Source organism: Aeromonas piscicola, assembly GCF_000820005.1.
GTDB lineage: Bacteria > Pseudomonadota > Gammaproteobacteria > Enterobacterales > Aeromonadaceae > Aeromonas > Aeromonas piscicola.
The window spans coordinates 1,076-48,522 of sequence record NZ_CDBL01000082.1 but is presented as its reverse complement, the minus strand read 5'-3'; the positions used below and the strand labels follow the sequence as shown (position 1 = coordinate 48,522).

Sequence of the window (47,447 nt, the reverse complement as noted above, 5' to 3'; positions counted from 1 at the left end):
TGAATATTCAACCGTGTCCCGCAACAACCAGATACCGGACCTGTTCAAACTGGAATCCGCCATCGCCGACAATAGCGGGCTGGGCCCCCTGCTGAATGCCAATCCAGACAAGAACATCTCCCACATCATCAAGGCGGCGGCCGGTCTTATCCGCAACTCGGAAAGCGATGCACTTCTCTATCCCGGTACCAGCACACCGGGTAGCTGGGTCACCCCCTACCCCAACAGCCCCCTATCCCCTGTCTGTCAGCGCGAGGTGTTGTCAGATCAAGTGATCGGCCTGGCCATTCTGGGCCAGGGCCGTGATCAGGATGGCAGCCACTGGGTCACCCTTGGCTGGCAACCTCAGGAGGGGGCGAGTCAGTATCGGATTGGCTGGGGGAAAACCCCGTTTGAGCACATTGAAAACGCCGAACAGCAAGGCATCAGCCAGCAGACTCGCATCACGCTCAAGGGTCTCCCTCGCTATCAGGACTACCAGATAAGAGTGATGAGCGAAGGCGGCACCATCAGCGCCCCCCTCCACTATCGGACGGGTCAGTTGCATGTGGCCGATACCCGCATCACCCACAGCATGGGAGACGATGACGGCAAGCGGGGACGGGATCTGGACAATCGCTGCGATCCTTTGAGCGGCCAGGCCGTCAACAGCAATCAGGATGGGGTGCTTGGCGCTCGCTACATCAAGCTGGACAGCCAGGGACACCCCCTGCCACGGCAAGACCTCTCCTACAAACAGTTGCCCTTCGCCTGCGTGGTCGATGCTTTGAGCGGACTGGTATGGGAGACCAAGGTGCAGCACAAGGATGGGGAATCCTCCCTGCACGATGACAAGAGCCTGTTTGCCTATGACGATATCCAGAGCGACAACGCCTTCAACGGCAGCTGCTATGACCCGCAAAGTGGCACCCTGGCCAGCGATAGAAGCCGTTGCAACCTGAAACGTCAGGTCAATCAGGTCAATCAGAGCAAACTGTGCGGCTTGGATAACTGGCGCGCCCCGAGCCAGCAGGAGTTCTACGGCATCATGACCCTGACCAAAGAGAACCCCATAGCGCTCGATACCCGTTATTTCCCGCTCTATTCCGGCCTGACATACACCTACGGCAAATGGAACGAGCTGGAAGGTATCTTTTACGGCTTCTGGACGGCAGATGTCATGCCAGTGAGTCGCCCGGTCGGTACCTGGAGCCAGGATGATGGCGGGCCGGATGCCTACAAGGTACGGCCAGGCTCTGACCTCAGAGGCAGTATCGCCCGCCAGTATCAACCCCATTACGTCATGCTGGTCAGCGATGGCTTCAAGGTCACAGGAGAATAAGATGCACCGCTATTTCCCCCCCCTATTGCTGATCGCCACCCTGTTGCCGGTCACCAGCCAGGCCCGCGAGTGTCTGCCTGGCTATCAGGACGATCACAACCGTTTCGTCAGCGAGCAGGTCGACACGGCCGAGGGCAAGCTGAACGTGGTCAACGACAGAGCCACAGGTCTGCAGTGGCTCTATTGCCCCTATGGTCAGCACGCCAGTGCCGATGGCACCGGCTGCGAAGGCACACCCGCGTTTATTTCAGCCCGAGCCAACGTTGAAGACAATCCCTTGATGGGCGTCATCAAACAGGCCAACGACCGGCTTGGTACACCCGTACAACCCTGGCGGGCCCCCGACATCAAGGAACTGTTTACCCTCTACAACAACCAGTGCCAGCCGGCCATTTATGCGGCACAAGGTTACCCTTCGACATCCCTCCAATCACAGATAGCGGCAGACAAAGACACCCTGTGTGCTGACGCAGCGTCCAAGTGGGATGAGGTAACCGAACAGTGGATCGAGGCTCCCGATGATGTCAAAACCGCATGTAATGCAGCTGAGCAACAACTTTGGGCACTGACCAACATCGCCTTTGGTTCAGACAGCTCGGGGGGGGAGGGATACGACTTTCTGAACTTTGCCGGCAGCGGGGAAACCTTCAACGTTGGCGGAATAGGAACATCCAGCGTCATGCTGCGGCTGGTCCGCCCCATCCCCACCATTGAGGAGTGATCCCATCGGCCAGAGGGCCAGGCGCCCTCTGGCTATTTTTTCCATGGCTTTTACTTCCGCCAAGGGAGTAGGTATGATTCGGCCAGCGTAAAAGACTTGAATGGATGATCTGAACTCGATATGCGGATGAAACACCTGATTGCCGCGGCCCTGACCGCCCTCACCCTGTCCGGTTGCAGCCTGGTCTATCGCATCGATATTCCCCAGGGCAACTATGTGGAACAAAAACAGGTCGACAAACTGCGCCAGGGCATGACCCGCGAACAGGTCGAGTTCGTGCTGGGCTCCGCCATGCTGCGCGATGGCTTTGACCCGAACACTTGGTATTACCTCTATGAATTCCAGCCGGGTCGCGGCGAAAAAGAGCGCAAAGAGCTCACCGTGACCTTCGCCAACGACAAGCTGGCCACGGTCACCGGCGACTTCCCGTTACCAGCGGCCTTCCACACCCCGCTCTGATCGCATTCACAAAACCGGCCCAGCGCCGGTTTTGTTTTATCTCGTTCGCAAGGAGTGCTTGATGAGCCAGATCCTGATTGCCGGTGCCAGCGGTCTGATCGGCCGGGAGCTGCTCCGTCAGCTCGATCCCGCTCACTCACTGACCCTACTCTGTCGCAAGGCGGGGGCTCCCCTGCCCCGGCATCACTGGCTGCCAGCCGACTTCGAACAACTGGCGGATCTGGACCTGCCCAACCCTGTCGATATCGCCTTCTGCTGCCTGGGCACCACCCGCAAGCAGGCAGGCTCTGACGACGCATTTCGTCGGGTCGACCACGACTATGTGCTGGCTTTTGCCAAGCTCGCTCGCCGCCACGGCTGTCAACGCCTCATCGTCATCTCGAGTCTGGGAGCCAACCCACGCTCACCAGCCCTCTATCCCCGCACCAAGGGGCAGATGGAGCAGGCATTGCTGGCGCAATCCTGGCCACGGCTTGCCATAGTGCGCCCCGCCATGCTGCTCGGCAACCGCCAGCCACCGCGCCTGTCGGAGCAGTGTTTCCAGGCTGTCTATCCGCTGCTGCGCCCCCTGCTGGTTGGCAAGTTGCGCCGCTGGCGCGCCATCGGCGCCAGCCAGGTAGCCCATGCCATGATAGTGCTCAGCCAGCAGGAACATGGTATCGAGCTGGTGGAAAACGAGCGCCTGCTCGCCATGTAACCTCTTCGCCCTCAGGCGGGGACGACTTAAAGAACTCGCCAACCCGACACCTGTGCGGCTGGCAAAAATCAAAAAGGCGCCTAAGCGCCTTTTGTGATCACAGTGCTCGGCATCAGGCCGAGTCTGCATCCCCTCGCTTGCGGTTGGCATTGGGCCGGCCGCCGGTCACCACATCGGCACGCCCCTCCTCCTTGGCCTTCTCGGCCCGCTTCTTGCGCATCTCTTTCGGATCGGCGATGAGCGGGCGGTAGATCTCGATGCGATCCCCATCCTGCAACAACTCGGAACCCTTGACCGGCCGGCTGTAGATGCCGAACTTGTTGACCGACAGATCGATCTCGGGGTGCTTGGTCACGATGCCGGACTGTTCGATGGCGGCCAGCACGCTGGTGGCGGGAGCAACCCGGATGCGCAGCACAGTCTGGCGCTCGGGCAGGGCATACACTACTTCGATATTGAGCAGATCAGACACCGTACACCACCTTGGCGCGGTTGGAGAAGGCGAGCACCATGGAGCCCACCAGGTCGCGGAAAATCTGGCCAAACGCCAGCTCGATCAGCTTGGAGGTGAACTCAAAATCGAGGTCGAATTCGACCTTGCAGGCATCCACATCCAGCGGCGTAAAGGTCCACCAGCCGGCCAGCTTGCTGAAGGGGCCCTCCACTAGCTCCATCTTGATCTGCCGGTTGGCATCGAGCAGGTTGCGGGTGGTAAACGTCTTGGCAATCCCCGCCTTGGCCACATCGACCGAAGCAGTCATATAGTCATCGCCTGTCTCGTGGACACGGCTGCCGACACAACCGGGCAGAAACTCCGGATAAGCGTGAACATCATTGACCAGCCTGAACATTTGTTCTGCGCTGAACATCACCAGGGCACTGCGAGTAATACGGGGCATGGGCTTTCCTCATCCAATCGGGCCGATTTTATCACCTTGTCAGCCAAGATCATCCCCAAAACCGCTCACAAAGCCGCCACTCGAGCAGTTGCGCGTTTTACAGCCGCCGCCACCCACGTATAATGCGCCTTCCTAATCATTGCCAAAGGCGCCCGTCATGAGCAAAAAGAACAGTAAAAACAAAGCCGGGTCCAGCACCATTGCACTCAACAGAACCGCCCGTCACGAGTACTTCATCGAAGAGCGCGTGGAAGCCGGTCTGTCCCTGCAAGGGTGGGAAGTCAAATCCCTGCGGGCGGGCAAGGCCAACATCAGCGAAGCCTATGTCATCTTCCTGCAGGGCGAGGCCTTCCTGTTTGGCTCCACTTTCCTGCCACTGAACGCCGCCTCCAGCCACGTGGTGTGTGATCCGACCCGCACCCGCAAGCTCCTGCTGAGCCGCCGTGAACTCGACAAGCTGGAGAGCCTGACCGCCCGTCAGGGTTACACCATAGTGCCGCTGGCGCTCTACTGGAAAGAGTGCTGGGTCAAGGTCGAGATCGGTCTGGTCAAAGGCAAGAAGGAGCACGACAAACGGGAAGACACCAAGGCCCGCGAATGGGATCGGGAGAAAGCCCGCATCATGAAGAACAAGCATCGCGGCTGATTGTGCGCCGCATGCAGCCGTGCGGCGTCCAATAAACCAGCAATCGACCGGCCAAGGCCGGTCGATTGCTATCAACGCCTTGCCATGACAGGATTTTTGCGTACAATCGGCTTTGACAACTTGGGGCTGATTCTGGATTCGACAAGATTCACGAAACCCAAGGTGCATGCCGAGGTGCGGTAGGCCTCGTTAACAAACCGCAAAAAAATAGTCGCAAACGACGAAAACTACGCACTCGCAGCTTAATAACCTGCGCTGAGCCCTTCTACCCTAGCTTGCCTGTGTCCTAGGGAATCGGAAGGTCATCCTTCACAGGATCGTGTGGAAGTCCTGCTCGGGGCGGAAGCATTAAAACCAATCGAGCTAGTCAATTCGTGGCGTGTCTCTCCGCAGCGGGTTGGCGAATGTAAAGAGTGACTAAGCATGTAGTACCGAGGATGTAGTAATTTTGGACGGGGGTTCAAATCCCCCCAGCTCCACCAATTTAACTAGGACAGCGGTAGGACAAAACGAGGTAAAACAGACACTTAGCGAAACCATCGCGACAGTGACTGGCCTGAAACAGGAACCGAAATGATCCACCGGTGATCCAAGACTTAGAAAGCCTGCAGAAATGCAGGCTTTTTTCTTTTCTCCCCTTCAGGGCATAGAAAAGCCCGCTCAGTGGCGGGCTAATCCGAATCCCTTCATGTCATGACACGGTAACTTCATCGCGAAGTCTTTCCAAAATACGCGCGATTGCATCCCAATCCTGCAGTGTCAAATCTACTCCCCCAAGATACTCTTCAAGTTCCGCCAGTACTAATTCCATCCCGTGGTCCTCGTTGGTTTTTCGCAATCTCTCGATTGTGAAAGCACTGTATGCATATACAGCACGAGGAGGACGCTATCACTTTTCACTCCATTAGTGTATTAAAACTGGCCAATCGAGCTCGTAAGCCCCCCTCTCTTTACTTAAACCGTGAGCTAAATATCACCAGAAACTAATAACGATAAGCACAACAAAGCCAATTAGAATCAGGAAGAAACCAAAAGCCATGAAGCTATCTAGGCTCTCCCGATCGGATTTGCTGAAACACAAACACCCCAAGGCGAATGGGATCAATGCCAGCGTGAAGCTGAAACTGAATGTCTTGAGCGCCAGCACCATACATACGAGCGCAAGCAGTATCCACATGGTCGAGTCCTCACAGGTTAAAGTCTCCACCCTATCCCCGTGAGTACCGCTCAACCAGGGCCGCACAACTAGATTGGACATCCCGCAGGCTATAGATTCACCTTTTATGGTAAAGTCTCACCATGCGACATCAAGAGGCAGCAAAAGCATGAAAGACAACACTGTCAGCAACAAGTATGGGTTGCCACAAGTGCAGAATCGGCCGCAAATCAAGGCTGAAAAGAATCTGTGCCTGAACGGTGAAGAGGGTCGCCAAATCATCAAATCTGAGACCAAGCTGACACTGAAAACCCACGAAAAGACCTTCACCCGTTTGGCTGATATGTAATGGACATCATCCAGTTTCCTCCCGCTCGGGTGCTGGAGATTAACCACTACATTCTGGGTGCGACCCCTGGTCATCAGGGGCCTGCCAGCATCGCGTTATTAGAGGGTGCGCTTGGCCGTATCGACAATGCCATCGCCTACAACGGGCTAAACGATGTGTTTCTCATCGCCGCAAAGTACGCCATGGCAATCGGTACCGCTCACGCCTTTTCCGATGCCAACAAGCGCACAGGGCTCGCGGTATGCCTTGAGTACCTCTCCCTCAACGACTTCGAGATTGAGAGAGATAACGAGAAGCTGGCGGATGCAATGGTTGACCTTGTGCTGGGCGTTCTGCCAGAAGAGTGGTTTTCCGATATCCTCTACGCGCTCTGGCTGGAAGAGCAACAAACCGCTTAATCAGACGGCCGTGTTAAAAGCCGTCATTCCCCCTTATCCCCAGTTCGCCTTGTTCTTGTTTACCGCCTGATACACCAGGTCATTCCTGCGCGCTAGTAACTCATTGATGCGCCTCCGTTTCTCCTCTGCGCCTAAGATCTTGTCACGCTGGATTAACTCTATCTTGTTACGGACGACCCTCACTTGCTGTTGGGTTCGGCTCAGGTTACGGCGTGATTTTAAGATCCCGCCCTGCTCCTCTAACAACTCGCTGGCCTTATCGGTCAGCCCTTCGCTGCGATACTGATCTACGGTGCGCTTGAGTTGATTCACCTCATTCAGCATCCGGTAAAACTCTTCCATGTGTTGGGTAGATTTGGCAGGGCCAGTACCGCGGTATACAGCCTTGACCAGAGGGACCTCATCCGCTCGCCAGCTTGCAGCCTCCCCTGGACGGTTTGCACGGATCAACCCATCAGCCGCAGCCATCACGTAGCTGCCCATCGTGCCGGTGTAACCGATTAACATATGCTCCAGCTGCTTAGGAGATAAGCCTGATATCTCGCCAAGTTCGCGCATCAACAGACTGGTCTGCTCGTTGTAACGGGCCTCAGCGCGTACAGCCAGATCCTGGGGGCCATCAATGGGCCCACCGCGAAAGCTGTCATAGTTGAATGCAGCCTCCACCATCGGCTTGACGATCTGCGGGGTCGGGTTGAGAGCGAAGGTATCGCCGATCGCCCGGGCCACCGCCTTGCCGAACTGGGCGCCGGTGTCTTTGTCACCCAGGGCACGCATCATTCGCTCCGGGATTGTGCCAAATATCACCCCGATCTCGAACGGCTTGGGGATCCGCCAGTGCTGATCGCCCACAAAGAAGTGCCAGTTTGTATCCTTATCCCAGTCAGGTAACGCCTCATACCGCTCATCGTCCCAGTTCGCAGCCAACAACCCCAATGACATCGCGGTGATCATGCCGGCGCGTTTCGCAATTTCGCGCGGGTTGTCGCGAAGCTCCCGGGTCAGCTTACCCAAACCTTGGAGCCTAGCATTGAAGAACGGCAACACCATGGCGGCCCCCTGGATAGAGTGGGCCGCCCCCAGCATGGAAAAGTCCATCAAGTCCTTCGACTCAAAGGCCGCCTGAGCATGGCTCTTGCCTGCCTTGATAGCCGCGTCATAGACAGCCTCACGGTTGCCGTTCTCAAAGGCTTCACCGTATCGGTTGTACTTCTCCCACACGTTAGCCACGATGCCCTTGGCATGAGCTGCATTGCGGATGATGGACTTCTCATACCTGGCGATTTGCTCTGGCGTCATCCCTTTGCGACGCAGTGACTTGCGCACGGTGTCGGCCATCGCTCCCGGGTCATTGCCGTTGACGTAGCCACCCAAGAAGCTGGCCCCGCTGAACATCACGTCGATGGTGCTGCCATCCATGGCCAGGGTTTTCCTCACCCCCTTGATAGAGTCAATCACTGGCTTGAAGCCGTCTTTGCTGATCGCCCAGCTCGAAAGTGAGTCGCGCAAGAAGTTGCGCAGCATAAACTCGGGAGAGGCAGTCACACCGGCTGTCAGCAGTCGCTTGGCCTTAGCGGCGACATTAATCATTGAGCCAAATGGCTTACGGTCGAAGAAGGTCATGGCGCGATAGAGATCCGGATCCTCAACCTTGATCATGTACTCCTCCCCTTCAAGTTTGAGCATGATCCGGTCTTTACCATTGGCGAGTGCCTGATAGTCCATTTTGTTGGGCTTGGGAATAACCTCAATAATGCCTGTATCAGCCAGGTTCCAGACGGTCTTCTGAGCTGCCATGTTCTTCATGGAAGCGTCGATCAGCTTGGAGGTAGAGGTGAAGATGTTCTCAAGCAGGTCATTGGTATTGGCCTCACCCCCCTTGAGCTTCTTGATACCGGCGTTCTGGTTGGCGATCCCCTTTGGCTTAAAGGGGGCGATCACGTCACCATCCTCAGATTCACGGAAGAAGGGGATATACCACTCGCTCTCAAACTCGGCCCGCGCCTCAGCGGTAAAGAGCCCAGCCTCTTGCGCCAGATCCAGTGTGGCGGCATTGAGCCGGTTCCAACGGGACTTTGCTTCGATAAACTTGGCCTCTTTGCCCTTGCCAACGCCTTTCAGCGCAGCAATGTCATTGGCATCGAGCAGGTTCTCACGCCCCTGCCCCAGTAGGATTTCAGCCCGGTGACCGGCCATCCAGCCCAACCAGTTATGCAGGTCGGCCCCCAGGTCAGAGAAGATCCCCAGCAACGCATCCTTCTCCCCGGTTCCGGTTTTGCGCTGGATCACCCCATCTTTCCATTCCGGCAGGCCATAGAGCATGGTCGCCTGCATGGTGGAGGCAGCGCCGGTGGCCATCCGCGCAGCGATATAGCCAGAGTCGGCAGCGTCCGTAATGCCCGCGGCTTGCTCTGCATACTTGATGGGAGCCAAGGCATCGAGCACTTCGGTATTGGCTTTCTTGATGAAGCGGTCAACCCATGACTGAACCACTCCGCGATCTACTGATCGCAGCTTGGCAAGGTTGGCTTTGGTGTTATCGATGATGTCAGGTTTGGGGCCCAAATTGAGCTTTTCCATCGCCTTGTCGGCGACGGTATTGGACTGGCTCATCTTGATGCCACCAGGATTGGTAGCTGCCTTGCGAATATCATCTCGGGTGAGTATATTGGGATCTAGAACCCGTTCTGGTGAACCACGCTTGGGCAATTGGAGCCCTTGGGTCGTACCGAGCGGGTTTTGTTTTTCCCTGGCATACCTCAGCAACCCGTCATCGACCCACCTCATCATTGCACTGCTACCACTGTCCTTCCCGTAAACGCTGGCTATACGATTGATCTCAACACGACCGGCCTTGGCATTGAGATGAATTGCGGTAATGACTGGCCTGCCTGATACATCAACGGCATCAACCAATATGGTCTTTGCTCCAAGTTCTGTTTTCGAGTCGAACACAGCTATCGGGTCATGTAGCAGCTCAGACATACTCTCGATTACCGACATTGGCACATCATGTTTGACCCCGTTTGTGGCCTTACGAACGATGTCCCTAGTAATGCGGAGAGGAAGGTCTGGCGCGCCGACACGTTGAAGGACAGGCGGAGTACGCCCTATCTCTATAACAATCTCGCCGCTTTTCGGTGATGACATCGCTTTTTTAAGTTGCTGGCGGTATCTATCTGACTCTCCTCGACTTGGCGTGAATGGATCGTTGTGTTGATCAGCCTCTTGGCTGAACTTTTTTCCACCGTCAGGGCCGTCACCATCCTGCTCCCTGCGCTTCAGTTTCTTGCCCAACCCCTCGATCAGGGTCCGGGTCTCAGCAGCAGTTATACCGTCAGGCACGAAACCAACTGAGCGCAGGGCTTTGGTGACCCAGGCAACGACCCGATCCCAGCCACTGCGCCAAGCGCTTGGTTCTAACTCAGCCAAATGAGCAACGACTTCTTCGGCCTGCACGCCGATATCCTCGTCGGCATAGTGAGTATCAACCCAGTCCCAAACAGCCTTCATGCTAGGGTTTTTCTTGGACTGGATCAGGCGGCTCATCAGCTTGGTGTATTCACCACCGCCAAGCACATTGGCTAATCCATAGTGCGCTAGCACCTCATGGCGTAAGATCTCACGCATCCGGGTAGGATTGGCAATCGTGTCGGCGGCCACATGTAGAGTACTGGAACCGTCATCGAATGCGGCTCGCCGGATCAAGCCCTCTTTAGCATCAAGCCCCAACGCACGCTCCAGGTCAGCCTGTGTGGCGTGGATCTGCACATCAATGCCATTCGCCCCCTGGTACTGCTTGAACCATATCTTGGTAACCAGCTCAGCTTCTTTTCTGGTCAGATGTTTGGCTGGCTTGTCGCCCTGGGCCATGGCTTGCTTAGAGAAGCTGACCGCTTTGACTGGTTTGCTCATAGGCTGATCGGCAATAGGCGATATTGTGTCCCCCATCTTCACCCAGCGTTTGAACTCCTCAACCGACATAGTCTTGATCGCGCCTAGTCCTTTCCACCCCGTTTCATAGTTGGCCAGGTACCCGGCTCGGGCAGCAGGCTCATCGGCAAAGCCCATCATCACCTTGTGCTCGTCAAATTTGCCTGTCTTAGGGTCCACCTGATCCACCACAAAGACTGCCTCGCTATCCGGCCGGTCACCGATGAACACATCTACGTGATCGCCGTCGGCGCCAAGGGTGCGCTTGATATATCCGTAGTCGTGGGCCATGGTCGATTGCCACCGCTTGCCATCCTTGTCGGTGCCGGAGCGAATAGATCCCTTAATGTTCTCGAGAGCAATATCCAGACCTTGCAACTTGAGGTGGCCCTTCTTGTAGTTCCCTGCCTCCTTCTGTGCCTCCGTCGGCTCCGACGCCACCTCAACCCGGGCAGCTTCAATCTGCTGCACTGGCTTACTGGCAGCAGGGTCGGAGAGCTCTCGCATCTTGGCAGTCGATGACTTGGCGACAACCAATCCACCTTTGCCAAGGAGCACCTTCACGCCCCGCTCCTTAGCCCAGCTCTGGATCATGGGTAGATCACCTTTCAGGGTGATGGTGCCGTCAGAGTTGTTGATGGCCTCAGCCCACGGCGCAGGTGTCGATGTGGTAGCCCCAGAAACAACAACCCCGGCATCAGTGGCCGGGGCTGTTGTCAGTGTTGGGTCATCTCGTGATGGTCCATCTGGTGTAGGTAGAGCAGGAGAGAGGTCTGCCGGATCTCCAGTTCCAGTTCGTCCGGCAAGTTCGGCAGTGGTTGGTTCAATACCCGCTGCAGCTGGTTGGCCTGCTCCTGGCTGATCACCTTGTCGCTCACTGCTGATTGCAGGTACTGGGGTAACGGGCTCATTGCTCACCTCTGCTTGTTGTTGACTGGTAACTGTGTCGTCGAGTTTCGTGGCACTTGCTTGCTCCACCTCAGCAATCTCGGCGACCCCAAACCCGCCACCATTAAGCGGTACCGGGGTCTCCTTACCCTTACGACTGGCAAGCTGGGCTTCTTTCTCGCTGGCAAATGGCTTGCCTTTGCGAGTAATACGTAAGGATTCGAGAGGGCCAAAGACAGAATCGGTTTCAGTTCCAGCTCGCGCGATCGCTTGATCACGAACCTGTGTAGCAACCTCTGCTGCATACTGCGACTCAATACCCGGCTCAAACGTGGCACCCTGTAACGCCTCACGTTGAGCGATCGTCTCTTTTTGCTTCTGCTCGGCCGCCTGCCGATACCCATCAATCTCGCGCTCTTGCTCGGTTGGTGCCCTAAGCGCTTTCGGTTTATGTCCGTCTGCGGCGACCTCGAGGGCACTTTTGTTACCCGCAAAGGGATCTACACCAAGATCGCCTGACTGAGCTCGCTCGTAGAGGCTTTGCCCCTGCTCTCCACCCTTAATCTGGGCTGCGACCAACTCTTGTACCGAATCGCCTGATTCACCAGACAGGGCGCGCTGTACCTCCGTATCTTCAGCCATACCTTGGTATCGCTCGGCAGTATCGTCTTGGCGCAGGTATGCAGGCACATCCCTCACTTCATCAAACTGGCTTTGGCTGGGGCCGAGTGGGTTTTGCCCACCAACCTCATGCAGAGGTTCAGCCAGCTCATCAACCGCAGCAGCCAAATCAGAGGCCCCGCCCATTTCTGGCTCGAGATCTGGCGCTTGCTCGGAGACCTGAGTATCCATTTCATCGGTAACCGGCTGAGCGGCTTCAGCAAGCGGATCGGCTGTCGCTTGCGCCGTTTCTGCCTCTACGGAATGCTGGCCACCGCGTAGGCCACCGACCGCACCCACAGCGCCACCAGTACCCATGCCGATCAGACCACCTTCCAATGCGCTAGATACCACCCCCTTCATGGGGTCGATATCGGCACCAGCTACCTCGTTGAGTGATTCGTTCACAACATACTGCTGGACACCCTCCTCAAGGGTTTCACCAACCCCTTCCCCAGCAGCCCCCTTGGCTGCACCTTTCAGCATGCCACCCGCAGCAGCCTTGCCTGCCAGCATCTTGAACAGCATGGCATCGCCCATCATGGACCCCATAGCGGCAGCACCCCAGGTCTTGGCATCACTCATGGTCGCGCGACTGGCCAGATTAGCAGTCTCTTCCCGGGCCCGTGCCAACTTCTCATCGTCCGTGAGGTGCTGGGTCTGCTGATCCTGGTCGATTCGGGTGAAGGCCTGGCGGAAGGTGTCACTCATGGCAAGTTCGTCATAGCTCATGCCGAGTACTGATTCTTTTGTATTCACACCAGCACTACCTACTGAACCGGTCGCCCCAGTTGTGATGGCGGCGCCGGTGGCAAGCTTGGAGACTGCCTTGACGGCCACCGCCTCTGCAACCGCCTGTGTTGCACCACGCTTGATCATGGATGCTGTCACTGCACGGCCCAGGGTTACCTTGGCTGCAACCCCAGTCACCCCGCCGGCAAGCAGTGTGGGTACCAGAGAGCCAACCCCTTGCGCCATCTTCATGGCCCAAACATCGATGTCACCCGCCCCATCCCCCATAGTTAGGCGACCCTCTGGCGTTTCATCAACAAGGCGACGGTTCATAGCTTCTTTGGCATCAGGGCTCATGCCTTCGGTCAGCGACTCAGCACCAGATTTGGCCAGATCACCGGCCCCGGCGACAACGTCCAGTACAGGGCTCAGTTTGCTGGCCATGTTGGCGCGCGACTGTTCCAGATAATCACCGCCTGACTTGCCAGCATTCTCTTTACCAAACTGGCTGGCTTGACCGGCCAGCTCACCGATCCCGCCTACCAGATCCAGCGCGCCCGCACCGACGCCACGGGCAAGATCACCAAGCCCCACATCAAGATTACGAACAGTGGCTGCAGTGGAGAGGCTCGAGGTGACAGGAGCTGCAGACAGGCTGCTATCCAGATTGCTCCAGAATGGGTCATTGCGGGTGTCGGATTGTTGCGGCTGTGGCAGGGCGTCACGCAATCTAGGCTTATCCATGGTGTCCTCGGCTTTCAGGCAAAAGAAAAGCCCCGAACGGCGAACCATTCAGGGCTTGAATTTGGAGGTGCAGGCCAATAAACAGACTGGCCGACTATGGGGAGATGCTAACGCTGGGAGGGGGGGAAGGCAACTACTGGCGGGCTTGTGCCAAACTCATCGCCTTATAGGCGTCCGTCTTCGTATCACGCAGCCGGGTGGCGGTCACCGTTGCTTGTTCTGCCTTCTTCTGTGAAATGGCCTGCTGGCGCCACATCTCAAAAGCTGTGCTCATTCTCGTGGGGTTCTCGAGCAAACTGTTGAGCTTACCGTGTTGGTTTGCCTCTTTGATGAACTGCAGTCGCTCGGGATCCCCACCAGTCCACTCCTTGATGGGTGCGCTGGTAGCCGACTCATCACGCTTGCTGGTCATGCCATAAGTACCCGCTGCAGCGGCCTTACTTGAATCAAGTTGGGCATCTAGTGCCTCCAACTGAATGTCTTTGTCCTCTGCATTACTGGAAGAGATCCGCGCCCGGTTCTGGCCATGCTGCTTCTCAAGGTCAGTCACTGCCTTCTTGTAACCAGCCCGGTCTGGGCCAGCAGTCAGTCCAAGCGAAGTCCGCAGCTGATCAGCATTACCCACCATATGCTTGGCGAGGGCTGCTCGCTGGTAGGCAGGCTTTAAGAAGTCATTGATGGGGATGACCTTGGGGGGATCATCTGGGGAGGAGGTGCGATTATTGGTGACCGGTCGCACATCCTTGCTGCCATCGTCATAGGTAACCTCCACCCCCAGTACGACTCCACGTCCATCTGGGCTCACCATGATATTGTTGAGCTGCTTGGCGGTGATGGTCTTGCCGCTATCCGGGTCTATGTCACCCACTCCTTTATTGACCTCATCCTGATAGATAGTCCCAGCCGCCTTGATGAACTTCGGATCATTGATGAGCGCATGCCCCTCAGGGGTTGATGGATCCAACTTGCCACCCTCCGCCTGGCGCATCAGGTTGCCTGCATAGGTGACGAAAGTCTTGCCTGCCTCGGCATAACCTTGCTGCAGATAGCGCTCAGGGTTGTAGGATCCCGCCCGCTTATCTCGCACAACCCCCCAGAACTGCTCACCGGGATCTTTCCCCTCTGCAACCGCCTCCCAGCCAGACTGGATGATTGGCATGTTTTCCTGCTGGAAGAGCTGCTTCTCACGCTGTTCACCCTGCCATTGATACTCCTGCTGCTGACGGGCTTCGCTGGAGGCTGCACGACGCTCATAAGCATCTGCCCGTGCTTCAGCCGATTTTACTTGCCGCTCATTTTGAGCAAATTCTTTCTCATAGTGAGAATCACCAAGGTTATCGCGTTGCTTGGCATAATCGACACTCTCTTGATACCGCTGATCTGCGACCTCCTGCCGGCCCTGCTCGTTCTGCCACTGTGCGTCGCGCAGGCTCATTGATTTATCCATGCGCTCGTCGTCTTTCTGACCACGCTGATACCGGTCCATCGTACTAAAGCCAGCCAGAAAGCCTTCTGCTAATCCTGATACAGCCATCATCTATCCCCTTAAAACAGACTGTCTGCCAGAAAACCCACGCCCGCACCAACCGCGGTACCGATGCCAGGCATGACCATGGTGCCGACTGCGGCACCCGTTCCGACTGCGCTCATGGTCTGGGCTTTACGAGCAGACTTGAGACTCTTATTGGCGGCTTCCATCTCCCCCTCGCGATTGGCCGCATCCCGCAGTCCAGCCATCCCCTGCTGACGCGTCTGAGCGCCAATATCCAGAATTCCGTACCCCATCAGGCCTTGCCCCCTGTCTTGATTGCTTCACGCAGACCAGCATCTGCCCCCGTCAAGATCCCCATCTGGCGGGACTGCTCTTGCTCTCGTAACCCATTTTCAGTCCCCGCAGTCATCAGCGCCGAGCGCAGCCCCTGGCTATTGTCATGGACGTTCTCATTTGCGCTGACGCCCATACGAGCGTTGCGATTACCCGTTGCCTGCTGAGCTGAGCGAAGGGCATTAACACTATTCCCGTCAACCCTCCCCAACTGGTCTCGGAGCAGCTGTCCGTTGGTGGCCAATGCCATCAACTCTTTCTGTTTGGGGTAAAAGCGGGTCTTCCAGTCCTGATACTGCTCCCGGGTAATTTTTGCGTAAGTGTCAGCGGCATATCCCATTGCTTACTCCTTAATAGCCTTTGTTTTGCAGCACAGATGCTGTCGGGCTGATCTTCTTGCTACCTGCGGCCGCGGGGACTTTCACTTGCCCGAGTCCATAAGCGGTTGCCCCCCCAGCTAACGTACCCACCAGACCTGCCGTTGCCTGCTTATCCTGGAATGAGGTTTGGGCATCGCTCACCGCCTTGCGCAGGCTGGTGCTGGCAACATCCCCCATGCCGGCCAGCGACTCTGCTTTTTGGCCGGCACCAATGCTCACCACATCCTTAAGCCCCGCCACATAGCGATCCTGCTGGCTGGATTGGGCGCGGTTGGCAGTATCGGTCTGGCTCAGAGCCTGGTCAGTTTCCAGTGCTCCCATAGCCCCCTGGTACTTGCCGCTCGTCGGGTCCACCCCGCCAGCAGCCAAGTTGTCAGCCAACCCTGAGCGCACCTCGCCGAAAGCTTGCGAGGTACCCAACGCTGCAGTTCCGGCCAACTTGTCGTATTCCTGCTCGCTGTTGAGGTTATCCACCTTGTCCATGAAGAGGTCTTCGTACTGCTGCAAGTCGCTCTTGTAGAGGTCCCACTGCTCCGATGCCACGCCGGCTGCGGCCTTTTGTGCCTCAGTCTCTTTGATTTCGTTCGAGCCGCCCTTACCCATAGCCCCACCTCACAGGTTGATTTGAAATACATACAGGCCGTCAGCATCGTCGAGCCGACGCTCCCACCCCATCTTGGGTGCTGCCTTGAGCCACCCCTTGCGTACCGAGTGAAAGCGCAACCAGCGGGCCCCTATCATCCTGGCCAAACGCTTTACCTCCGGCAGATGGTGTTTCGGTGCGCCGCTATCACCCCAGCCGACCCATACCAGCACACCGGTGATCCCCAGCTCGACTATCGGCTTCAGCACAAAACCGTCAGCACCTCGCACAAACAAAAACGCCACCCGGTTACGGATGGCGTCTTGTAGTTCGGCAGGTAGACCGGGGTTGCCGGTATCGGTAACAATCCGGTTAATGGAACTTAGCACCATGCCCGTCATGCCAAACACACTATCGATAAACAGGAACTCGAGGCGTAGAAATAGTCCTTATTGTCTCTGTCATAGCTGATCGTGTGGGTCCGGTTGGCAACCAGCAGGTATTCGAAATTCTGATTCATGGTCGAACCCTGGCCAAGTCCATAATCTCGGGCGGTTAATGACCCTATGGCAACCCCATTCACGTAGACCGTTGCCGTCACCGTCGATGTGCCGCTCGACACCGTAACCATGAAGGTACATTTTCTGGCAAATGGCATTGCTGGTAGCTGAACTGCCGATGCAGGATTCAGGGCATATGTTCTGACAATGTCGCCCACAATCTTCTCTGCATAGATTGTCCCCTTCACCACACAGTCCTGCTCAATCGTGCAGTTACCCAGGCTCATATTTTTGACATACCCGCCCTCTGCCCTTAGACGGTTGGTGAACAGACTGCCATCGGAGTAGATCATGGTGTACCAACCCCAGCCCCACGCCGCATAGGGCCCCCCCTTGCCAAACCCTGCAGAGCCGCCAGCCATGAACGCATTGCCCATATCGAACTGGCCACCGGTGATCAAGGGCGCACTGATACTGACCCCTGCCTTGATATAGTCTGCAGTGATCTTCTCTGAGTGCAGGATCTGGATGGTGGCAGCCTTGATAACCGCCTCTTTGATGGCTACCCGGCCATCATCCGTGACACCAAAGATGATCTCTTTTTGGTCAGGTCTTGCTGGGTTATAGATAGCAAAGTGTGTGGCTGATGCGATGATTTCATCGACGTTAGGACTGGTCTTGGCCTTCAACCCTGCCGTGCTATGAAGTGGTCCTGCCAGCCCATTCTTGTTGATGAAACGCACCCAGTAATAGGCGGTGAATCCCTTACCCACTGAGTCTGAGTAGACATTTGCCAGGGTGGTGCCGATCGCTACCGAGATAGCCGGGTTATCGACCTCTGCACGCAGCACTTCGGCATAAGAGTGCCCTTTGTAACCAGGGATATCCCAAGTCAGGGTAATGGTCTGAAAGGCGCCATCAGCGGTGACATTCGTCGGCGCAACGGGGGGTTGCACGCCTGACCACTCAGGGTCTGTTGGCTTATCCGGTGGCAGCTCCGGCACGACCGCCCCGCTACTGTTACGGCGTAAGTTCACCATCCCGAGACTCGCGGCTTCCCGCAAAGTGAGCGCTTTGTCCAGCCGATCCCCTTTCTGGCCGGTCAGGATCTGCATGTTCTCGGTCAGTCCTTGCTGAGTACCGCTGGCACGAAAGGAGCTCTTACTCATTGCGCCGCGACCTCTGCAATACTGCTGCCCAAGGTAATGCGTTCTATCACCGAGATCCCGGCTACCTCAATCTGCCACCGCCGGCCACGCAAAGGAGGCAGGCGGAATACGCCAGCAGGTACCTGGCCTTCGGTGAGGGAAAACACCCGCACCCCATCTATGATCAGCGAGAAGCGACATTGACTAATCACATCACTTATCACCCTGGCACAACCAAGCCTGGTGCCGGGTGGCAGTGCAAACACTTTAGAGCGCCAGATCATCGGCAAGGTAGTCGCCCCACCCCGCCACTGATAAAGCTCAAGGCCCTTGGCCAACATCAGAGCATCGAGTTGCATGTCAGGCACCGCGGTATCCCAGCGACCCGATAGCCAACGTAAGTCTCCCGATTTCGGGTCAAACACAAACGCATGGCTATCTGTCAGGGCGACATACTTGCCTTCGCTGTACCAGGCTCGTAGCGTTTCAGGCTTCATCACCTGCCACTGCTCACGGGTGATGATGCCCTCGGTAACCAAGACACCACCATCGGAACCTACACCAATCAGGCCATCTGGCGACGCGTAGAGAACCATGCCATCCAGCGCCACCATAGATCTCGCACTGACACAGGCCTGTTGGACCGATGAGAGCTTTTGCCCAGTAATGGCTGAGGGGGACGCGCCCTGAAACAGATAGGGATAGCCTTTGGTCCCAACCACCAGAGCGGTATCAATAGCGGCGATCGCCACGATGTCGTGCTCTGTGGTCAATTTGTACTTATCGGGCCAGGCATAGGGTAGGAAGGGCTCGGAGAACAGCACGGCATTGCCGGTGAATCCAGCGCAGATACCGTTGGCCATCTGACAAATACCCCGCATAGAGTCTGGCGGCATGGTGTAGCCATAGGTCTCAAGCACCGGCCCCAGCTCACCATCCTTCTTGCTGTCGCTATGGGTCACGGTCGCAATGGGAAGATCGGCAACCAGCAGGTAATCCGCCATCCCGCCACCAGAAACAGACCGATAGAGGCGACGACGGGTGATATTGCTGTTGCTGGTTGGGGCTGGAGACAACCCCACCAGCACGGTGGAGTTCGGGATGGTAATAGTGACTTTCACACTGGCAGCCCCTGGTGCCCCCTCCTCCCCCAAACCGCTTACATAGGTTTCAACATAGAACCGAGTTTCATCATCGGTAGGGTCATCGTCTTTCCCACCCACCGGCGGGGTGATGGACTGCATATTCGGCGGTGTCGCCGGTGCAGGAACACCAAGGCGGAACCAAGCCGTGGGCTTTTGAGTACCCGCAGTGGCAATCGCATCGTAGGTCAGCTTGGGGTATTCACCGTCGGTGTAATAGATCCGATTGTACTGATCCTGTGCGATCGGCGAACGCATCACCTCAACCAACTTGTTCCAGGCAAACCAGTGATCCCCGTAATAGTGAAACAAGGTCTTGGGTACCAGAGGCAGTGCCATGCCAACAAGCTTGTCCCCCATCAATGGGACCACGACACCGCGATCAAAATGGCAGTCCTGCGCCAGGGTAGCGGCCTCATCAGGCAATAGATGGTCCGCCACCCGCGGTACCATCCCGCGCATGGTTACGATATCGAGTAATGTCATAGGAAGCTCTTATGCGATCACAACAAGATCTATTGGTACTGTTTGGCCAACTCGGGCAGCAAACCAACCATGAATCCCAGCAATTTGGGCCAACTGGAGCGAACAATAATTGTTGCCATAATTGAGGGTGCCTACCTCTACGCTGCCTAACCCAAGCACAGCAATACGTACTCGACGTCCAGCGACAAACTTCCCCTGACACTCAACAAAGATGTTATCTGGTAGCCTGTTGGCGGTTGAAATTCTGACAAGTGCTTTTCCATCAAATGAGGAAGGGTCTACGCTTCCTATCGGGTTAGTTGGCCCCATGCTGCCTTGTGAACCATAAAAACCACAAAGCAGCACATCACCATTACCGCATGACCCAATAGTGAGCCTATGCGTTGAAGCGCTTCGCCCCGCCAGCTCACCCAACCAGCAAGGAGCAGGTAGACCACCGCGATTGGCTGTATCACTCATCCAACGATTGCCGCCAAACTCGCTATAAGCAGCAGAAAGCCAGAAGGGTTTGGCTGGGATGGTCACTGCAGCGCCTCCACCTTCTCATCAAGGGCTTTGACCGCTTCAACCAGCAGCGCCAGCACCCCGGCATGCGCGATCGACAAGGTGGTATCGGCGTTCAAGAAGACTGATTCGGGTTGTACCTCAGCCAATTCCTGTGCAATCAGACCCGCTTCACGCTGACCGGCCTTGTCATACAAATTGCCAGAGAGGACCTTAACCTTGGCCAAGGCATTCTGAATTGGTTCTATGTTCGATTTGAGGCGGCGGTCAGAGCGGATATACACATCGTTGAAATTGCCATTGCCTGCGGCATAAACACCGCCCGCAGTGTTCAATGCGTCACCCTCGGTATTGGCGACATAAAATTTCTTGCCACCATAGGTACGCACCCAAGTAACATCCTCCATAAAGATCCCACCACCATAGGTCTCGCTGTACCAACCTGTCGCGCCCTTCGAGCGAAACCAACTGTTCAGGTAAAGCGTGCCATAAGTTCCTCCATCCCCCATGTAGGAGTGGCTATGGTTGGCTGCAGCAAAATCTGGTTTGCCTGTCACCTCGGCATAGCTAGGCCAGCGCGCTGCATAGGCGGGGATCCCCGTCAGCTGCGTCCAAGGGTGAGTATGACTAGCTGCAGCCGCACCGACTTCAGGCAACGTCGGCCACCGCGTGGCGTAAACAGGGATGTTGGAGAGCTGGGACCATGGGTGGCCGTGCTCAGATGGCGGCATGGTCACCGGCTTACTGGTGATATCGGCCCACCCGGGCACCCAGCTGGCCGGCCGAGCACCGACATCCGCCGCACTTAGCACAACGGCCCCAGTCATGCCATTCACCGAGATCACCGCATCCGAGCCATCAATCTTGAACCAGGTGCGGGTATTCGGATCCCAGTGCAGGTAGTCACCCGCCACATAGGAAACACCGGCAATCTCCCCGGGGTGGGAAATCCGATAGAAGGGGACACCCTGATTCGCCGCTGGCACAATCGGTGCCCCAGCGGCAGCATTCCACGGCCCTATCCACACCAGCTGTGATGTGATGGCCTGTGCCCACTTCTGGGCCTGCAATGCCCAGTGCAGAGCAGAAAACTCCCCGGGGCGCCCGTTGATATCGCTCCCCTCCGGGTTTTGGGCCCAGGATTCGGCTATGAGTTCTGCCTGGCTAGCCCGTTGAGCACTGCTATTCGCCAATGCTTGATCCTGCGCCGCTTGGCTTGCTTTATCACTGGCTGTGTCTGCGGCAGCAAGCGCCTGAGCCGTTTTCGCTACCACTACATCCCGCATCCCCTGGACAGCGGTCTTCGCCAACGCCACAGATGTGGTATTTGTGCTGACCTCCTTAGTCTGTCCCGCCACAGTCGCGGCATAGGCGGCAACCTGCCCCGTCTGCGCTTGAACCAAAGCGCCATCGGCTGATACCTGCTGGGCCAATGTGGCAACCCTTCCAGCATGCTCAATCGTGATCACCTTGGCACGCTCAGACGCTTGAGCAGCCAGATCTGCATTGCTGGCATGGGTCTGCGCATGGGTTGCAGACGTAGCAGCAGCGGCCTTGGCGAGACTGGCAGCATTCGCTTGAGAGGTGGCTGTGCTTGCGCTGGTCGTGGCCTCACTCGCCTTGATGGCAGCTGTCGCCGCACTCGTGCTGGCATTCGTAGCCTGGGCAACGGCTGTTGCGGCACTGGCCACAGAGGTCGAGGCACTCGCTACTGCCGTAGCGGCAGAGCTGTCCGCCTTGGTTGCGTGGTGCAGTGCAGAGTGCTTACCCGTCACCACTGCCACATCCACTGGATTTTCTGCCCATTTCTGGGCTCGAGTGTCAGAGCCTGCGGCCGCAGTCGCACTGGTCGCCGCATCACTCGCTTTACTACCAGCCACCACGGCGGATACAGATGCGGCTGCAGCCTGCCCAGATGCCAACTGATTTGCCAGTTCGGCCGCGATCACATCGCTACCGGTTTTCAGTCGATCACGCTCGGTTGCATCAGCAGCAGACTCCGCTCGGTGCATGGCATCCAACGCCTTATCCAGCAGCGGAGGTGTCAAACTGATGCCACTATCGACCAGGATACTGTTCAACGTGCCATCAACGCTCTGCGCCGTCACTAGCCCGGTCCCCATGTAATCCATGTCGCCACACAGATCGTTCTGGGCATATGTATCGTAGGCACCGGCAGCCAGTTGAAATTGGTAACCACCAGCCAGGTCGCATTTGAATGTCAGTACCGACCCCATTAACACTTCGTCGGTAGTGCTTAAGGCTCGCAGCTCAATGATGGCACCCGGTACAGGCTTGCCAGCCGGGTCGGTGATCACACCGTGGATCTGGATCATTGACGCCGCCCGTTGGTACTGGCCTGACCGTCCCTCATCGCCAGCATGGTGGCATCAGTTTCAGTGCTAACGGACAACGCCTGTTTGAAGGATTGAAGGTGGAGCTGTCCTCTTGACGCATTGGCCGTCACCTCCGAGTCACGCATGAACGCGCGGTACATGATCCAATCCAGGCAGGGGGTGATATATCGGTCATCGACCTGGACATTGACCCCCGACTCGACCGTCCCCTTGGTTACAGTGGCAGGGAGGATGCTCAGCACGAGATCAACATTCACTCCCGCCTGCACTCCGGGGTATAGCCAGAAAGCGGTGATATTGGTTGGTTCGTGGACATAAAGCTCCGTCTCTACCCCACCCGTACTGCTGGCCCAGCTCGGGATTAAGCTCTCCAGATCGGCGCGGGACACATAACGGATCGTCTTGCCGGTCAGCGTGTTGCGCTCAACATCTATCAATTTGATGGTTCCCGCGGGGGCGGTTTGTCGAGTGCCGGCGGCGCAAGCAAAGAGCTGCGTCTTAATGAAGATATCCGGTCTGGCGCTGGCGATAGCGGATATGGCGCTGTTGTAGTAGGAGATCAAATCATCCAGACCCCAGCTGATCCGCTGCGTATCCGTTAATTCAATAGATGCTCTATTCAACATTTCACTGACCAGCATGGCTCACCTCAAATCAGAAGAAGTTTCGTTTTCGGACTGGGTTGTGAACCCTTGCGCTCTCGGTTTGCTCTATGCGGAATCGGTACGCAGCACGGATCCCGTCATAAAACTTGCGGCGATTGAGCTGCGCCAGTTCATGATTTGTCCACGCCTTGGCTTGAAGCTGCTGCATGAGATAAGCCACCCCACACGCCAGTTCGTGTGCGTAGTCCTCAACCAGCGCGAAAGGAATGAGTGTTGCGGCCGGCAGAGGCTCAATGGCCCCTACGATGCACACATTGTTCAGTTTCGCGAGGAAGCGGATGGACTCGGCAGACTGTGCGTGATAGTGCATGCCAGGCGTCAGAATGGTGCCGCCTGCGGTGATGCGATGAAGCACCGATCCGGTCACCTGCGGTTCTTGCACATCCTGTCTCGCCTGACGATTGATACTGCTGGCCCGGGCAAAGCTAACTGTTTGCCCCTCAAGTACCTCATCAAAATGGCGCTCCATATGAACCAATGTGCTTTCTTTACAGAAAATGATGGCCGCCTCGATGAGGTAGCTATGCACTAATGCGTCAGCACCTTCCGTGTGCGGCAAGTGGAGAACCCGCTGGCGTACCAGCGGGATCAGGGTAGAGGTACTAACCAACCGGCAATCTTGCACCGGCACCATTACTCATCACCTTGCTCAGCAGCCAGCTTGGCTTTCAGCGCGTCACGTACCCGCCCCCGGAAGTCACCAACCTTCTCCTGCGGGCCTTGCGGGGCGATATTCAGATCGTCCCCTTCGACCAGGGTCGCAAGCTGTGCCGAAGTCAGCTTGGTCAGATCCCGATCACCGGCCACCATGCTCTGCTCTTCGGCAAGGTGGGCGACCTCTTTGGCTTGGCGCTCGGCCTGCTCAACAGCCAGCTTGGCGATGGCCTCCTGGCGCTCTATCTCACCAGCCAAGGCTTCGGCGCGGATCCAGACACTGGGGAACTCCAGCAATTGCATCGCGAGATCACTTTCCACATCTACCGGCACATGGCGTGGAAACACCAGGCGGGAACCGGTGACGGTATCTTTCTTGCTCGGCTTGTTGCCGATGTAAACCACAGCAATCTTGTCGCTCACGGTTGTCACTCCAATCCTGAAAAAGAAAAGCCCGGCACTTGGCCGGGCACGCGGTGATGGACAGGCTTAGAGGTTGCCAACCACCTCGTAATGCAGTTTGAGTTTGGCGGCCCCCGTTGCGACACCACCGCCGACAATGAGGGTGAGCTCCTGCCCCTCCTCGGTCACAACGTCATCCACCGGAATGTACCTGGCCGCGGCTGCGACCGTGTTCTCCGCATTCACAATGGTGGTGGTACCTACCTTCACTGTAAGCGTGGTGCTGGCTCCCAGCGCACCGGTGATCAGGGATACCCCCACCACCTTGAGGTTCGGTTCCACTTTGTCGCCAAACACGATCACATCGCCAGCCGGCACGGCTGCCAGCTTGGCGATAAAGGTTGGGGAGATGGAGAGGTTGCCGAACGCGCCGACAAACCAGCGGCGGGCAGTAGCAATGAGGTTAATCTTGGCCATGATATGGTCCTTCTTTCAAATGGGGATGAAAGGGAGCCCCAAGCACAGGGCTCACCTTGATTAGCGGCCGACCGGGCTCACTGCGGTATCCAATGCCATACAACCATGGTCCTGCAGATTGCCGTTCTTCTGCTTGAAGCGGATCTTCTGCAAGCCACTCATCCATCTGATAGACATCTCGGTGGCATTACCGTGGTCGGTTTTCTCTTCGTGCATACCGAAGGAACCACCCTGCTCACCAGAGCCGAACGCATTGGCCAGCGCCTGGCCACCCAGCATGATGGCCCGGTCGATGGTAGTACCGGCTACTTTGTCCGCTTCCACACTGGTTGCCGAGTTGGCCGCGCACACCTTCACGGTGCTACCCTGGTTGAATCGGATTGGCATCCCCTCGTAGGGCTTAACGAGGATCTTGCGCCACATAGCCCCTTCGCCACGGAAGATGGGATGCTTCCAGCCATTGCCGCGCACCGTGGCAGCAAGCAGCATTGCCTGCCAATCCTTACCAGAGCTGGAGGTGTAAAAGTCATGCCACTGACGCGGGGTGACGTAGAGCACATAGAGCGGCTCACCACCGGATGGGTCGGAGACCATGCGGATGGGTTGGATAGGGTTGGCCATCTCAGCTAGGAACAGCGCCATATTGTCCACGCAGCCCAGGTTGAAACGGTCGGCCGCATCAATGCCTTCAAAGGAAGTGGCATCGCCACCAAAGAAATGCCGTTCATAAGTCGGTGCCGTGATGGGGTTGATCATGATCTCTGCAAACTCAGGATCATCCAGTAACGGCAGGATGATATCCGTCGCATCATAATCACCACGGGCCCCCGCCAGTTGCACCATGCCACGCTGATCGGTCAGGCGACCGTAGTAGCCATCCGCCAGCAGCACTCGCGCCGTCTTGATCAGGTCGTGCTTGGTACGCTTCTGGCTCATCTTGCCACCAGCATCCACACCATGACGGGTCTGGTTGATAGTGAGCCCAAAGTCGGCAAACGCCAGGCTTTCAAGACGACCGGCAATCTTCTTGTCGCCCATGGTGGGACGACCAGACAGTTGGTGAAACAACTGCATATCAACTTCATTGCCCGCACTCTTGGACAAATCAGTGATACGCACGACGGGCGCGCCAGCGCTGGTTTGCTTACCACCGTTAACCTTGGCCCCCTTGGGTGCCTCTTCAGTCAGCATGTTGACCAGGGAATGTGAGCGGTTGGCTGAGGTAAACAGCGCAACCTGCATAATCTTATTGGCTTGCGCCGAGGTGACTTGGGTCATGATCCTCTCCTACATAAAAACAAAAACCCCGACACAGTGGTCGGGGTTGGCCTTTAAACGGGTGGGTTAAAACCCGGCTTGCTCCAGCAATGCCTCGAGTTGGGCATCCGTCATTGCGCCCATCTCAGCCGTCAGATCGGCCTGAGACATGGCGCCATAACGGGCAACACCGGTTTCGGGAGCTTGATGGGTTTGGCCGAGGGCCGAGGGACTGGACGGGATGAAGTCGGCGGACGTCTCTGCTTCCTGGCTGGGTGCCTTGGCAGGCGGCGGCACAGTCTCCACCACATCACCAAAGGCCAGCTTGGTACGCCGAGCCGCCTCCGCAAATCGCTCATCCAGTGACTTCCCTTGCCACGCAGGGTCTACCTGAAGCTTCTCATCAACGATGATGGCGAAGTCGAAACGGTCTTGGTCCTTGTCCCGCCAGTCAATCAGGTCAGGTACCGCCTGCAGAGCGGTCTGCACCGGATCGGCGGCAGGTTGAACCGGTTGCACCACTACAGGCTGTTCCAGCTGCTGGATTTTCCGAGCCATGGCAGCCATTGCCTTCCCGATCTCCGGGAAGTCCTTCGCCAGTTGCTCGACTTCATCCTGGTTGAGCTGGTCTGGATCTGCATCGGGATTAATTCCGTGCTTTTCCAGTAGTGCCTGCAGCGTGTCCCGTTGTGCCTGAGCCTGCTGAGACAGGTTCAACTGCTCACGCAGGGCCTTGTTATCAAGGCGCGCCTGCTCCAGTACGTCATACGGGATGATGTGTTGACCGCTCTTGGCCAAGATCACCTTCTCAGGCACCTCGGCCACTCCACCGTCCTGTTCGGCCTTAGCTGGCTCGGTACTGGCTGCGACTTCGACCGCCGACGGCGCGGGTTCTACGTCCGTTTTCTCAGTAGCAGTGCCATGCTCTTGCTCGAGATCGCCTTCTTGCTCGATCTCCGCCAGCATGACCTCCAGTTCCTCCAGGGTTTCAGTCCCAGTCAGGTTGTCGATGTTCGTATCCATGGTTGTCCTCGTGGGTTTTCAGTGGGTGGTATCGCTGCCCAAGCGGGGGAAAGTTCTCGGGGAAAGCACTCCCCGGCTGGGGCTGGGCACAAAAAAACCAGCTCTAGGCTGGTCTATAAAAAAAGCCCGCAAAAAGCGGGCATAAAGGACATGTGCACGGGAGTCCACTACAGACTCAATATTAACCATACAGAAATGATGGCTATCGCTCTACTGTTATATTTACTAATGAAAAAGGCCCAATCTCGAGAGACTGGGCCATGTTGGGGAAATCCTAACGCTGGGCGGTTAGGAAAGCAACTATCAGAGCGCAATGGCGTCAATCTGCTGCTCAATGGTGGCTAACAACTGAGCCTGCAGGGCAGCTTGTTCGACCTGGATCCCCTCTTGCTCTACCACCAGCAGTTCCATCTCCTGCAACGTCTTACCGGTCTGAGCCTGCTTGAGCGCATCCTCGAACCGGATAGAGTCGGTCAGCTTGGCAATGCGTTGAGCCTCTGCCTGCCACTTGGCAGCCTTGCCCTCCAACTCGGCCAACTTGGCCTGCATCTCGCGCATGGCCATCTCCTGCTCCATTTGCTGCTGCTGGGCCTGCTGTTCTGCGGCGGCACGCTCCTCGTCGTCCATCTCCTCTGGATCTTTCTGGATGTTCAGGGCGTTACGAACTCTCTCCACAAACTCAGCCTTGCGCGGTACATCCATCAGCTCAACCAGTAAATCAAAGCACGCTGCAGCAGCCTCCGGCGGTAATTGGGCCATGGCCTGGGTCATCCGTTCAGCCAGTTGCTGTTTGTACGCTGCAGTCTGCTGGATCGGTGCCAAGGCAATATGAGCACGCAGGCGGGTCACATCGTTGGTGAGCTTGCCATCCTCCTGCTCCACATTAACCACCACCGCCTTTCGGCGCCGTGGATCGTCACGGTTCACTGTGACCTTGTAGTTGCGCTTGCCGGCCATGTCCTCGAGCAGGTAAGAGAGCGCCAGCTGGCCTACCTGCTGGCAACCCATCCGGTAGTTGTCGTTGATCTCGGAGAGTGTGGTAGCGCCCTGCTCAACCAGGTTGCTGATGGCCACACCAGATTGACCAGTGGAGCCCTGCCCCAAGAAGGCGGCATAAACCCCCATAGTGTCCTGGATCAACTTCACTGAATCCTGCATTACCTGGAACTGTTGGGCTGCAACGTTGAAGTCCTGCTCTACCTTGAAGGCATCACTCACGCTGGTCTTGTTCGCCCGGTCTGGGTTGAGCTCCACTAAACCGTCTGGGCGCTCCACCTGTTCCAGCACCTGCTCCCGAGTCATGTTGGTGGCATCCTTGTCCATGATCACCCGCTTGGCCTGCAACAAGAAAGTAAGCTTGATGCGGCGCAGGTTCACTTCGTCCTGTGCTGGCATGGCACGGGCAATCAGACCATAAGGCTCGCCAGAGCTGTCTTTGCGATACCCCCAGAACGGCACGAGCGGATACATGTTGTGGGGTGCGCTGCAGGGGCGATCCACCAGATGATGGGGACCAACGAACCAAGACTCCCGGATCACGGCCACCGGGCGGTGTTCCAGTTTAGCCCGCCCCATAGTGATGGCGGCCATGTGTAACTGGTTGCTCTTGTCGAACTCCAATGCCCTCCCTGAATCAAGCATCAGCACTTGGCGGGTGCTAAAGGTGCGGTAATACACCACCTGCAGCAGCACCCGATCCCGTTCTCGGCTACACCACTCAACCTGTTTGCTGTCAAAAGAGCTCCACTCCTCAAAGGCACTGACAAGATCCGGATCCATTCCTTCGATGGTGTTCAGGCTGACAACCCCATCCCAATCGTTAACACCCCACGTCAACGCCTTGGCTTTGCTGGGGAACATGGTCTTGGCCTCATCCAAATCAACCCAGCGACGACGCATCAGCCACCTACAGTCGGTAAGCTCGGGCTCACGGCTGTGCCAATCCCAATACACCTCATCCCGATGAACGTTACTGAACTTGTAGCGCGGACCAAATGGATCATCTTGGCGGCGTACTTCAACCCAACCGATCCCGGTCTTTATCTGTCCGGCATAGGCTTCACCCCGTGCTCGGTCTAAACCACCCAAGCGGCACATGTCAGCATATTCAGCGTTAACGGCCTCGGCCATCTGCTCCAGCTCATCATCGTGATCATCAGCAATGACCATCAGATCGGTACGGCTCTTGGCCTCCATGCCCAGTACCCCGTCAATAGTGGGAGCAATCAGGTTATGGATGGTGAGTGGCTGTCCGCGCTCTTCCAGCGCTTTCTTCACACTGGCCGGCAACTGGTCATTGTCATAGTAAGCACAGGCGCGATTGGCCAGGGAGCGCCAATCCGGCTGGCCATTGATGTCGCTCATCAGGTTGAGCAGGCGTGCAGTATCGAGGCCTCCCTGTTCGGGGGCCTTGCGTTGGGTCTGGTTCATCAGTTGGCCATCCAGTGCTTGGGTTTACGAGTAGATCCGGATTTGACAATGCGAGCAGGCATTCTGGCCCGCATCTCTTGGGCAATCATGTAGCTGACGAGCTGATCGTCGTAACAGCCGGTCTGAGCATTCATGCTGCCGCGTTTGTCATAGACGTAGGTGGTTGCCTCAAAGATTGTGCCTATCCAGTGGATCCCGGACTGGCCAGCGCGCAGCAGGTCTTTCAGCCCATCAACCAAGATGGGCTTGGATTGCCGGGTAGTGAGCCAGCCAAGGCGCGGGGTCTCATCATCCCGATCCCGGTCGATGTATTCCTGGGCGTAGATGCGGCGAACCGGATAGTGATCCCGCAGGACAAGCAGCACCGCATGGCCATGGTTGTTACGCTCGGGGCCGATATAAGCCGGGCCATACTCCTCGGTCCCATTCCACTTGCCGACATGAGCCAACAGCTGGGCAAAGAGACCCGGGTCAAGATGCCCGTACCAGTGGGCTACCTGCCGGCCATCACTCTTGGCAACCACATCAAAGCTGGACCGGTCACCATGCTCGAGGCCCTCTGCCACGTCCGCGCCAATGGCGTAATCCTCGTCAGGGTCTGGCAGCTCCCAGACCAGCAGCATATTTTCGACAGAACGCTGACCCTGCTTATCCAACTTGTCGGGTTTGCGCGCCTTCTCCCTTCTGCCGGTGACCGGGTCGATGTCATAGACGATGAGCGGGGCTATGCAGTCACCCTCTGCGGACATGGTAGCTGTCGGGTCGAATACCCTACGGCCAGAAGTCAGGAACGCCTCCAGCGGTGTGCTGGGGAACTCCTGCTTCATCTCCACACCCTGAGTCGACTCCTTGAGTACATACCATTGCCGTTGTTCGTCGGTAATGGTGCAACCCATCGCCTTCTCGACAGCAGCGAAGTATTCAAGCTGGGTTTTGCTGGCCGTCACACCGGCTCTAGGTACTACGGCCACATACTTCGGATCCTGCCACCAACCAAAGAAGTGAAATTTCCAATCCTGCTGGGTCAACTCATGGTGGGTTCGTTCCAACTCGAGAGACTTCATGCTCATGCTATGGAAATCGCCGCCCACCCCTTCAGCTGTTGATTCGATGAAAGCCACACAACCCGGGTGAATAGCGTTGAGGGTACCGGTTCGCACCTCCTTGGCCTTCTCCGGGTACTTGGCGCAGATCTTCCCGTGCTCTGACACATGCAGGCGCTGGACGGTACCGGATCGAAATGAGGTGGCCACCTGGATGCTGGAGCCATGACGAAACAGAATGTAACCACCGTTGGCTCCACCGCGGCGAGAAGCCACCGGGAAGCAGGCCTTGAGCCAGATCGGCAAGTTATCGAACGGGACTTCAATCTTGGTGCGGTAGATCTCGCCGGCGGCCGTCAGGTCTTGGGCGATGATCCCGCACTTGATGCTCTTGTTGAACAGCGCCTCATCCAGCAAATAGATATCGATGGCGGTGGAGAAACCTATCTGACGTGCCTTCAGTACGATGTTGAGCCACCACATGGTCTTGAACAGCAGCTCTTGCGCTGGGCGCAACCTGAATTGCACCAGCTCACCCTGTTCATTCTCCACCTTGTAGAGGTTGTTCATCCGCCACCACTTATCGCTGAGCTTCGAACGGATGTAGGCAATCTGCTCCGGCTCAGTCATGAGGGAGATATCGGGTTCGGTCATCGTGGATCTCAGGCAATAAAAAACCCGCCGAAGCGGGTTCAAAAAATTTGTGATAGCCACTATTCAAGTGGTAGTGCTTTCTTCAGCAGATCGCGTTCTTCTAGAGTAATACATCCGATATCATCCAGCACAACTTCTACACATCTGCTCACGTTGCAATCATCTAGCTGTAGACGATATCCATCGTTTTTTAGCTTATTATTCATTACGAGAATGGCTTTGGCATAAAACAAGAAAAAAATCAGACTCATTATAACGCGCTCTGCTCGCGTGTAATTTTGAATCAGCCCACCTTCTTTTAAAAAAACACGTATCTCATTGAATTCTTCATTCATCAATTCATTTGCAAAATTAAGGTGAAGCTCAGCTCGCGTTAATAGTTCGCGTTCATTAAGATCATAATGAGCCCCACCTATCTCAGCCCAGTACCCGATTTCGCCACGCCATCTATTAATAGGACAAACCATCTCGGCATATCTGTTTTTTACTTTTCTATGCACGATGAGTATGTTTGTCATTTCGATGAGCTTTTTCTCTGAAAAATCTACAAGCATACTCAACTCTGCAAGTATCACTTTTTTTGTACGCGATGTTTTTTTTACGCTCCATTATTCTAGGTACAACTATGGAGCCTAGAAGCAACAATAGACACCCGGCAACCAAGTTACTATCAACTATTTTAAGTATGTCTGCAGGCAGTACTGTGGCCATCAAAATAGAGGAGAGAAGGGAAATAATTAGCCAGTAAAATACGGTCATGCTCTATCAATCCTCAATAACTCATTGTGTTACATCTTATCACGACATCAGCCCCCCAGTCCCCAACCCCTGCAGCTCAGCAGTCATCTCTGCCACCGGCGTCATATCAGCACCGCCATCCTTCTCGAGAAGGTCAGCCTCGGCGGTAAGCTTGCGGGTCGCGGCCTGAATGCGCTTGGTATCGGCCTCAATCTTCGGCCCATTCACCTCATCGATGCGCAGGGCACTCAAGGTGCGCTCGATCGACTCAATGCGCTGGATGTTACGGTCGAGAGCCTGCTCAGCCCGCAAAATCTTGTCATAGAGCGCGAGCCGGTCGGTCACCTCTTTTGCCTCAACCAGATCTTGCTGTAGAGACTTCATGGTTTTGGTGACAGAGAGCACTCTCGCCCGGGTAAATAGCAGCTCATCCCTAAGCTGTAGCGCTTCGGCCTGGTCGAACAGCTCATCAGCATCGAGGAACTGGGCGTAACCGCCATGGGTCTTGGTCAGCTGCATGCCAGGCTTGATGTTCGATGGCGGGTGGGGGTTGCCTGCATTGCCCTCAATGAAGCGCCCCTTCTGGTCTCGGCCGTTGTAGTCGGAGTTCTGACTGGAGTCAGCCGAAGTTTGCAGTGATGTCGATGACCTTCCCCCTCTTCTCTCACCCCCTTTGCCCTTGGCTTCATTCCTCTTGGCTTGCGCACTTTGCGCAGATTGCGCAGTTTTGCGCACTTCGGAATGCGCTGTTTGCGCAGCTACGCGAGATTCACAGGGTTGCGCAGGGGATTGCCCACGAGATTTCAAATAGCGACGCGCCGAGTTGTAGTTAAGGCCGCGGCTATCGCACCAGTCTTTCGCACTGATGCTGGTCGCTTCATGCTCCTGCAGGAATTCTGCATTGAGCTCTGCCCAGTTGGTTTTTGCCATTTAGAGAGATAGCTCGCCTTCAACGATGGTGTCACCAGGTGCCGGCTCATGAGTAGCCAGAACCACAACGGAAACACCGGAGGAAAGAACAACCAGGGCCTGACCTCCGTCGTAATGTTCTACGTTGGTGATTACCCCAGTTACATCAATACCGTTTCCACGCCAGTTCATCTGCATTACCTTCTCCTCAATCCACAGAAAGACAAACCCCGCCGTTATGGGCGGGGTTTCATGGGCGCGGTGCGTAGGGAGTCATAGGCTCGTTCGCAGGCTAGTCCTGATACTCGAGCTCTGTCATACGCTGCTGCCAGCTCACCCGCTCTTTCATCAGCCCAGCTGAGCAGGTCGGCGAGCACCATTGCAGATTGTCCGGCTGCCTGGCTTCCTTGGGCAGTGCCGGGATTGCTGGCGCACTGACTTGCTCTGGCTGCCAAGCGGCGGGCTTGCTCGTGCAACCGGCCAGACTCAATACCAGCAGCAGTGGCATCAGCTTGTGCCTGGTCGATTTCTTCCTGTGCATTGTCTCTCACCTCATCAATTTCAGCCTGCCGGCGCTTCTCTTCTGTCCGGGCTTCCTGCTCTGCCTTGGTCCTGGCAGTGACGAGTCTGACTGCCTCTTCATTCCACTTTGCCTGCCAGGTCTTGCGCTCCCCCTCCTCCCCATCGGAGTGACCGGACTGGTAGAGCACCACCCCGCCACCGGCCAATGCTGCTATCACCAGGGCGCCGGCCAGGAATGGCAAGGCTCTGCTTTGTGGAAACAGGTCCATCATTCCCCCTTGCACTTGGCATTGAGGCGCAGCCGGTCTTTCCACAACCCGGGGCAGACCCGATTCCCCGGCGAGGAACAATCTTGATTACCGGATCTCTTGAACAGCAGGATTGCCTCACAAGCCCCTGAGTAGTCACCAACGTTCAGGCGCTTCACGATGGTGGAGCGGCAGAAGGCCCCAGGGCCGATGTTGTGGGAGAGCTCGACATAGGCGTCGAACTCATATTGATGGAGGGGGACTTGGATACACGACTTGAGGGAGCTTTCGAACATACGCACCTCCCGCAGACTGCGATTCACTGCGGCGACTGGTGTTATGGTGTCGCCCATCCTAACCCCTTCTGTGCTCCCGAAACCGATGGTGGGAAGCTTGGTGCCGTGTACCGGGTCGGGGTAAGCCACTGGGCCATACCCCTCCCGATTCAAGATCCCCACAAAGCCTGCGGCGCTCAGCGTGAGAACTGCGATCGCAATGCGGACCTTGCTCATCACTCACCGTCCAACCGACACCGAGGCCGAATGATGTTTTGCCACAAGAACCACCCCATCTGAACCGCAATCCACGTCAGTGTGGCGGCCAGAACCCAGTCATTAAGCGAGTACCCTGCCAATGTCATACCTGACACGACGACAGGCGGAACCGTCTTGGCCACCCCTGCAGCTGCGGCAGCCGTCGCGAACCCTTCCTCTTTGGCCATGCACCCTCCCCTCAGAAACGACAAAGCCCGCACGAGGCGGGCCAGAAATGAAAAAGGCCAGGGTCACGGGGACTCTGGCCATCTTTGAGCAATACTAACGCTGACGACTGAAGAACACAACTCAGCCCCCCATAGGGCTATGTCTTACAAATAGTCCTCTATTTTGACCAGTGTCAGGTCAGGCCGTAACAAGCCACCCATTGCAGCCTTAGCGATCGCTTGATAGCGGTTCACCGAATTTGTCTTCTGCACAGCTTCTCGGATGTGGTAATTCACGGTTCTCGCAGAAAGCGAGAGTATTTCCCCCATCTCTTCAGCCGTTTTTCCTTCACTGGCCCAAAATAGGCACTCAACTTCACGGGCACTCAATGCAGGCGTCCGCTCTGTCGAACTAACGACTCGGATCCCTGCATTAAAAATGTAATCGGTCACCCATCGCAAGATTGGACTAGCCATCTTGATATCTAGCCCATCGTCTTCAGTGATGAACGACAAGATCCCTGACTCTCCACCCGCACCACGAAATGGGAAGGAAACGCCATCATGCAAACCACATGCTTTCGCCTCAGCCATCAATGCCAAGGCGCCATCAGGGAGAATTGGCTCAAGATGGAGGTCTTGCCAATAAATCGGTAATAGTCGCTGCATGGCAAGATAGATGACAGGATCTCGTGACAGCATGTTCTCTTTGCCGTAGCGATTGACCCATGCCTCGTTGCAGCGTGAGAAAATAATGGCTTTGGGGCGAGTTAAACTCTGAGGAACCATCAAGGCAAAACGATACTGATTGAACCCCATCGCCTGTGCAAACGCCATCAGAGCATGATTTAACTCAACTTCAGTATTAGTCTGGTTGAATGTCTCTATAAATTTTGTCACGTCCATATGGACTCCCTGAGCATGATCTTCTACTAGAGAAAAAATCCAGATTAAATTCTAGAGATAGACTACCAGACTTTAATTTCATTGTGACATCGATAGCTTGCTGAAACCTGAATGCCATCGAATACAAATTCATCTTGATTAAAAACAAACCAAGTATTTACTTGCAAAGAAAACTATCATTGTCATGTGTACAACAATACACCTCCATGCATGTATACACCCTTTGTGGAACGGGTGCTTGTGGCCCGCTTTTTTATCAAAATTCCTACATAAAAAAGGCCTGCGTCTTACAACGCGGGCCTTCCTATTTGTTAAACATTTAAATTTTCTTTAGATCAAGAAAGTATCAATCGACTGACCTGATTCAACTGCCTTAGCGATGGCTTTGGGCATACGACCCTGACCGGTCCAAGTTTTCTCTACACCCTCTTCGGTGTACTTGTACTTGGCTGGACGTGGCGCGCGCTTGGCCACACTGCTATTGCTCTTGATGGTCTTTTCAGTACCACCAATCAGCTCCGCTGGGTCAATTCCCGCCTCTTGCAGCATGGTCTGGAACTGAGTCAACTTAGCCAAGCGCTCTTCCTGCTCAGCCATGTTTTTCAGAGCAGCTTCTTCACGCTCCAAAAAGATGGCATCAAATTTTTCCTTCGCCTCGGTTAGTTGCTCGAAGCTCAAGTCCCGCAAAGCGGCACGCAGACTACGTTGGTTCAGTAAGACTTTGATGATTTCGTTCATGATGACTCTCTGCTGTAGATTCATAAAATAGTGTTCCCACTCCGGTACGATATGGGAACACGTCTTACGTCTAATTCTGTTTTTATGATGATATGTAGTGTTTGCTTTTATCACCTACATTATCTTATGTTTTTCAAAGTCACGTCAATTACAACCTACCGCAGGCATGATATGTGGCATAAATAAAGCTCATTTGTAATCTAACGCCACTCACTTCACTGGTAAATTGACTCACCGCAGCAGTATACTGTCCAAGCCACTTACAGATTATTCTGTATGTAAAACTGTGTCATGTATCACCGTAAAGGAGGATGGTGTGGAAAATAAACGCGAAATCGCTGTATGGGACGTTGTTATCAGGCTCTTTCATTGGGTAACCGTCACATTGTGTGCGCTCAATCTTTTTGTCTTGGAAGAAGGCAAGCTGTACCACCGTTATGTTGGCTATACCATAGCTGGGCTGCTAGTTATTCGCATCGTTTGGGGGGTTACAGGTTCTCATTACGCAAGGTTTGCCCAATGGTTTCCGACTCCAAGCAAAGTTATGGATTACATAAAAAGTACATTAGACGGAAATCACCCATACTATGCAGGCCATAACCCTGTTGGTTCGTTGATGGTTCTTCTTTTACTGACATGCCTGGTCGGAACTGCGGTGACAGGAATCTTGACCAACTATGAGAGCTTTTTTGGCGATGATGTGATGGAAGGTATCCATGGCGTTTTTGCTCAAACACTCCAAATTACGATCTTGATCCATGTTTTAGCAGTCATCGTGATTGACTACCTTACTAAAGGTGACCTTATCCGATGCATGATAACAGGCAAGAAACGAGTCGATGATATATCTAATGTCAAAGACCTGAAGTAGGTTGCGATCTACCGTGATAGGTAGATGTCATATCTCATGGCCCTAGGTGTAGAAGGCACTTAGGGCCTGTATGTTTCCCTTTATATCCTACGCATCTCCTGCATTTGTTGCTGCATTATCGTTGCTAGCGCTGAAGCTTGATAGAGCACCTCATCAACCATATTCTCTAAAGCCCCGCATATCTCCTGGCCAAGTCGACCGTGGATTAATTCAGTACTAGTCACCACTCGCCCGGTACCATGACACTTTGAGCACTCATCGCCGATCCGAAGGCGCAAGCCGGTCCCTCTGCAATGTGGACAGCGCCCTGACTGCATCATCTCCGCCACACAGCAGTCACGGGCAAGACCCAGTATCCCGTTCCGCTCATCCCTCAGACGCTGGTACTCGTGGTCATTGCCAGCACGGTGCGCCCGCTTGGCCTTCTCCATCACCACTGCAGCCCGGCGGCGCTCTTTGTCATAGTGCGGGTGGGACAGTACCAGCCGATCCAACTGCTCTGGCAGCGGGCGGCGTAGCAGGATAGCTAGAGCCATAGTACCAGCCTCACTGGTCCCTAGGGTTGTGCTGAAGTATGTAAGCAGTTCAGCAATGGCTTGCTGGTCTACAAGATGATCAGCCATCAGGTATTGCAGACCCTGCGGATTAGATTTGGCGGCAACCTGCAGGGCACCGATCAAGTCATCACGTCCCAGTGCGTTGAAATTGCCGGAGGATGGCTCATGGAGCGCTCCCTTCGGTGAGAAAAGGCGCAGTGCCATTTCCAATGACTTACTCATATTCAGTCCTCCTCGGTAGGGTTAGGCAGCATGGGCTTGCAGATGGCCGGCAGCGAGAAGCTTGTGGGTCAACCATTGCTGACCTTTACCGGTGATGGTGGGAGAGAAGGCAAGACGAGTCTCGCCATTGATCTCGTATGGCTTCTCGATAACCTCGAAATGGCCGAGGTCGAGAAATTGTTGGAAAGGCAGGTTGTGGCGATTGCCTCCCTTCATCAGGATCCGCATCTCGCGCAGAATAGTGAATATCTTCTTGGGCCCAATCCCCACTGTTTTGGCGAAGTTACCGAGAAGGACGCCTTTGTCGGCACCGGCTACACGATCGGCAAAATCGGCCTTCGGTGCTTGGATGGCGATCTGCTCTTGGGCTTGTTCAAGCTCCATGGCCAAACGACCGGCTTCAAGCAACGCTTCGGCATAGGTTCGTGGCAGTAATGGAACAAGCTGTGCTTCCAGCTCCTGCCAGCGGTCAATGATGCGAGCTCTCAGCTCGATGCTATAACCCGATACCAGGATCAAGCACTCACGCTTGGGTAAGTGGAAGCATGGGTAATCCTGGCCATTTTGTTTGTTCTGGTGGGTCTCCTCAAATCTGAGGTCACCCCCAGTTCCGTGAAGCTCAAGCAACATAGCCCGGATGTCGCGCATGACATTGTCATGACGTTTCCCCACGAGCTCAGCAATCTCGATGCTAGTCATGGTCAGAGAGGTGTTAGTTGTGGTGGTCAAGTTCATGGTCGGGTCCTTGGTTGGTTATTGGTCTGTTCAAATGCTTTCAGCAGCCAGGCGCGCAGCTGGCTGGTCTTGATGTGCTCGGGGGTAACCTCCAGTACGGTCCACCCAAGTAGGGTGGCCTCGTTCATCTTGGTGCGGTCCTCTACGAACCCCCTCCCCCGGGTGTGCCGGCCACCGGAGTGGATCCCGCCGTGGATCTCGAGGGCGATCATCTGCTCTTCCCAGGCATAGTCGAACCGCCACTTGCGCTTGGGGTGGAACAGCAGCTCGGTGACGGGGTCAGGGAAGCCGGCAAGCTGGGCCAGCACCTTGTCGTGCAGGCTGGTGACTTGTTGGGCCTTGCGCACCTGGTTGGCTACATTCTTGACCTTGGGGTTGCGGCCCAGCAGCCGGGCCGCATCAAGGGCGGAAAGGTGGATCATGCCGCCCTCCCGATGGTGTTCTTGTGCAGTTCGGCAACCTCTCGGGCCACCTGGGCAAGCAGGGTCTCCTCGCTACCGTGCTCAGCCTGCCAGCTCTTAGGAGCCGCGTGGAAGCCGGTGGGGTAGCAAGCCCGATGATGCCGCGGGCAGAGGGGCAGCACCCGGGTGTGAGCGGCGCGCTGCGCCATCCCGACGCCAGTGCGCACATGGTGAATTTCAGCGAGGCTCGGCCCCAGGCCTGCATTGCGGCAGGCAATGCAGCACAGAGAGCTCACATCGTCCAACCACTGCTTATCAGCCTTGGTCTTGCTCATGCAGCCCTCCCATAGGCGGCCACCCAGTCGAAGCCGCGGCGGGATTCATCCCCGAACTTCACGCCTTGCTGAGCGCCGAAGGCCTGGGCCAACTCGATGAGGTCGCGCATCTCGCGCACGGTCATCTTGGAAGTGGACTTACCCAACACAACGAAGCCGGTACCGTCGATGTTCGGGACCACGTCTTGTTGGTACAGGGCCGCGCTGAGAACGTGCTTCCATTCCTCCTTAGCGAGCTTGCGGCCGTGCCAGCTCACCTGCTCGGCAATGTCGGTGAGACATGCCCAAAGCATTGAGTTTTGGGCGAGAGATCGGGTCATCTCCTTGATTTCGATAACCAGCGGCTTGTCCTGGTCTACCGGCAGGCCGGCAACCAACTGGCAAGCGCGGGATCGGATTTCAGGACTGCGGAGGAAATACTTGGGATAGGCGCTCAAGCTACGCCCTCCCCGAGCAGCACAAGGGACGGCTCGACTAGCACGGGGTTGAAAGGAAATACTTCAATCAAATCAGCCAAGTTAAAATTGCGCAGGCTGCTGGATACACTGGCACAGCCGCGTGGGCGTGCTGCGGATAGATCTCGGGTATGTGGTTTGGTCATGGTCTGGGTCCTTTTGGTCATAAATAGCCGGGTGGTCTAGTTCCGGCATGACCATGTTACGACCAAAGTTTGAACAATGTCACGCACCAGCACGCTTTGGTATGACTTGGTTCCCATGGAATTCATTACCAAGGTAGAGAAAATAATCCCTCATGTGATTTCTAAATTTCGAGAAAATATATAAATACAAAAGCCCCAGATTTACTATCACCTGGGGCCGTTGCTAAAACTGCATGAAATTTTAGATAGCAGTGTTTATTGTGACATGACTGCGATCTACTTAGAGAGCATTAGTACGTAAAACTGACAGCAATGCCTCTGGCATCACCATCCATAATCGTGGGGTAAAATGCTAGTTGTGTGCCGCTCTTAGGGGAAGTAAACAGATAGCTGAACCCTGTCGCAATGGCTGCACCAGCAATCACATCTCGCCAGTAATGATTATCAGATTCAACTCTAGACCAACCTACGGCGCCAGCAGCGACATAGGCAGGTAACCCGTAGCTCCAACCATAACGCATTTGCAAATAGCTGGCGCCACTGAACGCCCATGCTGTGTGTCCAGATGGGAAACTCATGTCTCCTCCATTTGGACGGGTTGCATCTACGGTATGTTTCAATACCTCAACGGTAGCCGTAGTCGAAAGGAGGGAGTATCCAAACTCCTTCAACCCATCATAGTCACCCTGGTACCAAGAAATGCCCGCAGCAATAGCTGGGATTGCAAATTGCCCAATATCACCATATTTTTCAAAAGTGCTGGAGGCTTGTGCTTGGTTACAAATTACACAAATTACGGCTGCGCACAGGACGTGTTTTTTCATATAAAATCCATTTTTATTGTTTCCGCAAGTGATAATACTATTAACAATAGCGATAACAACTATGGATTGAAGTAATTATGAAATAACGCATATTTAGAGCTAAAGCTCCAAATTAAAATTGATTTACAACAGATTGTTTTATACCCCAAGTTATTAAATATTGACCAATTTGTATAAAAAACATTCGCTTTGTTTTTTCAAAGATAGGAAGATTGAATACGTTCCCCTCCTGGTTTATCACCGGCGGTGACATCACACAGCAGGTGCAGCCCGGCGCCCTATTTCTTAGGGGCAATCAACCCCGCCTTCCAAAGCGCCAAAACAACATCCATTTGTCCATTATGCACAATCTCTTTGCCAACCTTCCTCATCACAGCATCCCAGAGCTGGATTGAGTTAGGTAACTCAGAATGCTGCTCTTCATATACTTGAAGGATACGTACCGCCTTAACTGCATAATTCTGGCTTTGAATGGCTCGTGCGTAGCGCCGTTTAGATATACACGGAACCAAGCCTTCACTACATAGCCCCAAAAAAGCACCTTTAGGTGCCCCCTTTCCTTGGGCTGATGGGCTGGCAGGATAGTGTTGCTGCGCTGCATTTACCCAAGCATCGCAGGGGTTCAACTTCTTATCTGCTTTACACGTCATCACTGCCTTAATTGCCACTTCTCCGTAGCCCATCCCATTCTCCCATCATAAAAAAGGGGGGCAAATGGCCCCCTTGCGTAATGTGTCGATTGTATTCTAAAACCCATCACCATAGTAAGTAGTTAGTTAGTTTCACAACGTGAGCATCACAACACATGCCTTATCTCACCGTGAACCGGCGTGGTAATGACTGATAACCGACCAACATGATGATGCAAGCAAAAAAAGCCAGGCTGGTACTGGTGACACCGAGACCTAAGCCGCCATGCTTCTCTGATTGTGACAGCAGATCACCAATAGAAGCACCGAGTGGCCGGGTCAGCACATAGACAATCCAGAAAGCCAACACCGTATTCAACCTGAACCAGTAATGAGCAGCAGCGGTAACCGCTATTAAGGTACCGAACAGCAGCATGGCGTTCATATACCCCATGTCCATCCCCTCTGATACCCAATCGCCGGCAGCAGTGCCCAACGCAAAGGTAACCAAGATCGCCGCCCAGTAGAACAGCTCCCTTTTACGGGTATCGATAGACCGAATGGACAAAGTTTTTTCCTGGGCATACCAGATCCAGAACGTGGCCAGCAGCATGACCGTAAACACGCCAGTAGACATTGCCAACGGCACACCCACTTGATCGGTAAGATTGTCGGTCACCAAGGTACCAAATATGCTCACCAGCACGACTGCCAACCAGTACTTCCAAGGTACATAGCAAGTTGAACGAATTTGTATCAAAAGTGTGGCTATCAGACAGATCCCCATCAATAGGGAGGTGACCGTCAACCCTAAGTGCAAGTTAAAAATCAGAAAGTCAGCCGCAGTTTCCCCTACCGTTGTCGACATCATTTTTATCAACCAGAACACCAAGGTGACCTCAGGAACCTTATTGAGTAAGTCGGCCGTATTTATATGCATATAAATCCTACGAGTGGTTACAGATCTCTGTGCTTGCACAAACTCTAGTCAAGTATTCTTAAGACTAAATTAAGTGGGGTCAGTCCAGTAGACAATGTGAGGTATAACGGTTACTTCACTGCTATCTCCCGGTGAAACAAGTTCTAATGCCGCAAGCATCTCAGCTGACTAATAAGCATCCTCAACGATTAAAAGTCGGTTCCAGTGCATAGTGTTTGAAGCAGGCCTCCAGATTGCTGCGCACTGTCGGTGTGACGTTGGTGAACTCAAGCCCATAGACCTCCTCTTCCTTCTCTTGCTGCGACCACATCACCCTAGCAGTCACTGCCAGCGGAGTTTGGTTACGATAGAGCTCAATGGTGGATTTGGGGGTATAGATCTTGAGCTCGACCTGCGCTTTTTTCGGCAGAGCGAGGGGTTGAACAGTGCGCAGGCGCAGACCGGTGATGCTGAAGTCCTCAGTGATCGATTCACGGAAACTACCATCCGCCTGAATCTTCACCATCATGTGCTGATACATACGTGGCGCGCTGCGCATCTCGTGTTCGGGGCGATCGGCACTGCTTGTTGTCTCGAAGCGGAACTGCTCCATGATATCGCGCAGCTGGCTCGACTCTTCATAGAGAGTGCGGCTGATTATCCCGGTGGTCTGCACCTTCTCGGTGTTCTCGGAGAGGGTTTGCAATAGGTCGTGAAGATGGTCATTAAGGGAGGCTAGCTTGTGCATCTGCTCATCGCTGGTCGTGCGGATCTGTCCAGCAGCCCCGACACTGCGCTCAATCTCTCCCATCAGGCCATTGATAGACTGGCTCGCCTCATGGGCTTTGTCCATGGTGAGATGGGTGCGGGCAATCACGCTCTTCACCGAGGCCTCGTTCTCGCCGATAAGCTGGCTCAGGGTGGTGACGATACCGTTGATCTCTTTGGTCGCCTGCCCGGCATGGTTGGCCAGTTTGCGTACCTCGTCAGCAACCACCGCAAAGCCGCGGCCATATTCGCCGGCTCGGGCAGCTTCAATGGCAGCATTTAGCGCCAACAGGTTGGTCTGTTCGGTGATGGCACTAATGGATTGGGTGATAACCTGGATCTTCTGGCTCGCCTCACTCAGCTGCTGGGTCTTCTGCTCGGCCTGCTGTGCTTCGGTCACGGCTCGGCGCATCTCCTCGATATTTTCGCTCATAACCCGAGTGCTGCGGTTAGCGCTCTGGTAGGCAAGTTCCGCCTGCTGCCCCACCTGATCGGCCAGACCCGCTACCGCTTCGGCTGCGCAGGAGAGATCGTTGCTGGCACGGTTCACCTCGCCAGAATGATGTTGCTGCGTCTGGGCTGCATCGGTGATGGTTTTGGAGATGTCGGAGATCTGGTAGGAGGATTGAGCCAACTGGCGGGTACGCTGGTCAATCTGGCGCATATGGCTGCTTAGCTTCTCAGCCATCATCCGCATGGTTCCCAGCACGCTGTTGCCATCAAAGCGGGTCTCGATCGTAACAGTCAGGTTGCCAGCTGCGATTTCGGAAGCAACCCAAGCAGCATAGTCAGGCTCACCACCCAGGGTGCGCATCAGATGGCGATATTGGATCAAGTAAGCAATTGCTACAAAGAGCAGGGAAACCAGCCCAGCGCCGAGACTTATCCAGAGCGACAGGGCCTTGGCCTCGTCCCGATTGGCTGTGGCGCTGGCAATCCGACCGTCGAGTGCATGAGAGATATATTCAAGCCTTCCAGCTGCATTCTCAACCATTGCATCAAAACCATCCGGGCTGGTCATGATGGCGTTTCCTGCCTCCCGTCCCTCATGGAAATAGGCGTTTACCATGACGACCCCTTTCTCCTGCAACTGCTTTGCAACTTCCTTTATAGGTAGGATCTCGTCGGTCAGGTCTGGCAAAATGCGGGCCAGCGCATCCAAATTTTTCAACGCATCATCACGGTAGGTAGCTGCCTCAGCGATCCCCTCTTCGGTGTCACCGGTTACCGATGCATCGGTCAGAAACTGCTGGATCTGCACCAAATCGTAACGGGTTGCTTGGAAGGTTGATTGTGCGCGACCCAGTATTTCAACCTTCTCATGGGCGCGCAGCTGGGTTTGGTTACTCCATATAGAGACAACAGAAGCTACCAGCAGGGGGACTGCCACCAGTACGCCCCCCTTTATCATCATCCGCTTGACGGAACTTCCTCTCACCGGTTTGTGCGAGGTGATACCAGTCTCATTCAATTCGAGGGTGTTGTTGTACAAGAGTTCTTGTACTGTAGCCATGGATCACCTCATAGACTAGCTGCCGGATGGAAGAGGCATAACCAGCAAGGCACGCTGCCAAGCGGTTATTTCAAAAAAGCATAAGTTGTGCCAGCGAATAGTAGCCTGTCTATGCCACTCTGTTGCCAAAATGCTAAACCTTTTCATTTTTTATCTAGATAAAATAGACAAATGTAATGCAATTTTAAAAACGGCTTCAACTTGATCATGGGGTGGCCCAATTTTTAATAGCGCCACGGAATAATCCTACACAGCCTCATTACTGGTCCATCAAAAGTCAAATAATATATCGCCGACATCATTAGTTTAAGCCAATAAAGTGATCTTTCCGATAGATTTAAAACGTAAAGATAAAATATTCATTAAGCCCACTCTCTAGATATATAGTATTACTTCAATAAAATCTATCAGACGAGTCGGAATTTTACTGTGCTTTTTGACAGGTACGTAATGTTGCATTAGGTGGTATTGTCTCTCGGGAACAAATCATTCCATTTGCTTCCACTTGAGTAGACCTCTTGCCCCGCCCGTGGGGCTTTTTTTTAGCTGTCTATCCGCAAAGTGATCGCCAATATCAGTACCATTAGGTTCGCGCCAACGATGATCATCGTTATGAACCTTAGCACTATCATTCTACCGCCCTCCAAGCTTACCGAGGGGCTAACCTGGATGGCCACAGGCATCAGCATTGGTGTCGCGCTTGGCGGGATGCTGGCGGGCCTTGTCATCGATACCTATGTTGCGCGAACTGGCTTCGGCGTGGCTATTGTCTCTGGGCTATCGATGGTGGTGATCGCAATGATAGGCCTGCCGATAATCAGAGATGCGAGCCGAGCTGGCGGCAGAAGCCAGGAGATCATCATTTCGCTGATGATTACCAAAGTATATATAACATAATCGAGAAAAATATAGACCTATATTGATTCCAAAAAATAATAAGAAGGGGCCTTGTAGCCCCTTATAACATAAATAATTACGCCGTAGTGTCGACCATATAACCATTTGTCGGTGGCTCTTGAGGCAGTTTGTTTCCAAACTCAGTCAAAAAGTCTTGCAGAGAGACTTTGCTTCCTCCCTGGCTCGACGACGCACCGATGATCGAGTTGAACTGGTCTTGCAGCTTACTCAGTGCAGGATCAGTACTGTTGCCACTGCTCAACGCTGAGATAAGCGAGTCAAGTCCCTGCTTAACGGGGTTACCATCACGATCAGATTGTGGTGCTGCTGCCTGCACAGCACCGGCTTGATCATCACTGTCGTTATCATTCAGGCTTACCCCCTGATGTACCTCGCAGGGTACCCATTAAGGTGTGCATGAAGGACGACAACGCCGACTTGGTATCAGCATTTGAAGTATCAACATTAACCCCTAGTGACGACAGTGCCGACTTTACATCCCCCATCATCTTTTCACCGTCACCATCTTTTTGATGATGGTGTGGAGGTTTCACTGGTTGAGTGCTGGCAGAAGACGCTGCGCTGTTATACGAGGCAGAGACTGATGAGCTACTTATTGAATTTACATCCGTAGACATACCATGTTCCTTACAAGGATGGATGAGACCAGTGGCACCCAATGCCACTTTGACCATAGTGCATAAAACCTGCCATTGTTCGTTTTTTGAGCTGAGCGATAAGTTGTTTGATATTAAAGACTTTTCGTTTTTTTCTATCTCAACTCATGGTGGCAAAAAGATGCCCTATGGCAATCAATCGCTGCCATAGGTCGCTATGTTCTGAGCTCTCGGGGTACAACCATAGATATGCTCAAACGAAAAACCGGTCAGTCCTCCCTACCTCCAAGTCGGAACATCATGGTGATTTCCTCGCAGGGAAAGCCTTGAACAGTGAAACTAAGTTGCCGGTTCTCTGACGTAGTAACTTGGTCATCACTATTGAGAAAATCGGGCACTTATGGGTCTACTATTGAACGAGCCATCAATAGCCATCAGGGGATTTCTATGTCTGCTCTGTTCCGCAATCTCTCGATCCGACATCTGTTGTTGGGATCGAGCCTCATCATATTGCTTACTATGGTACTGAGCGGTATCTGGCGCAGCACCCTGACCAGCCAGTTAGGCTTGCTGCCTGGCCAAGTGGTCAAAAGCTCCAATGCCCAGATAGCGCTGCAAGAGCTTCGTTATCACACGACACAGGTCCAACAATTTCTGACTGATGCCGCCGTATCAGGCGAACAAGACTCCATTCGCGAGGCAGAACAACACGCCCAGGCGGCCCGACAGTTGCTCGACACCCTGCCTGAGTTACAAAGCACTCTATCTCCCCTGTTGGCTCGCCAACTCGATGTCGGCAAACGGATGGTAGATGCCTATCTCAAAGAGGGACGTGAAGCGGGTAACCGCCTGATGAAAGAGCCAAATCAGGGATTTGATGCCCTCACCGATTCTATCGCCAGTCCGGTCGAGCAAGCTCTAGAGCAGCAACAGCAACAGTTACAGCAGCAAGAGAGGGGGATTGATACACAGAACCATGCCCTGCAAAATCAGGATATGTTGCTGCTCGTCACGACGACGACGGTCATTCTGCTGATGCTGTTGTTTATCTATTTCAAGACGGTGCGACCATTGCAGCACCTGATGGTGCAGTTGAATGACCTAGCTAATCACAGCCATAACCTCACCTTTCGACTGCACAGTCAGGGACAAGATGAGTTCGCCTATCTAGCCAAGGTGTTTAACCGCTTCCTCGACAATATCGATAACCTGATCGGCTCGGTACAGCAAGTATCCGACAAGACCCACGACAAGATGACCCTGCTGATGCAACACTCGGGCAGTACCTTCAACAGCATGCAACAGGCCCAGCAAAACACTGACATGCTGGCGACCGCCATCAACGAAATGACCGCCACTGTCCACAACATCGAGCACAACACCGAGCAAGCCAGTCAGGACACCCTGCTCACCCAGCAGCAGGCCCACGAAGGCCAGCAACAGGTGAGCCAGACCATCACGCTGATCCGCCAAGTTGCCAACCATATCGAACAATCCGCCGGCGAGGTGACCCGGCTGGATCAGGAGAGCGGCGAGATCGGCAACATACTGCAGGTGATCAGCACCATCTCGGCCCAGACCAACCTGCTGGCCCTCAATGCCGCCATCGAGGCAGCCCGCGCAGGCGAACAGGGGCGCGGCTTTGCGGTAGTGGCCGACGAGGT

General features: G+C 54.9%; 47 protein-coding genes, 1 other RNA gene and 1 pseudogene. 11 read left to right on the top strand and 38 right to left on the bottom strand.

Going from position 1 to position 47,447, the window contains the following annotated elements:
* The 4 genes and pseudogenes from BN1128_RS22590 to BN1128_RS22575 all read left to right on the top strand — a co-directional run.
* Positions 1-1,321 (top strand): annotated as a pseudogene (locus tag BN1128_RS22590) (DUF1566 domain-containing protein); the annotation flags it as partial.
* Position 1,322: 1 nt separating this feature from the next.
* Positions 1,323-2,042, top strand: coding sequence for an Lcl C-terminal domain-containing protein (locus tag BN1128_RS22585; protein ID WP_042873088.1), 720 nt, complete (start codon positions 1,323-1,325; stop codon positions 2,040-2,042).
* Between the two features lie 120 nt (positions 2,043-2,162).
* Entirely contained in the window at positions 2,163-2,501 is a 339-nt protein-coding gene (locus BN1128_RS22580; RefSeq protein ID WP_011898937.1) for an outer membrane protein assembly factor BamE, read from the top strand.
* Positions 2,502-2,562: 61 nt separating this feature from the next.
* On the top strand, positions 2,563-3,198 hold the full coding sequence (locus BN1128_RS22575; protein ID WP_042873085.1) for an NAD(P)H-binding protein: 636 nt from the start codon (positions 2,563-2,565) through the stop codon (positions 3,196-3,198).
* 112 nt (positions 3,199-3,310) lie between these two features.
* Here BN1128_RS22575 and BN1128_RS22570 read toward each other — a convergent pair whose 3' ends face one another.
* On the bottom strand, positions 3,311-3,670 hold the full coding sequence (locus BN1128_RS22570; protein ID WP_042873083.1) for an RnfH family protein: 360 nt from the start codon (positions 3,668-3,670) through the stop codon (positions 3,311-3,313).
* Positions 3,663-4,097: an SRPBCC family protein gene (locus BN1128_RS22565; RefSeq protein ID WP_042873080.1), complete on the bottom strand. Its 435-nt coding sequence runs from the start codon at positions 4,095-4,097 to the stop codon at positions 3,663-3,665. The genes BN1128_RS22570 and BN1128_RS22565 overlap by 8 nt, the downstream gene beginning before the upstream one ends.
* A 157-nt stretch (positions 4,098-4,254) precedes the next feature.
* Between BN1128_RS22565 and smpB the strand changes: the two genes are divergently transcribed.
* Both smpB and ssrA read left to right on the top strand, forming a co-directional pair.
* The gene (smpB, locus tag BN1128_RS22560) at positions 4,255-4,743 is read left to right on the top strand and encodes an SsrA-binding protein SmpB (protein ID WP_042036966.1); all 489 of its coding nucleotides are present in this window, start codon (positions 4,255-4,257) and stop codon (positions 4,741-4,743) included.
* 122 nt (positions 4,744-4,865) lie between these two features.
* Positions 4,866-5,225: a transfer-messenger RNA gene (gene ssrA / locus BN1128_RS25015) on the top strand.
* 491 nt (positions 5,226-5,716) lie between these two features.
* Here ssrA and BN1128_RS22555 read toward each other — a convergent pair.
* Positions 5,717-5,920, bottom strand: a complete 204-nt coding sequence (locus BN1128_RS22555) for a hypothetical protein (protein ID WP_042873101.1) — start codon at positions 5,918-5,920, stop codon at positions 5,717-5,719.
* 148 nt (positions 5,921-6,068) lie between these two features.
* On the opposite strand from BN1128_RS22555, the gene BN1128_RS22550 reads away from it, so the two are divergent.
* Both BN1128_RS22550 and BN1128_RS22545 read left to right on the top strand, forming a co-directional pair.
* A complete protein-coding gene (locus BN1128_RS22550; RefSeq protein ID WP_033137226.1) occupies positions 6,069-6,248 on the top strand; it encodes a hypothetical protein in 180 nt (59 codons plus the stop codon).
* The gene (locus BN1128_RS22545; RefSeq protein ID WP_042873077.1) at positions 6,248-6,646 is read left to right on the top strand and encodes a type II toxin-antitoxin system death-on-curing family toxin; all 399 of its coding nucleotides are present in this window, start codon (positions 6,248-6,250) and stop codon (positions 6,644-6,646) included. The genes BN1128_RS22550 and BN1128_RS22545 overlap by 1 nt, the downstream gene beginning before the upstream one ends.
* A 33-nt stretch (positions 6,647-6,679) precedes the next feature.
* Here the strand turns inward: BN1128_RS22545 and BN1128_RS22540 are convergent, their stop codons facing one another.
* The 25 genes from BN1128_RS22540 to BN1128_RS22425 all read right to left on the bottom strand — a co-directional run bounded on the left by BN1128_RS22540 (position 6,680) and on the right by BN1128_RS22425 (position 35,894).
* Positions 6,680-13,603 carry an LPD38 domain-containing protein gene (locus BN1128_RS22540; protein ID WP_042873100.1) on the bottom strand — a complete coding sequence of 2,308 codons (6,924 nt, stop codon included), beginning with the start codon at positions 13,601-13,603 and terminating at the stop codon, positions 6,680-6,682.
* A 133-nt stretch (positions 13,604-13,736) separates the two neighbouring features.
* On the bottom strand, positions 13,737-15,140 hold the full coding sequence (locus BN1128_RS22535; RefSeq protein WP_244464653.1) for a hypothetical protein: 1,404 nt from the start codon (positions 15,138-15,140) through the stop codon (positions 13,737-13,739).
* Positions 15,141-15,148: 8 nt separating this feature from the next.
* On the bottom strand, positions 15,149-15,388 hold the full coding sequence (locus tag BN1128_RS22530) for a hypothetical protein (RefSeq protein WP_042873075.1): 240 nt from the start codon (positions 15,386-15,388) through the stop codon (positions 15,149-15,151).
* Positions 15,388-15,768, bottom strand: coding sequence for a hypothetical protein (locus BN1128_RS22525; protein ID WP_042873073.1), 381 nt, complete (start codon positions 15,766-15,768; stop codon positions 15,388-15,390). Before BN1128_RS22525 ends, BN1128_RS22530 begins: the two co-directional genes overlap by 1 nt.
* Positions 15,769-15,778: 10 nt before the next feature.
* A complete protein-coding gene (locus BN1128_RS22520) occupies positions 15,779-16,411 on the bottom strand; it encodes a hypothetical protein (protein WP_042873071.1) in 633 nt (210 codons plus the stop codon).
* 9 nt (positions 16,412-16,420) lie between these two features.
* Entirely contained in the window at positions 16,421-16,783 is a 363-nt protein-coding gene (locus BN1128_RS22515; RefSeq protein ID WP_052445553.1) for a hypothetical protein, read from the bottom strand.
* A gap of 5 nt (positions 16,784-16,788) precedes the next feature.
* A complete protein-coding gene (locus tag BN1128_RS24205) occupies positions 16,789-18,060 on the bottom strand; it encodes a phage tail tip protein (RefSeq protein WP_052445552.1) in 1,272 nt (423 codons plus the stop codon).
* Complete coding sequence (locus BN1128_RS22505) at positions 18,057-19,667, bottom strand: hypothetical protein (protein ID WP_042873068.1); 1,611 nt, start codon at positions 19,665-19,667, stop codon at positions 18,057-18,059. Before BN1128_RS22505 ends, BN1128_RS24205 begins: the two co-directional genes overlap by 4 nt.
* A gap of 9 nt (positions 19,668-19,676) precedes the next feature.
* Entirely contained in the window at positions 19,677-20,192 is a 516-nt protein-coding gene (locus BN1128_RS25720) for a hypothetical protein (RefSeq protein WP_156140639.1), read from the bottom strand.
* Positions 20,189-22,507 carry a tail fiber domain-containing protein gene (locus tag BN1128_RS22500; RefSeq protein WP_042873066.1) on the bottom strand — a complete coding sequence of 773 codons (2,319 nt, stop codon included), beginning with the start codon at positions 22,505-22,507 and terminating at the stop codon, positions 20,189-20,191. Before BN1128_RS22500 ends, BN1128_RS25720 begins: the two co-directional genes overlap by 4 nt.
* On the bottom strand, positions 22,504-23,169 hold the full coding sequence (locus tag BN1128_RS22495) for a phage adaptor protein (protein WP_042873063.1): 666 nt from the start codon (positions 23,167-23,169) through the stop codon (positions 22,504-22,506). Before BN1128_RS22495 ends, BN1128_RS22500 begins: the two co-directional genes overlap by 4 nt.
* Positions 23,170-23,182: 13 nt before the next feature.
* Entirely contained in the window at positions 23,183-23,827 is a 645-nt protein-coding gene (locus BN1128_RS22490) for a hypothetical protein (RefSeq protein WP_042873061.1), read from the bottom strand.
* A complete protein-coding gene (locus BN1128_RS22485; protein ID WP_042873093.1) occupies positions 23,827-24,270 on the bottom strand; it encodes a hypothetical protein in 444 nt (147 codons plus the stop codon). Before BN1128_RS22485 ends, BN1128_RS22490 begins: the two co-directional genes overlap by 1 nt.
* A 66-nt stretch (positions 24,271-24,336) precedes the next feature.
* Positions 24,337-24,726, bottom strand: coding sequence for a hypothetical protein (locus BN1128_RS22480; RefSeq protein WP_042873059.1), 390 nt, complete (start codon positions 24,724-24,726; stop codon positions 24,337-24,339).
* 60 nt (positions 24,727-24,786) lie between these two features.
* On the bottom strand, positions 24,787-26,004 hold the full coding sequence (locus tag BN1128_RS22475) for a phage capsid family protein (protein WP_042873057.1): 1,218 nt from the start codon (positions 26,002-26,004) through the stop codon (positions 24,787-24,789).
* A 66-nt stretch (positions 26,005-26,070) separates the two neighbouring features.
* Positions 26,071-27,006: a hypothetical protein gene (locus BN1128_RS22470; RefSeq protein ID WP_042873055.1), complete on the bottom strand. Its 936-nt coding sequence runs from the start codon at positions 27,004-27,006 to the stop codon at positions 26,071-26,073.
* 303 nt (positions 27,007-27,309) lie between these two features.
* Positions 27,310-29,436 carry a portal protein gene (locus BN1128_RS22465; protein ID WP_042873052.1) on the bottom strand — a complete coding sequence of 709 codons (2,127 nt, stop codon included), beginning with the start codon at positions 29,434-29,436 and terminating at the stop codon, positions 27,310-27,312.
* Complete coding sequence (locus BN1128_RS22460) at positions 29,436-31,133, bottom strand: terminase large subunit (RefSeq protein ID WP_042873050.1); 1,698 nt, start codon at positions 31,131-31,133, stop codon at positions 29,436-29,438. The genes BN1128_RS22465 and BN1128_RS22460 overlap by 1 nt, the downstream gene beginning before the upstream one ends.
* 59 nt (positions 31,134-31,192) lie before the next feature.
* Positions 31,193-31,687 (bottom strand): hypothetical protein, encoded by a 495-nt coding sequence (locus BN1128_RS22455; RefSeq protein WP_156140637.1) that lies wholly within the window; start codon positions 31,685-31,687, stop codon positions 31,193-31,195.
* Positions 31,688-31,931: 244 nt separating this feature from the next.
* The gene (locus BN1128_RS22450) at positions 31,932-32,801 is read right to left on the bottom strand and encodes a hypothetical protein (RefSeq protein ID WP_042873044.1); all 870 of its coding nucleotides are present in this window, start codon (positions 32,799-32,801) and stop codon (positions 31,932-31,934) included.
* Entirely contained in the window at positions 32,802-32,978 is a 177-nt protein-coding gene (locus BN1128_RS25980; protein ID WP_167335827.1) for a hypothetical protein, read from the bottom strand.
* Positions 32,979-33,016: 38 nt separating this feature from the next.
* Complete coding sequence (locus BN1128_RS22445; RefSeq protein WP_244464652.1) at positions 33,017-33,574, bottom strand: DUF2514 domain-containing protein; 558 nt, start codon at positions 33,572-33,574, stop codon at positions 33,017-33,019.
* On the bottom strand, positions 33,571-34,062 hold the full coding sequence (locus BN1128_RS22440; protein ID WP_042873040.1) for a lysozyme: 492 nt from the start codon (positions 34,060-34,062) through the stop codon (positions 33,571-33,573). Before BN1128_RS22440 ends, BN1128_RS22445 begins: the two co-directional genes overlap by 4 nt.
* A gap of 353 nt (positions 34,063-34,415) precedes the next feature.
* Positions 34,416-35,156 carry a helix-turn-helix transcriptional regulator gene (locus tag BN1128_RS22430; RefSeq protein WP_042873034.1) on the bottom strand — a complete coding sequence of 247 codons (741 nt, stop codon included), beginning with the start codon at positions 35,154-35,156 and terminating at the stop codon, positions 34,416-34,418.
* Positions 35,157-35,486: 330 nt separating this feature from the next.
* Positions 35,487-35,894, bottom strand: coding sequence for an H-NS family histone-like protein (locus tag BN1128_RS22425; protein ID WP_042873091.1), 408 nt, complete (start codon positions 35,892-35,894; stop codon positions 35,487-35,489).
* 316 nt (positions 35,895-36,210) lie between these two features.
* On the opposite strand from BN1128_RS22425, the gene BN1128_RS22420 reads away from it, so the two are divergent.
* Positions 36,211-36,765, top strand: a complete 555-nt coding sequence (locus BN1128_RS22420; protein ID WP_042873033.1) for a cytochrome b/b6 domain-containing protein — start codon at positions 36,211-36,213, stop codon at positions 36,763-36,765.
* An 80-nt stretch (positions 36,766-36,845) separates the two neighbouring features.
* Here BN1128_RS22420 and BN1128_RS22415 read toward each other — a convergent pair whose 3' ends face one another.
* The 9 genes from BN1128_RS22415 to BN1128_RS22375 form a co-directional block, all read right to left on the bottom strand.
* Positions 36,846-37,544, bottom strand: coding sequence for a TIGR02642 family protein (locus BN1128_RS22415; RefSeq protein ID WP_042873030.1), 699 nt, complete (start codon positions 37,542-37,544; stop codon positions 36,846-36,848).
* Between the two features lie 21 nt (positions 37,545-37,565).
* On the bottom strand, positions 37,566-38,279 hold the full coding sequence (locus BN1128_RS22410; protein ID WP_042873028.1) for a phage antirepressor KilAC domain-containing protein: 714 nt from the start codon (positions 38,277-38,279) through the stop codon (positions 37,566-37,568).
* Positions 38,276-38,701: a hypothetical protein gene (locus tag BN1128_RS22405; RefSeq protein WP_042873027.1), complete on the bottom strand. Its 426-nt coding sequence runs from the start codon at positions 38,699-38,701 to the stop codon at positions 38,276-38,278. The genes BN1128_RS22410 and BN1128_RS22405 overlap by 4 nt, the downstream gene beginning before the upstream one ends.
* Positions 38,698-39,015, bottom strand: coding sequence for a Ref family recombination enhancement nuclease (locus tag BN1128_RS22400; RefSeq protein WP_042873024.1), 318 nt, complete (start codon positions 39,013-39,015; stop codon positions 38,698-38,700). The genes BN1128_RS22405 and BN1128_RS22400 overlap by 4 nt, the downstream gene beginning before the upstream one ends.
* Complete coding sequence (locus tag BN1128_RS22395) at positions 39,012-39,452, bottom strand: recombination protein NinB (RefSeq protein WP_042873021.1); 441 nt, start codon at positions 39,450-39,452, stop codon at positions 39,012-39,014. Before BN1128_RS22395 ends, BN1128_RS22400 begins: the two co-directional genes overlap by 4 nt.
* Positions 39,453-39,906: 454 nt before the next feature.
* The gene (locus BN1128_RS22390) at positions 39,907-40,440 is read right to left on the bottom strand and encodes a phosphatase PAP2 family protein (protein WP_042873018.1); all 534 of its coding nucleotides are present in this window, start codon (positions 40,438-40,440) and stop codon (positions 39,907-39,909) included.
* 278 nt (positions 40,441-40,718) lie between these two features.
* Positions 40,719-41,123 carry a DUF6979 family protein gene (locus tag BN1128_RS25715; RefSeq protein WP_156140635.1) on the bottom strand — a complete coding sequence of 135 codons (405 nt, stop codon included), beginning with the start codon at positions 41,121-41,123 and terminating at the stop codon, positions 40,719-40,721.
* Between the two features lie 127 nt (positions 41,124-41,250).
* Complete coding sequence (locus BN1128_RS22380; RefSeq protein WP_042873013.1) at positions 41,251-42,009, bottom strand: COG4705 family protein; 759 nt, start codon at positions 42,007-42,009, stop codon at positions 41,251-41,253.
* 181 nt (positions 42,010-42,190) lie between these two features.
* Entirely contained in the window at positions 42,191-44,269 is a 2,079-nt protein-coding gene (locus tag BN1128_RS22375; RefSeq protein ID WP_244464650.1) for a methyl-accepting chemotaxis protein, read from the bottom strand.
* 612 nt (positions 44,270-44,881) lie between these two features.
* Here BN1128_RS22375 and BN1128_RS22370 point away from each other — a divergent pair.
* The gene (locus tag BN1128_RS22370; protein WP_209428607.1) at positions 44,882-45,166 is read left to right on the top strand and encodes a hypothetical protein; all 285 of its coding nucleotides are present in this window, start codon (positions 44,882-44,884) and stop codon (positions 45,164-45,166) included.
* Positions 45,167-45,531: 365 nt separating this feature from the next.
* On the opposite strand, the gene BN1128_RS25710 is transcribed toward BN1128_RS22370, so the two are convergent.
* Positions 45,532-45,804: a hypothetical protein gene (locus tag BN1128_RS25710; protein ID WP_156140633.1), complete on the bottom strand. Its 273-nt coding sequence runs from the start codon at positions 45,802-45,804 to the stop codon at positions 45,532-45,534.
* A gap of 426 nt (positions 45,805-46,230) precedes the next feature.
* On the opposite strand from BN1128_RS25710, the gene BN1128_RS22365 reads away from it, so the two are divergent.
* Positions 46,231-47,447, top strand: a 1,217-nt coding sequence (locus tag BN1128_RS22365; protein WP_042873089.1) for a methyl-accepting chemotaxis protein, incomplete at its 3' end; no start/stop codon positions are given.

Coding starts and splice junctions, on each gene's coding strand:
- BN1128_RS22585 (WP_042873088.1), top strand. CDS start 1,323: ATGCACCGCTATTTCCCCCCCCTATTGCTGATCGCCACCCTGTTGCCG.
- BN1128_RS22580 (WP_011898937.1), top strand. CDS start 2,163: ATGCGGATGAAACACCTGATTGCCGCGGCCCTGACCGCCCTCACCCTG.
- BN1128_RS22575 (WP_042873085.1), top strand. CDS start 2,563: ATGAGCCAGATCCTGATTGCCGGTGCCAGCGGTCTGATCGGCCGGGAG.
- BN1128_RS22565 (WP_042873080.1), bottom strand. CDS start 4,097: ATGCCCCGTATTACTCGCAGTGCCCTGGTGATGTTCAGCGCAGAACAA.
- smpB (WP_042036966.1), top strand. CDS start 4,255: ATGAGCAAAAAGAACAGTAAAAACAAAGCCGGGTCCAGCACCATTGCA.
- BN1128_RS22555 (WP_042873101.1), bottom strand. CDS start 5,920: ATGTGGATACTGCTTGCGCTCGTATGTATGGTGCTGGCGCTCAAGACA.
- BN1128_RS22550 (WP_033137226.1), top strand. CDS start 6,069: ATGAAAGACAACACTGTCAGCAACAAGTATGGGTTGCCACAAGTGCAG.
- BN1128_RS22545 (WP_042873077.1), top strand. CDS start 6,248: ATGGACATCATCCAGTTTCCTCCCGCTCGGGTGCTGGAGATTAACCAC.
- BN1128_RS22540 (WP_042873100.1), bottom strand. CDS start 13,603: ATGGATAAGCCTAGATTGCGTGACGCCCTGCCACAGCCGCAACAATCC.
- BN1128_RS22535 (WP_244464653.1), bottom strand. CDS start 15,140: ATGATGGCTGTATCAGGATTAGCAGAAGGCTTTCTGGCTGGCTTTAGT.
- BN1128_RS22530 (WP_042873075.1), bottom strand. CDS start 15,388: ATGGGGTACGGAATTCTGGATATTGGCGCTCAGACGCGTCAGCAGGGG.
- BN1128_RS22525 (WP_042873073.1), bottom strand. CDS start 15,768: ATGGGATATGCCGCTGACACTTACGCAAAAATTACCCGGGAGCAGTAT.
- BN1128_RS22520 (WP_042873071.1), bottom strand. CDS start 16,411: ATGGGTAAGGGCGGCTCGAACGAAATCAAAGAGACTGAGGCACAAAAG.
- BN1128_RS22515 (WP_052445553.1), bottom strand. CDS start 16,783: ATGGTGCTAAGTTCCATTAACCGGATTGTTACCGATACCGGCAACCCC.
- BN1128_RS24205 (WP_052445552.1), bottom strand. CDS start 18,060: ATGAGTAAGAGCTCCTTTCGTGCCAGCGGTACTCAGCAAGGACTGACC.
- BN1128_RS22505 (WP_042873068.1), bottom strand. CDS start 19,667: ATGACATTACTCGATATCGTAACCATGCGCGGGATGGTACCGCGGGTG.
- BN1128_RS22500 (WP_042873066.1), bottom strand. CDS start 22,507: ATGATCCAGATCCACGGTGTGATCACCGACCCGGCTGGCAAGCCTGTA.
- BN1128_RS22495 (WP_042873063.1), bottom strand. CDS start 23,169: ATGCTGGTCAGTGAAATGTTGAATAGAGCATCTATTGAATTAACGGAT.
- BN1128_RS22490 (WP_042873061.1), bottom strand. CDS start 23,827: ATGGTGCCGGTGCAAGATTGCCGGTTGGTTAGTACCTCTACCCTGATC.
- BN1128_RS22480 (WP_042873059.1), bottom strand. CDS start 24,726: ATGGCCAAGATTAACCTCATTGCTACTGCCCGCCGCTGGTTTGTCGGC.
- BN1128_RS22475 (WP_042873057.1), bottom strand. CDS start 26,004: ATGACCCAAGTCACCTCGGCGCAAGCCAATAAGATTATGCAGGTTGCG.
- BN1128_RS22470 (WP_042873055.1), bottom strand. CDS start 27,006: ATGGATACGAACATCGACAACCTGACTGGGACTGAAACCCTGGAGGAA.
- BN1128_RS22465 (WP_042873052.1), bottom strand. CDS start 29,436: ATGAACCAGACCCAACGCAAGGCCCCCGAACAGGGAGGCCTCGATACT.
- BN1128_RS22460 (WP_042873050.1), bottom strand. CDS start 31,133: ATGACCGAACCCGATATCTCCCTCATGACTGAGCCGGAGCAGATTGCC.
- BN1128_RS22455 (WP_156140637.1), bottom strand. CDS start 31,687: ATGCTTGTAGATTTTTCAGAGAAAAAGCTCATCGAAATGACAAACATA.
- BN1128_RS22450 (WP_042873044.1), bottom strand. CDS start 32,801: ATGGCAAAAACCAACTGGGCAGAGCTCAATGCAGAATTCCTGCAGGAG.
- BN1128_RS25980 (WP_167335827.1), bottom strand. CDS start 32,978: ATGCAGATGAACTGGCGTGGAAACGGTATTGATGTAACTGGGGTAATC.
- BN1128_RS22445 (WP_244464652.1), bottom strand. CDS start 33,574: ATGATGGACCTGTTTCCACAAAGCAGAGCCTTGCCATTCCTGGCCGGC.
- BN1128_RS22440 (WP_042873040.1), bottom strand. CDS start 34,062: ATGAGCAAGGTCCGCATTGCGATCGCAGTTCTCACGCTGAGCGCCGCA.
- BN1128_RS22430 (WP_042873034.1), bottom strand. CDS start 35,156: ATGGACGTGACAAAATTTATAGAGACATTCAACCAGACTAATACTGAA.
- BN1128_RS22425 (WP_042873091.1), bottom strand. CDS start 35,894: ATGAACGAAATCATCAAAGTCTTACTGAACCAACGTAGTCTGCGTGCC.
- BN1128_RS22415 (WP_042873030.1), bottom strand. CDS start 37,544: ATGAGTAAGTCATTGGAAATGGCACTGCGCCTTTTCTCACCGAAGGGA.
- BN1128_RS22410 (WP_042873028.1), bottom strand. CDS start 38,279: ATGAACTTGACCACCACAACTAACACCTCTCTGACCATGACTAGCATC.
- BN1128_RS22405 (WP_042873027.1), bottom strand. CDS start 38,701: ATGATCCACCTTTCCGCCCTTGATGCGGCCCGGCTGCTGGGCCGCAAC.
- BN1128_RS22400 (WP_042873024.1), bottom strand. CDS start 39,015: ATGAGCAAGACCAAGGCTGATAAGCAGTGGTTGGACGATGTGAGCTCT.
- BN1128_RS22390 (WP_042873018.1), bottom strand. CDS start 40,440: ATGAAAAAACACGTCCTGTGCGCAGCCGTAATTTGTGTAATTTGTAAC.
- BN1128_RS25715 (WP_156140635.1), bottom strand. CDS start 41,123: ATGGGCTACGGAGAAGTGGCAATTAAGGCAGTGATGACGTGTAAAGCA.
- BN1128_RS22380 (WP_042873013.1), bottom strand. CDS start 42,009: ATGCATATAAATACGGCCGACTTACTCAATAAGGTTCCTGAGGTCACC.
- BN1128_RS22375 (WP_244464650.1), bottom strand. CDS start 44,269: ATGGCTACAGTACAAGAACTCTTGTACAACAACACCCTCGAATTGAAT.
- BN1128_RS22370 (WP_209428607.1), top strand. CDS start 44,882: ATGAACCTTAGCACTATCATTCTACCGCCCTCCAAGCTTACCGAGGGG.
- BN1128_RS25710 (WP_156140633.1), bottom strand. CDS start 45,804: ATGTCTACGGATGTAAATTCAATAAGTAGCTCATCAGTCTCTGCCTCG.